Below are 55,661 nucleotides of genomic sequence, written 5' to 3'. Positions count from 1 at the left end.
GTGCGGGTGCTGGAGGTGGAGGTCGTCATTACCCGAATGTGATCGCGCCCACAGTCCGGGTGGGGCATGCTCGGTTCATGAGGGACCGCCTCCCCGTGCTGCTGGTGGTGGCCGCGATGCTGGTGCTCGCGGTCGCCGCGGCGCGCGGGGAGTCGGCGGTTCCGCGTGGGGGGCCGTTGGGGGCGGTGGTCGAGCCGCCGGGCGGCGCTGTGGTGCCACGGACGGAACCGGGGGAGCGCAACTTCTTCCTCGACCTGCTCGGCGGGATCACCGCGGGGGTGTTCCTGCTGCTCGCGGCCGTGATGCTGCTGGTCTTCGTGGCGGGTGCGCTGGCCATGCTGGCGGGCCTGCGCCGCCGCCGCGCTCGGTTCGGTCGGTTCGAATTGGACGATCCGCGCGGAGCCGAGTTGCCCTCGGGTGGATCTCCCGCCGATCTGGTGGAGGCCGCCCGGGCGGCCCGGGTCGAGTTGAGCAGGCGGGCCGGTGGGCCGCCCGCCGACGCGATCGTGGCCGCCTGGCTGGTGTTGGAAGACGCCGCCGCCCGCCGCCGGGCGGCTCATGAGACGCCGACCGAGTTCACCATCCGGGTCGTCACCGAGCAGGACCTCGACGGGGCCGCGGTGGCCGATCTGCGGCGGCTGTACCACCGGGCGCGCTTCGGCCCGCCGGGGCAGGTCACCGAGGCCGACGCCGCCGCCGCTTCCGAGGCGCTGCGGCGGATCGAGAGCGGGGTGCGGTCGTGAACCCCGCGCCGGGACTGGTCCCCGATGCCTGCCGACGCTTCGAGGGCGGTGCGGTCGCCTGGCCTGATCGCGCCGTAGCCCCGCACCGGGCGGCTCGGCTCGACGCGGATCCGCGGTCGCCGTTTCGCTGGTTCGGCTGTCCCACAGGGGGCTCGCCGTGCCGGATCGAGGGTGGGGTGCGGTCGTGAGTCCCGGCAGGAGTTGGTTCCTCGCCGCCGTCGTGGCCGCACTCGTTGCCGCGCTTGGGGTTTGGCCCGGCAGCATCCCCCTCTTCTGGTCCGCCTGCCTGGGCATCGCGGGCGGCTCCGTCACCTTGCTGGCCACCCGCTACGCCGGCCCGCTCGATCCACTGTGGAGGGCCGTCCCCGACCCCGCGGGCTCGGCCACCGACTTGCAGGCCGCGAACCTGGCGGGCCGACTCGCCGAAGCCGCCGGTGACCAGGTGCGGTTCGTCTCCCGCGTTCAGCCGAGGTTGCACGCGTTGGCGGACGCCGCGGTGCGGGAGCGCGGATTGTCCGGGGCCGAGGCAGCCGACTTCCTCGGCCCCGAGCTCTCGGAGCTGATCTCTTCCCCACACGCCCAATTGCCGCCGCCATACCGGGTCGCCGAGTTGCTCGCCCGACTGGAGAAGCCGTGAAACAGTCCACTGTGGAGTCCGTGGCCGCCGCTGTCACGGCCGCGCTGGCCGATGTCGTCGTCGGCCGCGAGCGCACGGTCCGGCTCGCTCTCGCCGCCATCCTCGCGGGCGGACACGTCCTGATCGAGGACGTCCCGGGGCTCGGCAAGACGCTGCTCGCCCGCGGCCTCGCCCGGGCGCTCGGCCTCGACTTCGCCCGCCTGCAGTGCACCCCGGACCTGCAGCCCGCCGACGTCACCGGCTCCTTCCTGTTCGACCCGGCCGAGCGCGAGTTCGCCTTCCGGGCCGGGCCCGTGTTCACCGGACTGCTCCTCGCCGACGAGATCAACCGGACCCCACCAAAAACCCAGTCCGCCCTCTTGGAAGCCATGCAGGAGCGCCAGGTCACCGTCGAGGGCCGCACTTTCCCGCTGACCCGCCCGTTCCACGTCATCGCCACCGCCAACCCCATCGAGTACGAAGGCACCTACCCCCTCCCCGAAGCGCAGCTCGACCGGTTCCTCCTCCGCCTTGACGTCGGCTACCCGCCGCCCGAGGAGGAGGTGGAAGTGCTGCGCCGCAGGCTGAACCGGCGCACCGAGGACATCGAGGCCGCGCAGGTGATCGACGCGGCCACGCTGCTCGACGTGCAGGCCGGGGTCGAGCGCGTCGACGTCGACGACGACGTCATCCGCTACTGCGTCGACCTAGCCCGGTCGACCCGCGCCCACTCCGCGGTCGAGGTCGGTGCCTCGCCTCGGGGGTCGCAGGCGCTGCTGCTGGTGGCCCGCGCGCTCGCGGTGATCGACGGGCGCGACTACGTGGTCCCCGAGGACGTCAAGGACTGCGCTGTCGCCGCGCTCGCGCACCGGCTCACGCTGCGGCCCGAGACCTGGAGCAGCGGGGTCACCGGGATCGCCGTCGTGACCGAACTGCTGGGGACCGTCCCCGGCCCGGCGAGCACCCGATGAGTGAGCGGGTGCTCGGCTGGTCGCGGGCTCGGCGGGCGGCGGGCAGCTGGGGCTGGCGCGGCACCGACGCGCTGGTGCGCGGCGCGGTCGGCGGCCTGGGCCTGGTCGCCTGCGGGGTCCTCCTGCACCGGGTCGAGCTGGTGTTCCTCGGCGCCCCGCTGCTGGTCAGCACGGTCCTGGCCCTCGCGGTGCCGGTGGGAACCGTTCCGGTCCCAAGGGTCGCCCGACTGCCCAGGACGGTCGAGGCAGGCGATGACGGCTTGCAGACGATCACGTTCCCCACCGATCCCGCCGTGGAGTTTCTCGCCGTGCGGCTGCCGGTCCCCGACGGTGCGGGGATAGGGCCGGTCCACCTGGTCCCCGGCTCGACCGGGTCGATTCGGGTCCGGCTGCGCTGGAACACCTGGGGCGAGGGCGTCGACCTGCGACCGGACCACCTCGTCGCGGGCCGCGACGCACTGCTGATCTCCGGGCCGGTCACCGGCCGGGAAAGCAGGCGCACGGTGCTGCCCCCGGTCGTCCCGCTGCCGCCAGGGCCGCTGCCGCCGCGCATCGCCGGGTTGGTCGGCGCACACCGGTCGGCGAGGCCGGGCGATGGCACCGAGCTGCGCGCCGTGCGCCCTTTCCAGCCCGGCGACCGGGTCCGCCGGGTCGACTGGCGGGTGACCCTGCGCGCGGGCGCGGCGACCGGCGACGTGCTGGGCCCGGGAACGCTGCACGTGCGCGAACGGCACGCCGAGGCCGACGCCGAGCTGATGCTCGCCATCGACTCCCGAGTGGACGTCGTGCCGGAGCTGGCCCGGTGGTCCGACAGCGACGACAGCGCCGTGCGCGAGGGCGGCACTCTCGACGCCTCCGTCCGGGCGGTCACCGCGCTCGCCGCCGGCTACCTGCGCCAAGGCGATCGGGTCGGCCTGATCGACCTGGGCAGGCCGCAGCTCGGCATCGCGCCCGGCGCAGGCCACCGCCAGCTGCTGCGCATCCGCCACCAGCTCGTCGCGTGCTCACGCGCGGCGGGCTGGGCGCCGAAACCGGTCCTGCGGGCCCGACAGGTGCCCTCCGGGGCTGTCGTGCTTGTCCTGTCGCCGTTCCTGGACGACGCCATCGCCGACTGCGTGGCGCTCGCCGCGCGGCGCGGGGAGCTGGTCATTGCCGTCGACATGCTCCCCCCGAAGCTGATCGCCGACGCGGAGTCGCCATGGGGCGAGGTCGTGCGCCAGGTGCTGGTGGGCGAGCACCGGGCCCGGCTCGCCGCGCTGAAGGCGCGCGGTGTCGCCGTGGTGCCGTGCGGCGCCGTGGCCGCCACGCTGCGCCGGGTCAGGCGGCGGCGGTGATCATCGGCGGCGGCGTCCCCGCGAGCAGGCTCCGCGCGGTCACCGCGCTGGTCTGCCTCGGCATCGGCGTGGACCTCGCCCGGCACGGTGCCGGGACCTTCACCGTCGCCGTGGCGGGCCTGCTGAGTGTCGCTTGTGTCCTCGTCCCGGCGTCACCCGCGCCGCTGCTGCTGATCGGTCTCGCCGCCGCCGTGCTGACGAGCTCGGGCACGGGCCCGTTCGGTCTCGGCGTGCTGGTCCTGATCCCGCTGGTGCACCTGCTCCACCTGTGCTGCGCGATCACCGCGGTGCTTCCGAAGGGGGCGCGGATTGCGCCCTCGGCATTCCGTTCGCCGTTACGCCGTTTCGCCGTCACCCAGCTATCTGTAACGATGATCGTTCTCATCGCGATGATTGTTCCCGAAGATCGGACTCCGCCGATCTTGGAAGTCGCGGCATTACTCTCCATTGCCGCCATGGCACTCGCCGTGATTGTTCTCGACCGGTCCCGTCCGCCGTCGCGACATGAGTCACACCCTGCGGAAATGGCCTAGCGACCCGGGTCACATCACCGTAGGGGCGGCGCGCGGAGGACGGATTCCAGTGCGACTATTGAGCCATGGCGAACGGAAAATCGGAGCCGACCCGAATCCTCATCCTGGGTGGCGGATATGTCGGGTTGTACACCGCGCTCGGGCTGCAGCGGCGGCTCCGTTCCGGTGAGGCGTCGGTGACGGTGATCGACCCGCAGCCGCACATGACCTACCAGCCGTTCCTCCCCGAGGCAGCCGCGGGCGCGATCGAGCCCCGCCACGTCGTCGTCCCGCTGCGCCGCGCGCTCAAGCGCTGCCACGTCATCACCGCCCGCGCCACGAAGATCGAGCACGCCCGCAAGGCCGTGACGATCGAGGCCGCCGACGGCCACATCGAGGAACTCGGCTACGACGTCCTGGTCGTCGCCCTGGGCTCGGTGGCCCGGCTGCTGCCGATCCCGGGCCTGGTGGAGCACGGCATCTCGTTCAAGACCATCGGCGAGGCCATCTACCTGCGCAACCACGTCATGACCAAGCTCGATGAGGCCGACAGCACGCTCGACCCCGAGCTGCGCAAGCGCCTGCTGACCTTCACCTTCGTCGGCGGCGGGTTCGCGGGCATCGAGGCGCTCGGCGAACTTGAGGACATGGCCCGCTTCGCCACCCAGTACTACCGCAACATCGAGCCCGACGACCTGCGGTTCGTGCTGGTCGAGGCGTCCGGGCGGGTGCTGCCGGAGGTTCGCGAGAGCCTTGGCGTCTACACCGTCATGCAGTTGGAGAAGCGCGGCATCGAGGTCTACCTCTCGACGCTGGCCAAGTCCTTCGAGGGCGGCCGGGTCGTGCTGTCGGACGGCACCGAGTTCGAGAGCGACACCATCGTCTGGACCGCGGGCGTCAAGTCGAACCCGGTCCTGGCTTCCTCCGACCTGCCGCTGACCAAGCAGGGCAGGCTCCGCGCCACCGCCGCGATGCGCGTCGAGGGCCTCTCCGACGCGTGGACGGCGGGCGACAACGCCGCCATCCCGGACCTGTCGCGCACCGAGGACGACCCGACCGCGATCTGCCCGCCGAACGCCCAGCACGCGGTCCGCCAGGCCCGTCTGCTGGCCAAGAACATCATCAAGTCACTGCGCGGCGAAGAGCCGAAGGAGTACTTCCACAAGAACATCGGCTCGGTCGCCAGCCTCGGCCTGCACAAGGGCGTCGGCGACGTGTTCAACATCAAGGCCAAGGGCTTCATCGCCTGGGGGATGCACCGGCTCTACCACGTGAAGGCGATGCCGACGTTCAACCGGAAAGTCCGGATCACTTTGGACTGGTTAACTGGCGGACTCTTCCGGCGCGAGGTCATCTCCATGGGTCAAATCAACGATCCGAAGGCCGAGTTCGCAAGGGTTTCCCGCGGCTGACCGGCAAACGGCCCAAAGAGACTGGGCCAGCCGGGCGGAACTCCGAGAAACCGTTCCCGAGCTGTGTTATCGCGCCTTAGGCTGCGGCTGCCCCCGTAGCCCAACAGGCAGAGGCAGCCCCCTTAAAAGGGGTGTAGTGCCGGTTCGAATCCGGTCGGGGGCACCAAGTACGTTCAGTCACCCGATGGCCACTTTGGGCATCGGGTGACTGTCGTTTATGGACTTGAGGTGCCGCGGTCGGCGCAGATCTCCGGACGTGCCGAACGGTTGGTCCTTTTCGAACAAGAGCGACCGTTCGGCGGACAACCGACACGTCCACAGTGGATCGATCATCGGGCGACTAAGCTTCCCCCGTGGCCGAGTATCGGATCGATGACCTGGCGAGGGCGGCAGGCACCTCGGTCCGCAACGTGCGCGTCTATCAGGACCGGGAGCTGCTGGCGCCGCCGATCCGGCGGGGGCGCACGGCGATCTACGGCGACGCCCACCTCTCCCGGCTCCGGCTGATCCTCAACATGCTCGACCGCGGCTACGCGTTCGCCCAGATCAAGGAGATGCTCGACGCCTGGCAGTCCGGCCACAGCCTCGCTGACGTGCTCGGACTCGAACAGGCGACCGGCGCCGCGGGCTCGCATGAGCAGCCTGCCGTGGTCCCGATGAACGAGCTGGTGCGGATGTTCGGCACCCAGCTGACCCCGGCGAACATCCGCCGCGCGCTCGACTTGGGCGTGCTCGAACGCCGTGGCGCGCACTTCGTCGCCCCCAGTCCCAAGCTCCTCGACGCGGGTCATGAGCTGGTCAAGCTCGACGTCCCGCTGTCGGAGGCGCTGGCGCTGGCCGCGGAGCTGCAGCAGGAGACCGACCGGGTCACGGCCATGCTCGTCGGGCTCGTGCGGAAGTACGTCCTCGACCCCAAGGGCGACGACTGGCTGCCCAGCGGCGACGAGCTTCCCGTGTTCGCCGACGTCATTTCCCGCTTGCACCCGCTGGTCATGTCGGCCCTCTCGGCGGCCGTCGACCGGTCGGCTCGGCGGATGATTCCGCAGGTCATGGGGGATCGATTGATCGCGATGGCGGAGAAGGCACGAGCCGAACGCGGGGAGTAAGGGGCTGCTTGCTCTTGCAAGCTACCAATGACGGTTGTAACGTTCGTCATTGTCACTTAATGTCCCAGAAACCGGCTTGAGGCGTTGCCTTAGGCGGTGAAGACGCCGGGAGTCGCCCCATGACCAGCGTTCCGCTCCGGTTCCCCGAGGAAGCCTCGCAGCTCGTGGTCCGCCGTCGCACCGTCCGCAGCGGCGAGGTCGACCTGGCCGTCTTCGAGCAGGGTGACCCCACGGACCCGACGATCCTGCTGGTCCACGGCTTCCCCGACACCCACCGGCTCTGGGACGGCGTCGCCGACCTGCTGGCCGAGAACTTCCACGTCGTGCGCTACGACGTACGCGGCGCGGGCGACTCGACGGCCCCGCGCGACCGCTCCGGCTACCGCGCCGAGCTGCTCGCCGAGGACGTCATCGCCGTCGCCGACGCGGTCAGCCCCCGCGAGCCGGTGCACCTGGTCGCCCATGACTGGGGTTCCATCCAGTGCTGGGAGCCGGTGACCGACCACGCCGTGTCGCACCGGATCAAGTCCTACACCTCGATCTCCGGGCCGAGCATGGACCACGTCGGACACTGGATCCGTGAGCGGCTGCGCAAGCCCACGCCCGCGCACCTGCGTCAGCTCACCGCCCAGCTGACCCACTCCTGGTACGTCTACCTGCACCAGGTCCCGCTGCTGCCCGAGCTGCTGTGGCGCACGGTCATCGGACCGAACTGGGCCAAGCTGCTGGAGAAGGTCGAAGGCATCCGGCACGTGCCGGGCCACCCGGTCCCCACCATCGGCGCCGACGCCGCCCGCGGGGTCCAGCTCTACCGGCTCAACATGTTCAATCGGCTCCGCTCGCCGCGCAGGCGTACCGCGGACATGCCGGTCCAGATCATCATCCCCACCCGCGACAACTACGTCTCGCCGGGCCTGGCTCAAGGCGTCGAGCAGTGGATCGGCAAGCTGTGGCGGCGCACGCTCGTCGCCGGGCACTGGGCGCCGGTGTCGCACCCGGACGCGGTCGCCCGGATGGTCGAGGAGTTCGTCGACCACGTCCAGGGTCTGCCGATGACCCGGAGCCTGCAGCGGGCCAAGGGCGGTCCGGCCGACCAGGAGTTCACCAACCAGCTCGTCGTCGTCACCGGCGCGGGCCGGGGCATCGGGCAGGCCACCGCCCGGGCCTTCGCCCACCTCGGCGCAGAAGTGGTCGTCGCCGACCTCGACCTCGACGCCGCCCGCCAGACCGCCGCCTCGATCGGCCCCGCCGCCTACCCGTACCAGGTCGACGTCGCCGACGAGGACGCGATGCGCCGCTTCGCCGACGACGTGGCCGCCGAGCACGGCGTGCCCGACATCGTCGTCAACAACGCAGGCATCGGGATGGCAGGCGCGTTCCTGGACACCACCACGGCCGACTGGCGCCGGGTGCTCGACGTCAACCTGCTCGGCGTGGTCCACGGCTGCCAGGTGTTCGGCGCGATGATGGCCGAGCACGGCGAGGGCGGGCACATCGTCAACCTCGCGTCGGCCGCCGCCTACACGCCGAGTCGCACTATGTCCGCGTACGCGACGAGCAAGGCCGCCGTGCTGATGCTGTCGGACTGCGTGCGCGCCGAACTGGCCGACAACGGCATCGGCGTCAGCGCGATCTGCCCCGGCATCGTCGCCACCGACATCACCAACACGACCAAGTTCACCGGCGCCGACGACGTCGAGCAGCAGCGGCTGCGGCAGAAGGCCACCAAGGCTTACGCGCGCCGCGGGTTCGGGCCCGAGAAGGTCGCCGCCGACATCGTGGACGCCGTCCGCAGCGGCGCGGCCGTCGTCCCGGTGACCCCCGAAGCCAAGATCGCCCGGTTCGGCTCCCGATTCGCCCCCGGCCTCATGCGGGCCGCCGCCCGTTGGGATGTGACGCGCTGATGGACGAGAACCTGGTCCTGCACCCCAGGAACGTGCGCTTCGACTGGTCGTCGGTCCCGCTGCACTGGGTCCCCGGCGAGCCGCTGACCAGTCACACCATCAACACCCTGCACATCGTGCTTCCCGAAGGCGAGCGCTGGTTCGTCGAGGTGTTCCGTGAGGCGCTCCCGCTGATCACCGACGACGAGCTGCGCGAGCAGGTCATCGGGTTCATCGGCCAGGAGGCCATGCACGCCGAGGCCCACCAGGGCGCGGCCGACCACCTCGCCGCCCAGGGCCTCGACCCGACACCGTTCGTCGCGCAGATCGAGTGGCTGTTCCGCAAGCTGCTCGGCGACCGCGACCTGACCGGCGCGGCGAAGCACCAGTGGCTGCTGGAGCGGCTGTCCGTCATCGCCGCGATCGAGCACTTCACCGCGGTCCTCGGCCAGTGGATCCTGGACTCCACGCCGCTGGACAAGGCGGGCGCCGACCCGACCATGATCGACCTGCTGCGCTGGCACGGCGCCGAGGAAGTCGAGCACCGCGCCGTCGCCTTCGACCTCTACATGCACTTGGACGGCCGCTACGCGCGTCGAATCCGCACGATGATCGTCGTCGCGCCGGTGCTGGGATGGCTGTTCGTGCGGTCGGCGCGCTGGCTCATGGCCAACGACCCGCTCAACCCGGGCCGCGCCCGCTGGCGCGACTACTTCCGCGCCGCCCGTCGCGGCCTGTTGCCCCGCCTGAGCGAACTGCTGCCCGCGATCTGGCGATACCTGCCGCGCGGCTACCACCCGCGCAACGAGGGCTCGACCGACCAGGCCGTGGCGTACCTGGCGCGGTCTCCGGCGGCGAAGGCGGCGAGCTGATGCAGCCGCCTCCCGATCTCTACGGCCGATCCCGGCCTGATCGCCTGTTCAGCGCGCTCGCGCCGGTCGTCGCCGGGTACCAGCGGCTCAGTGAGCGCAGCGCGCGCCGTCAGCCCGCCGTGCGGCCGGTCGACCGTGATCTCACGCTGGTCGTGCGGTCTGTGGTCACCGAAGCCGAGGGCGTGGTGTCGCTGTGGCTCACCGACCCGACCGGCGACCTCTTGCCGCGCTGGCGGCCGGGCAGCCACCTCGACGTCACCCTGCCCTCGGGCACCCGCAGGCAGTACTCGCTGTGCGGCGACCCCGCCGACCCGACGGTGTACCGGATCGCGGTCCGGCTCGTGGGCACCGGATCGGCGGAGATGCACGCGGTCACCGAAGGCAGCACGCTCACGGTTCGCGGGCCGCGCAACGCTTTCCCGTTCGTCGACCGCGAGCCGTACCTGTTCGTCGCCGGCGGCATCGGGATCACGCCGATCCTGCCGATGGTGCGCATGTGCGCACGGCGTGGTGTCGACTGGCGGCTTGTCTACACGGGACGGACGCTGGAGTCGATGCCGTTCCTGGACGAGCTTTCCGCGCTCCCCACGACGGACCGGGTGCGGGTGGTGCCCGACGATGGCGTGCCCGACATCGCCGATCTACTCGCCGATGCCCCGAGCGACGCGTCGCTGTACTGCTGTGGCCCGACGCCGATGATCGACCTTGTTCGTCGCGAGTGGACTGGACCGCTGCACTTCGAGCGGTTCTCGCCGCCGCCGGTCATCGGCGGGAAGCCCTTCGAGTTGCAGCTCGGCGCGGACGGTCCGGTCGTGCCGGTCGCCGCCGACGAGTCCGCGCTCGAAGCGCTGCGGCGCGCTCGGCCGGGCGCGGCTTATTCGTGCAGGCAAGGCTTTTGCGGAACGTGTCGGGTCCGCGTGATCGACGGCGAGGTCGAGCACCACGGCGGTGCGGTGGCCGACGGCTCGATGCTGGTGTGTGTCTCCCGGGCGGCGGGCGACCGCCTCGTCCTGGACGTGTGAGAGGAAACGTGATGGCTCCGAAGATCGAGGTCAGCTACGAGCGGCGCGGCCAGGGCGACCCGGTGGTGCTGTTGCACGGCATCGGACACCGTTGGCAGGCTTGGGAACCCGTCCTCGACCGGCTCGCCGAGCGGCACGACGTGATCGCGCTCGACCTGCCCGGTTTCGGCGCGTCCCCGATGCCGTCCGGCGTGTTCTACAACGTCGACGGCGCCATCGACATGCTCACCGAGGTGTTCGACGACCTCGGCGTGCCCAATCCGCACCTGGCGGGCAACTCCCTGGGCGGCATGCTGTCGCTGGAGATCGCCTCCCGCGGCCTGGCCCGCTCGGTGACGGCGTTCGCGCCTGCGGGCTTCTGGTCGCCGCGCGACCGGGTCTGGGCGGTCCGCGTCCTCAGCGCGCTGCGCGCGTCCGGCCGAACGCCGCAATCGGTGCGGGACAAGCTGTTCCAGCGCAAGGCCGTGCGCATCCTGGGCGGCAGCATCCTGTTCGGCCGCCCGTCGGCGATCACCGCCGAGGTGATGCTGGCCGACATGGCCGCGATGGTCGCCTGCGAGGGTTTCGACGCGGTGATCAACAGCGGTGCCTCGGACTACGTCTTCAGCTCGTCCCCGCCCGCGGTGCCGGTCACGGTGGCCTGGGGATCGCGCGACCGCGTCCTGTGGCCCCGCCAGGCCAAGCGCGCCGCCGAACTGCTTCCCGCGGCCCGGCACGTGTCGCTGGTGGGCTGCGGCCACGTGCCGATGAGCGACGACCCCCAGCGGGTCGCCCAACTCATCCTGGAGACCTGCCGTGCGGCCGCGGTGGACGCCGCCGCCTGATCGGCGAACACGAAGGGCCCCAGGCGTGCCTGGGGCCCTTCGTGTTCAGCGAACTATCAGACCTGCATGCCGCGCTTGCGGCGGACCATCCACACCGCGCCCGCGCCACCGGCGACGAGGACGAAACCACCGATCGCCAGCGGGATCACGGCGTTCACGCCGGTCTGCGCGAGGTTGTCCGTGTCGGCGACCGGCTTGACACCGTTGCCGTCGCCCGGGACGGCCGAGGCCGAGGTGGGCGTGCTGGAAGCGGGCGGCCACGCGGCCGACGACGAGGTCGGGCTCGGCGTCACGGTGACGCTGCCACCGGGGGTGGACGACGGCGGCGTGCTCGGCGTGGTGCCGGTGCCGGGCTCGGTCACGACCTTGCCGGGGCCGGTGCACTTGGACTGCGACAGGATCACCTCGGCCTGGGCGACATCGCCGAGCTTGATGCCCGCGACGTTGCCGCCGACGCTGACCCGCAGCGCGTTCACGGTCAGGGTGTTGCCGGAGGCGACCTTCTCGTTGATGTAGACGGTGATCGCGTCGGTCACCGAGATCTTGCCGGTCAACGCCACGTCGATCTTCTGGCCATGCACCCACACGTCGACGAGCTTCGAGTCGCCGGTGACGGTCTTGCCGTCGGACACGCAGGTGGAGGTCACGAGCTTGGCCTTGACCAGGCCGAGGATGTCGACGTCGGCGATGCTCGCGGAGCTGGTGAGGACACCGCCCTTGAGCTCGGAGGCCGCGTTGAGCAGCTTCGCGTGACCCGGAAGGTTCTTGGGGGCTTCGATCTTGACGACCGACTTGTCCTGCCCGGCCGGGTAAGTGGCCTTCGGCAGTGGGTCGACGTTGACGGCGAGCGAGCTGAGCAGCTTGGCGTTGACGGAGACCGCGAAGGCGCTGCCGGTCTGGCTCTCCGCGGCGAACGCCGCGGGGGCGGCGAGCGCGGCGGCCAGCGTGGCGGTGCCTGCCAGGCCGCAGGCGAAGGCGAGCATACGAGTACGACGCACGGATGGCTCCAGATTGGTAATGCGCAAGATGGGTTCTTGGGGGGCTGTCAGAATCTCGGGTCTGGAGCCCGAGCGCAAGGTCTTCCTAGTCACTGAAACACTTGCGTGGTAACGGTTTCGACACCGCGTGGGCGGACGAGCAGAAATGCGACAGTCCATTGTGGATGCATTTGTGAGTCATAACAAAAATTGCTTCGCGCAGGCGGGGGTGATGTGACGAAGGCGGGCGCGGTGGGCGGACTTCATTACTTTTCGGGCCGGGACTTTCGGCCGGAACTCTTGTGGCCGGGACTCTTCTGGTCGGGCACTGTTGTGGCTGGGTGGTTCGGCCCGGTGCGTGTGTGGGTGGGACCGGCCGTGATCCTCTCGCCTGACCGTCTCGCCGTGACCGTCTCGCCGTGACTTCTCGGGTGGGCTTGGGCTGCCACGTTCTGGGGTGGTTCGGCCCGTCGCCCTCTTACGGTGGCTCCGTCCCATCACATCTCGCGGTGGGCACGTTCCCACTGGTCAGGATGGCGGGTTGGATTGGGGCCGGTCGGTGTGTTCCCGCCTTGCCCGTTAAGCCATGCCCTATCGCGCGGGGGAGTGGTTGCGCTGGGCTGGTGTGGGGCGCTGCATCGGGTGCGTGGTGGCGGCGTTGGGCGGCGTGTCCGGCATCAGCTCGACCTCCGCCTCCAGCGGCTCCAGCAGCTTCGAGCTCTGCGTCAGCAGATCGTGGGTGCCGCGCAGCTTGCCCGCGACCTGTTCGCGCAGGGCGGTGAGGCGTTCGACCTGGCTGGTGGCCGTGGCGATGCGCTTGGCGGCCTCGTCGGTGGCGTCCCGTACGCGCTTGCGGGCTTCGTCCGTGCTGGCCTTGCGGGCGGCTTCGATCTCCCGGCGGAGTTCTTCGCGCTTGGTGGACATCTCCTGCTCGAACTGTTGTTCGACCCGCTGGCGTTCGCGTTCGGTCTGGTCGTCGATCTCCTTGGTGCGCGCCTCCGCCGCCGTGGTCATCGCCTCGACCTTGGTGCGGGCCTTGGTCATGATCGACTCGTGTTCGGCGTGGATCTCGGCGTGCTGGCGGTCGAGGTCGGCGAGCAGGTTGCGGTAGCGCTCCTGCAGCGCGGAGGAGGCTTCCTCGGCGGCCGACCACGCGGTGTCGGCGGCGGCCTGGGCGCGGGTGGTGATCTCCGAGGCCTGCGTCTTCGCCAGGTGCAGCGTGCGGGCCGAGCGCTCGGTGGCGTTCGGGGCCGCCGCGGCCGCGGCGGCGGTGCCGATCTTGTCGAGGCGCTCGGTCAGCGCGGCGATGTCGCGGCGCGCGGCTTCGAGTTGGGCGGCGAGGTCGGCCGCCTTCGCCCGGGCGTTGTCGCGCTCGGCGGCGAGTCGCAGCGACTCCGATTCCGACTTCTCCACGAACTGCTTGACCTGGTTCCGGTCGAAGCCGTGCCGCGCCACGGTGAAGCCGGCGGGGTCACCATCCTGCAGAGATGCCATACCCGCGACCGTACCGTTGCTCACCCAAACGGCAACACGGCGGCCACGCGATGGGATGAATCCTCACCCAACCGTGTCCCGACCGTGGGCTACTCGGGAAGGTCGAACGCGGTCGGGTTCCGGTGATCACCAGTGGAATCCCTTGGTGAGCCGGGCCAGCGCGGTCGCCGCCGCCGTGAGGTTCCGCTCGCCCTTGCCGATCTTGATCCCGCCGGACCCGCCCGCCGCCGCGGAGTCCGGGAAGATGCGATAACCCTGATACGCCACCGCATCGACGAACCCGGGCGCGATCGCGTAGGCGGTCTGGATCATGAACCCGGCGGGCGTCCCGATGTGCTTGGGCCGGTTGAGCAGGGCATCGAGGACCATGTCCGCGGCCTGTTGGGGCGACTTCGTGGGGAACGCGTCGTAAATCTTCGTCGGGCGGATCATCGGCGTGCGCACCAGCGGCATGTGCACGGTCGTGAAGGTGATGCCGGCGCCGTGCGTCTCGGTGGCGACGATCTTGCTGAAGTAGTCCAGCGCCGCCTTCGACGCCACATACGCCGAGAACCTGGGCGCGATGCCCTGCACACCGATCGACGACACGTTCACGATGTGCCCGTAGCGCCGCTCGGTCATGTGCGGCAGCAGGGCCAGGATCAGCCGCACCGCGCCGAAGTAGTTGATCGCCATGGCGCGCTCGTAGTCGTGGATGCGGTCATACGACAACCGCACCGCACGGCGGATCGAGCGGCCCGCGTTGTTCACCAGCATGTCCACGCCCGGCTGCTCGGCCAGCATCCGCGACACCGTCTTCGCGACCGACTCGTCGTCGGTGAGGTCGCACGGGTAGACGTAGGAATGTCCGCCCGCGGCCGCGATCTCCGCGCGCACCTCCTCCAGTTCCGCTTCGCGTCGGGCCACCAGCAGCGGCACACCGCCCGCCGCGGCGACCTTGAGCGCGGTCGCCCGGCCGATGCCCGACGACGCGCCGGTGATCACCACGCGGCGTCCGTCGAGCCTGCCGCCGTGGCCTTCGCGCCGGGCGCGCAAGGGATCGAGGTGTTCGCGCCAGTAGCGCCACAGGACGTCGGCGTACGCGGCCAGTCTCGGGACCTCGATGCCGCTGCCCGCGAGCGCCGCCCGGGTCTTCTTGGCCTCGAAGCGCGGCTCGAAGGTCAGCGTCGTGAGCAGCACCGGCGGGATGCCCAGCCGGTCGAGGACCGCGTCGCGCGCGAGGGAGACACCCGGCACGTTCTCGGCGAACTTGACCAGGCCGAGCAGCGGCGCGCTGATCCGCCGGTCGAGCGTGGCGGCGGCCCGCGGGGCGCCCGCGGCCTTGGCGAAGGCGTTATAGACCTCCTTCACCGACTGCGGTTCCGGGGAGACCAGGTGGAACGTGCGGCCGTCGAGACCGGGCTGGTTCACCAGGTACGCCATGGCTTTCGCGACGTAGTCGACCGGGACGATGTTGGTGTCGCCGATGTCGGGGAGCACCACCGGCACGTGCGGCACGGAGTCCAATCGCGACAGTGCGGAAAAGAAGTAGTACGGGCCGTCGATCTTGTCCATCTCGCCGGTGGTCGAGTCGCCCACGACGATCGCGGGCCGGTACACCCGCCACGGCACCAGGTTCTGCGTGCGCACCAGGCGCTCGGACTCGAACTTCGTCCGGTGGTAGGCGGTCACCAGGCGCTGGCCCGCGTCGAACATGTCCTCGGTGAAGCGGCCGCCATAGTCGCCCGCGACCGCCACGGACGACACGTGGTGCAGGCAGCCCGCGTTCAGCTCGGCCGCCAGCTCGATCACGTGCCGGGTGCCGTCGACGTTGGCGATCACGCTCGCCTCGTCGTCGGCGGTCACGTCGTAGAGGGCCGCGAGGTGCACCACGTGGTCGACGCCGGTGAGCGCGAGGACGTCACTGTCGGTGATCCCGAGGCGGGGGTGGGACACGTCGCCCACGACCGTGCGAACGCGGTCGGCGGCGGGCCAGGCCCGCGACGCCCGCTCCAGCCGCTCCTGGGATTGCTCACGGACCAACAACCAGACCTGATCGACATCGTCGCGCGTGAGCAGTTCGCGCACGAAGTGCCTGCCGATGAGCCCTGTCGCGCCGGTCACCAGGTAGGTCGCCATGGTCGTCCTCTCGGTGTGTCCTCGGCTCCGAGCATGTCACTGTCCGTCGTGGATGCAAACGAGCGTGGGCCCGCCGTCGATACGGCGGGCCCACCCTGTGGACAGACTCAGTACTTGTGGCTCAGGCGAAGAGGGTTACCGGTCCGGGGACGAACTCGGGGTCGACCTGGTCGGCCAGGTCGCGCCCGGAGCGGGAGTCGCCCCAGGCACGCGCGTTGCGCACGTGGAACTCGACGGCCTGACGCTGGTAGGTCTGCCAGTCCTTCTCGACACCGTCGACGAGTTCGCGCATGGCCGCCAGCGCGGCGCGGTTCTCCGGCTCCAGAGCGTCGATCGGGCGGACCTCGCCGCGCTCGGCCGCGCGCACGTGCGCTGAGCGGCCGACCCAGGTGAGCAAGTCCGCGCCGACCTGCTCGCGCAGGAAGGCGAGGTCGTCGGCGTCGGAGACCTTGTTGCCCACCACGGCGACCTTCACGCCGAAGTCGCGCGCGTAGCCGAGGTACTGCCGGTAGACGCCCACGCTGCGCACGGTCGGCTCGCACACCAGGAAGGTGACGTCGAACCGGGTGAACAGGCCGGAGGCGAACGAGTCGGCGCCCGCGGTCATGTCGACCACCGCGTACTCGTCCGCGCCGTCGATCATGTGGTTGAGGAGCAGCTCGACCGCGCCGACTTTCGAGTGGTAGCAGGCGACCCCGAGGTCGTCGGCCGCGAACGGGCCCGCGACGCCGACGCGGATGCCTTCGACCTCGCGGACGTAGTCGCGGTAGAGCGGGTTGTCCTCGTCGACGCCGACCAGCCGTGAGCCGCGGCCCGGCGGGGTCGTCTTGACCATGTCCTCGGCGGAGAGGATCCGCGGGTTGTCGCCGCGCAGGTAGTCCTTGATCTGCGGCAGGTGTTCGCCGAGGGTCGGGATGGCCCGCGCCTGCTCGTCGGTGGCGCCCAGCGCGGCGGCCAGGTGCTGGTTGATGTCGGCGTCGAGCGCGAGCACCGCGGGTGCGGGCCGCTCGGCGGCGAGGTGGCGCAGGAACAGCGAGGCGAGCGTGGTCTTGCCGCTGCCGCCCTTGCCGACGAACGCGATCTTCACGGGAGGTCTCCAGGCATGGGGGATACCGGTCAAGTGATATCGGTTTTCATTATCCCTGGCAAGTCGGAGACTTTCCCATCACCGTTTCGTGTGCCGCCCGCTCAGTTCGGCTCGGCGATCTGCGCGTTCGGCATGGCGCGGTACTTGTCGAGCACGGCCGGGTCCTGCAGCTTCATCCAGTCGATGACCTCGGTGTAGGTCGCGCACACCGTCTCCGGCTTCGCGCACACCCCGCCCATGAACTGCTCGACCGCGGTCATGAACCCGCCGCCCGACCACGAGTTGAAGTGGTTGCCGACGACCATCGGCGCCCGGTTGCCGTCGAAGGCGGCCTGGTAGGCGCCCATGTACGTGTCGAACGCGATCTTGCTGAACTCCTCGGCGCGCGCGGGCTCGTCCTTCGCGCGGTTGAGGATGTACCAGAGGTTGTAGTCCATGAGGATCGTCTTGCGGTACCCGACGCCCGGCACCTTGACCGTCGGCATCGCGAACTCCCAGACCCCGTCCTGCATCCTCGGCCAGGCGACGCCGTCGCTGACCTGGCTGGAGTCGTACGTCATGCCGAGGGCGGCCAGGGTCGGCATGAGCTCGTCGAACTTGCCCTCCAGGCAAGGCGTGCGGCCGCCGTTGATGGTGTCCGGGTCGACCTTGAGGCCCTTGGCGCGGGCGTCGTCGACGAACTTGAAGAACTGGGCGAGCTCGTCGTTCCATTGCGCGGCGCTCCACCGGCCGCCGCTGGGCTCGCTGCCGCGGCAGAAGTGGCCGTTGTAGTGCGTGCCGATCTCGTGGCCCCGGCCGACGGCCTCGTTGAGGTCGGAGATGAGCGTCTTGACGTCCTGCTCGCTGCCGCCGAATCCGATCGATGCCTTGCCCGGCTTGTGTCCCGGTCCCGTGTATTCGGTGCGGCGTCCGTCGTTGAGCAGGTAAATGCCCGAGAGGAATCCGGAGAAATGCGCGTCCACGCCGTCGGCGATCTTCATCATCTTCTGCCAATGGTCATGCGACCCGGCGCCGTCGAACGAGAAGATGACGAATTGCGGGGGCTTCTCGCCCGGCTCGAGTTTGCGCTGCCACTGCGGCGGCGCGGCCTCCGACGGGCTCGTCTGCGGCACTGGGCTGCCGTTCAGCGTCCTGGCCGAGCCCTGCGGTCGGGCGGTCCCGATCACGATCAAAACCACAAAGGTGATCATCAGGGCGATGCCGAGCCCGACGACTTCCCAGCGTCTACGCGTTTTCATCGGACTCCCCATGGGCTCGCGGCGGCTTGTTCCTCCCGTACCTGAAGACGCGCACGCACAAATGCGGTTGCCCACGGTAATTTCCCGGGTTGCCATTTTTCTTGAGCGACACGCAGCCTGGTTGCTGCACGCGGGAGGCGCAATCCGCCTCAAGGGCGACTTCGAAAAGCGGATTTGGTCACCGGAGAGTCTCGATTTGGCTCGATCGGCCGTCCCGGAAGTGGTTTGGCCCACGACCGGGTGGCGGCCTGGTTACCCTGGGCGCGCCCGCGGCGGAGGTCGTCACGGGCGCGCGGGTTCAGGTCCCCGAGCAGGCGCCGGTGGGTAAAGTAGGTTTTACCCAGCCGGGAACCGGTCGGCCAGGTCGATCGTTGAACCCCGTGAAGGCGCCATTCAGGCCCAGGAGGATCAAGGTGCGTTCTACGAGCAACCCCGCGTTCCGCAACCTGCCCGTGGGCGGGTACGGGCCGCAAGCGGGCTTCCAGCCACAGGCCCAGGGCTACCCGGGCCAGCCCCCCTACGGCGGCGGCTACCAGGCGCCGCCGACCACCGGCGACCGCCCGATGACGGTCGACGACGTCGTCACCAAGACCGCGATGACCATCGCCGTGGCGATGGTGACGGGCATCCTGACCGCGATCGCCGTTCTCAGCGGTGCGATCAGCCCGTGGCCGCCGATGATCGGCGGCCTGATCGTCGGTCTCATCCTGTCACTGGTCGTCATCTTCAAGAAGACCCCGAACCCGGCGCTGATCCTGGCCTACTCGGCCGCTGAGGGCGTGTTCCTCGGCGCGATCACCGGTGTGTTCGAGACGTTCGTCGAGGGCATCGCGCTCCAGGCGATCCTGGGTACCGCGCTGGTGTTCATCACGATGCTGGTCGTCTACAAGACCGGTGCCGTCAAGGTCACCCCGAAGCTCACCAAGTGGATCATCGGCGCCACCTGCGCCGCCGCCGGTCTGATGCTGATCAACCTGCTCCTCGGGTTCATGGGCATCAACCTGGGCATCCGCGACGCGGGTCCGCTGGGTATCGGCATCAGCCTGCTGTTCATCGGCATCGCGGCGTTCAACTTCCTGCTCGACTTCGACATGGCGGACCAGATGATCCGCAGCGGCACCCCGTCGAAGTGGGCCTGGTACGTCGCGTTCGGCCTGATGACCACGCTGGTCTGGCTGTACCTGGAGATCCTCCGCCTGCTGTACATGCTCAACAGCTCGGATTAATGGCACGCCCTCCGGGCGCGCGGCTCGGCCGCTTTTAGCTGATGAGTTGGGGCCCTGCGAACACGACGACTGCGTCGCGTGCCCGCAGGGCCCCAACTCGTCAGCGCGTCCGAGCGAACGTCCCCGACCGACGAAAAGGGCGCCCCCGGCCAAAGCCGGAGGGCGCCCATTCCTTGCTTCACACGCTATGCCGAACCACGCGCGCTGCATCCGCTATGCCGAACCACGCGCGCTGCATCCGCTCTGCCGAACCACGCGCTGCACACGCTCTGCCGAACCACGCTCGGCCGCGGTGACGTTTCGGGGGTTCCGCACGAACACGCCATCGAAGTTGGCAGTGTTCGTGCGGAACCCCCGAAACGTCACCACAAAAGCGGCCGAGCCGCGCAGCCGGAGGCGGCGCCATGTCACAGGATTAACTCAAGCGTTCGAGGACCATGGCCATGCCCTGGCCGCCGCCGACGCACATCGTCTCCATGCCGAACTGCTTGTCGTGCCACTGCAGGGAGTTGATCAGCGTGGTGGCGATGCGGGCGCCGGTCATGCCGAACGGGTGGCCGATCGCGATGGCGCCGCCGTTGACGTTCAGCTTGTCCTCCGGGATGCCCAAGTCGCGGGCGGAGGGAAGGACCTGCGCGGCGAACGCCTCGTTGATCTCGAACAGGTCGATGTCGTTCACCGTCAGACCCGCCAGTGCCAGCGCGCGCTTGGAGGCCTCGACTGGGCCGAGGCCCATGATCTCCGGCGACAGCCCGGACACGCCGGTCGACACGATCCGCGCGAGCGGGGTCAGGCCCAGCTGCTTCGCCTTCGTGTCGGACATGATCACCAGGGCGGCGGCGCCGTCGTTGAGCGGGCAGCAGTTGCCCGCGGTGACCCGGCCGTCGGGGCGGAAGACCGGCTTGAGGGTCGCGGTCTTCTCGTAGGTGATGCCCGGGCGGGGACCGTCGTCGGTGTCGACCACGCGGCCGTCGGGCAGGGTGACCGGGGTGATCTCGCGGGCCCAGAAGCCCTCCTTGATCGCCTTCTCGGCCAGGTTCTGCGACCGCACGCCGAAGTGGTCCATGTCCTCGCGGGTGACGCCCTTGACCAGGGCGAGGTTCTCCGCGGTCTGGCCCATCGCGATGTAGGCGTCGGGGACGATGCCGTCCGCACGCGGGTCGTGCCATTCGCCCGCGCCGTTCTCGGCGACGGTCTTCGTGCGGTCGAGGGCCTCATCGAAGATCGGGTTGCGGGTGTCGGGCCACGAGTCGGAGCTGCCCTTCACGAACCGCGACACGGTCTCCACGCCGGCCGAGATGAACACGTCGCCCTCGCCCGCCTTGATGGCGTGCAGCGCCATCCGCGTGGTCTGCAGCGACGAGGCGCAGTAGCGGGTGACGGTGCAGCCGGGCAGGTGGTCGTAGCCGAGCAGGACCGAGACGATGCGGCCCAGGTTGTTGCCCTGCTCGCCGCCGGGCAGGCCGCAGCCGAGCATCAGGTCGTCGATCTCGGTCGGGTCGAGCGCGGGCACCTTGTCCAGGGCGGCGCGCACCATCTGCGCGGTGAGGTCGTCCGGGCGGATGTCGACCAGCGACCCTTTTCCGGCGCGACCGATGGGGGATCGGACCGCTGAGACGATGACTGCCTCTGGCATGGCGGGACTCCTTCGCGATAGCCGGTTCCACACCGGAGGTTACTCCTGGGTAACCGCGGTGTCGCAGGCCGATGCGCGAGGCGGAGCGCCCGCGCTCAGCCGCTTATCGCGAACTTTTCCACACACCGCCCGCCGCGCACAGGGGGGCGAGCATCACGCCCGCGGCGAGCGCGTAGCCGTCGCCGTTGGGGTGGAAGCGGTCCGGGCTGAAGAACGCGTCGGGCCGGTCGCGAAACCACGGCCCCAGGATCGCCGCCATCGGCACCGACGTCGCCTCGGTGCCGTTGAGTTCGCGAGTCTGCGCGCGGGCCAGCGCCCGGCTCCAGTGCTGCGCGAGCGTGCGCAGCGGCTGCGGGATCGGCCGGATCGTGCCCAGGTCGGGGCACGTGCCGACGACGACACCGGTGCCCGCGTCGGTCAGCCTGCGCACCTGCTCGGCGAGCAGCGCGGCCGACGTCCCGATCCCCATCCGCGCGGTCACGTCGTTGCCGCCGATCATCACCACCGCGACGTCCGGAGGGTCGACCAGGGCGGCGTCGATCTGCGGGATGAGGTCGGTGGTCCGCGACCCGCTCACCGCGTGCGTGACGAGGCGCACTGGCCTGCCGGACTCCTCGGCGAGCGCCTTGGCCAGGACCACACCCGGCAGCCGGTCGGGCGACTCCGCCCCGAGGCCCGCCGCGCTGGAGTCGCCGAACATCGCGAACCTGAGCACGTCGGTGGTGGACAGCGCCACCGGGCCGGTGCCGTCCGGGCGGTACCCGCCGTCGGCGTTGAACGGCAGGTCGCGCGGGGTGCCGATGATCGTCCTGGCCTGCCGCGACTGGGTGTTGAGCAGCGTGTAGGCCACCCCGGAGAGGCCGCCCACCGACCCGGCCGTCATCGCGGCCACGCGCAAAGCCCGAAGTCCCACCATCGCTGCCTCCTCCCGGCCCTTAAGAGACGTATCGCAAAACCCTGAGGTTCCTTACGTAAGAGGAGACAGCAACCTCGCGGACACATCCACGCGGCCGGATAGGCTGGCATACGTAGTTTGAGTGAGACCCCACAAAGGAGCTCCGGTGCAGTACGTCGACCACATCATCGACCTCGTCGGCGACACGCCGCTGGTCAAGCTGAACTCGCTGGCCGAGGGCCTGGCTCCCACGGTGCTGGCCAAGGTCGAGTACTTCAACCCGGGCGGCAGCGTGAAGGACCGCATCGCCGTGCGGATGATCGACGCGGCCGAGAAGTCGGGCGCCCTGAAGCCCGGCGGCACCATCGTCGAGCCGACCTCCGGCAACACCGGCATCGGCCTGGCCCTGGTCGCCCAGCGCCGCGGCTACAAGTGTGTGTTCGTCTGCCCGGACAAGGTCAGCGAGGACAAGCGCAACGTCCTCAAGGCCTACGGCGCCGAGGTCGTGGTCTGCCCGACCGCCGTGGCCCCCGAGCACCCGGACTCGTACTACAACGTCTCCGACCGGCTGGTCCGCGAGATCGACGGCGCCTGGAAGCCCGACCAGTACTCCAACCTGGAGAACCCGCTCAGCCACTACTACTCGACCGGCCCCGAGCTGTGGACGCAGACCGAGGGCAAGATCACCCACTTCGTCGCGGGCGTCGGCACCGGCGGCACCATCTCCGGAACCGGCCGCTACCTCAAGGAGGTCAGCGACGGCCGGGTCCAGGTCATCGGCGCCGATCCCGAGGGCTCGGTGTACTCCGGCGGCACCGGCAGGCCGTACCTCGTCGAAGGTGTCGGCGAGGACTTCTGGCCGACCGCCTACGACCGCGACGTGGCCGACGAGATCATCGCCGTGTCCGACGCGGAGTCCTTCCACATCACCCGCAGGCTGGCCCGCGAGGAAGGCCTGCTGGTCGGTGGCTCGTGCGGCATGGCCGCCGCGGCCGCGCTGCGCCTGGCCGCCCGCCTCGGCCCGGACGACGTCGTCGTCGTGCTGCTGCCCGACGGCGGCCGCGGCTACCTGTCCAAGGTGTTCAACGACTCGTGGATGGCCCAGTACGGCTTCCTGCCGCCCGAGCACTCCGGCGCCACCGTCGGCGATGTGCTGCGCCGCAAGAGTGCCTCTGGTCACTCGGTTCCCGAGTTCATCCACGCCCACCCGGGCGAGACCGTGGCCGACGCGGTGGCCGTGCTGCGCGAGTTCGGCGTCAGCCAGATGCCCGTGGTCAACGCGGAGCCGCCGGTCATGGCCGCCGAGGTCGTGGGCGCGGTCAACGAGCGCGACCTGCTCGACGCCCTGTTCACCGGCAAGGCCGCGCTGGCCGACCGGGTCGAGCAGCACATGTCCCCGCCGTTGCCGACCATCGGCGCGGGCGAGCAGGTCAGTGCCGCGATGGGCGCGCTGTCCGCGGCCGACGGCGCGCTGGTGCTCGTCGACGGCAAGCCCGCGGGTGTCGTGACCAGGCAGGACCTCTTGGGCTTCCTGGCGGGCCGCTAGGGCATGTCCTGGCCGATTGTGGACGTAACCGACGCACTTGCGGCGTATCCGATAGCGTTACCGGCGATGCAATCTGACATTCCAGGTCAAAAGGGGTGGGAAACCCGATGAGTGCTCCCCAGCCGCCGAACGAGCCTTGGCAGGGCCAGCAGTGGCCTGGGCAGTCCGGCCCGGATCAAGGCCAGGCCCAGCAGCCCGGGCAGGGCTTTCCGCCCCCGCCGGAGCCCGCCGAACAGTACTCGGCGCCACCCGGTGACAACACCGGTGCCGACGGCGTCGAGCGGACCCAGGCCATCCGTCCTGGCCAGCCTCTCCCCAGTGCGAGCGGCGACGACGACAGCAGCGACCGCACCCAGGTCGTGCGGCCTGGACAGGGCGGCCCGTCGGGCAACCCCAACCAGGGCGAGGCGACCCAGATGGTGCCGCCCGGCTCCGTCCCGCAGTCTCCGCCCTACGCCCAGCCCGGCGCCCAGCAGTCGCCTCCCGGCGGCTTCGGGCAGCCCGGTCAGCCGGGTCAGTTCGGTCAGCAGCAGGGCTTCCCGCCGCCGCAGCAGCAGCATGGCGGGTTCCCCGGGCAGCAGCAGGGCTTCCAGCCCGGCGGCTACCCGCCGCCCGGATTCGCCCAGCAGGGCGGACTCGGCGGCAGGCCGAACTTCGGCGGTCCCGGTGCCAACACGGCGATGATCTCGATGATCGTGCTCGGCGTCGTCGCGGTGCTCGGTCTGATCAGCGCGATCATCACGATCACGCTGTGGTCCGACCTCAGTGGCGGGTCGTCGTCCTCGGCGTCCGACCTGTGCGCTGGTCTGGACGGACCGTCGCGTGCGTCGTGCATCGAGTCGATGGAGGCGGCGGAGGACAAGTACGCGACGCCCTTCCGGTTCCACCTCTACATGGTCATGTTCTTGCTGGGCTCGCTCGCGGCCATCGGTGGCGCGGCGCTGCTCTTCCTGAAGAAGAACCTCAACATCGCGCACTTCGTGGTGCTCGGCGGTGGCGCCCTCCTGGTCATCACCTCGATCATCATCGCGATCGAGGGCGGCATGCCGGGTCGGGTCGTCACGCTCCTGATCTTCGGCCTGGCGATCGCGGGCGCGGGTGCGCTGGCGTTCTTCCCGCAGACCAAGGGCTACCTCTACGGCAGCGCGCCGCTGGGTGGTCCGGGAGGCGGCTTCGGCGGTCCGCCGCAGGGCGGATTCGGCCAGCCGCAGCCTGGTTTCGGGCAGCCGCAGGGCTTCGGCCCGCCCCATCAGGGCTTCGGCCAGCAGCCGCAGCAGGGTTTCGGCCAGCAGCAGCCGGGTGGCTACGGTCAGCCGCCGCAGACTCCGCCGCCCGGATTCCCGCCGCCGCACCAGCAGCAGCAGCCCGGTGGCTTCGGCGGTCCGCCGCCGCAGCAGGGATACGGCCAGCAGCCGCCTCCCGGTGGACAGCAGCAGCCGCCACAGCAGTGGTGAACTAGCGACGGCGGTGGTTTCGAGACTCTCGAAACCACCGCCGTTTTGCTGTCCGCCGAACCGTGCGTCGCGCGTGCTCCAGATGGACTACACCGGGCCGGCCGTTTTCGGCCAGGCCCATCGTCATTTCCGATATGGTCTCGCCCCAACCGACCGTTGGGGAGTGCGCATGACCTATTCGCCGGGATATCCGCAAGCACCGGGATATCCGCCCCAGCGAGCCGCGCCGCCAGGCCTGGCGGTGTGTGCCGCGGTCAGCGCTCTCGTCAGCGGGGGCGTCCTGCTCTACCTGGGTGTGGACGCCGCCTCTATTTTTGGTGGCTACGGTTTCGACAACCTGCCCCCGGAGCTCTACGCCATCCTGGGCTGGCAACTGCTGGCCGGGTTGTTCCTCGTCCTCGGCGGCGTGCTTACCTTCGCGCGCAAGAGCGCCGGACCCGCGCTCGTGATCATCGGGGCGCTCGGCGCCCTCAGCGCGGTGGTAGTGGAGCCGCTCATCCTCGGGTACGACTGGGGACGCTACTTCGCCGCGCTCTTCCACTTCGGGCACCTGCGGTCGATCCTGGCCCTCGTCGCGCTGGTCGAGGCCACGTTCGCACTGATGTTCGCGATCATGCCCGGGACGAGGCAGTGGGCCCGCGCCACCCCACCGGCGCCCGCCGGGTATCTGCCGGGCGGACACCACCCGGGATGGTGAACGGCGAGGTCGGACGGACGGGACGGGCGATGGACTACCCGCAGGGGTACTCGAGCGAACCCGCCATGGGGTATCCGCGGGTGCAGGCGGCTTCCCCGGTGACCGCGGTGCTCGCCGGAGCGTGCGCGCTGGCCACCGCGGGCGCGCTGCTGTTCGAGACCGTCCACGTGGGCTCCGGGTTCGCCGAGATCGGCTTTCGGAACATCCCGGTCAACGTGCTCGGCATCCTGGTCGGCCGGTTCCTGGCGGGTCTGTTCCTGCTTACGGGCGCGTGCCTCATCTTCGCCCGCAAGGACGTCGGCCCGATGCTCGCGATCATTGGCGCCCCTTGGGGTGTGGCCTCGGTCCTGTTGGAACCGCTGATCATCCGGGTGCCGCTGGACGTCTACCTCGACGTGCTGTTCAGCTTCGAGCAGCTCAAGGCCGTCCTGCTCGCCTTCTCGCTGATGTCGGCCCCGGTGGCGCTGCTGTTCACGCTGCTGCCCTCGACGTCGCGCTGGGTCAGGGGAGGCGGGCCGCGCCCCGGGCGGTGAGTAGTCGTAGCCTGGACCCATGGCTGACGACTCTGCCCGCTGGGGCTTCGAAACCCGGGCTATCCACGCGGGGCAGGACCCCGACCCGCGAACCGGCGCGGTGATCGTGCCGATCTACCAGACCTCGACCTTCGCCCAGGACGGCGTCGGCGGTCTGCGGGAAGGCTACGAGTACTCGCGCACGGCGAACCCGACGCGCACCGCGCTGGAGACGGCGCTGGCATCGCTGGAGGGCGGCGCCCACGGGCTGGCGTTCGCCTCCGGGATGGCCGCCTCCGACGTCGCGCTGCGCAGCATGACGCGCCCCGGCGACCACGTGATCCTCGGCAACGACGCCTACGGCGGCACGTTCCGGCTGATCGACAAGGTCATGACCCTGTGGGGCGTGGAGTACACCGCGGTCGACCTGTCCGACCTGGACGCGACCCGGGCGGCGCTGCGGCCGAGCACGAAGGTCATCTGGTCGGAGACCCCGACCAACCCGCTGCTCGGCATCGCCGACATCGCCGCGCTGGCGGCGATCGCCGCCGAGGGCGGCGCGAAGCTGGTCATCGACAACACCTTCGCCACCCCGTACCTGCAGGCGCCGCTGAGCCTGGGCGCCGACGTGGTGCTGCACTCGACGACGAAGTACCTCGGCGGCCACTCCGACGTCGTCGGCGGCGCCCTGGTCACCTCGGACGCCGATCTCAACGAGCAGTTCGCGTTCCTGCGCAACGCCGCGGGCGCGGTCCCCGGCCCGTTCGACTCGTGGCTGACCCTGCGGGGCGCGAAGACGCTGGCGCTGCGGATGGAGCGGCACAGCGACAACGCCGAGCGGATCGTCGAGACGCTGCTGCGCAGCGACAAGATCAGCAAGGTCTACTACCCGGGCCTGAGCGACCACCCGGGCCATGAGATCGCCGCGAAGCAGATGCGCCGCTTCGGCGGGATGATCTCGTTCTCGATGGCCGGGGGCGAACAGGCCGCGCTGGACCTGGTCACGCGCACCAAGCTGTTCACCCTGGCCGAGTCCCTTGGCGGCATCGAGTCGCTGATCGAGCACCCGGGCCGGATGACCCACGCCAGCAACGTGGGCTCCCCCTTGCAGGTCCCCGCCGACCTCGTCCGCCTCTCCGTAGGCATCGAGGACAGCACCGACCTGATCCAAGACCTAGTCGCCGCCCTCTAACCCCCGCGAGTCGCCCCTTCCGGCAAACGAGTCGCCCCTTCCGGCAAGTGAGTTCAACATTCAGGCAGGCGAACCGACTTTCGGGGTCGCCAAACATTCGGCGAACCGCTGCCTGAATGTTGAACTCACTTGCCCGAAGGGGCGACTCGTTCGCCGGAAGGGGCGACTCGCGCGTTAGGGGGCTTGGCGGAAGGGGTCGGTGGCGGGGGTGGGCGTGGGGGGTGGGGCGGGGGCGGCTGGGAGGTCTGCCGGAGTGAGGCAGCCGCCGACTAGTTCGACCTGGTCGCCGGTGGAGACGAAGTGGCCGGGCTCAGCGCAGGCGGCGGTGCTCACCGTGAACACGGCTACCCCGGCCAGTGCCGCGGCGGCGCCCATGGCGGCCGCGAGCGACGCGACACCCGTCAGCCGGGTTCCGAAGGCCATAGCGCTGTCTCCCCACTCATACTCCGCGCCCCGAGGGTACCTGCCCCAAGCGAGTGATACCTGAGGAGCAGCTGAGTGTGGGGGCCACAAGTCATCAGCGGATCACAGGTTGCCCCGGCGCTCCTGCTCGCGCTCGATGGCCTCGAACAGGGCCTTGAAGTTGCCCTTGCCGAAGCCGAGCGAACCGTGTCGCTCGATCATCTCGTAGAAGACCGTCGGCCGGTCGCCGGTCGGCTTGGTGAAGATCTGCAGGAGGTACCCGTCCTCGTCGCGGTCGACCAGGATCGCGTTCTCCTTGAGCAGCTCGATCGGCACCCGGACCTCGCCGATGCGGGCGCGCAGCTCGGGGTCCTCGTAGTAGGAGTCCGGGATGTCGAGGAACTCGACACCCGCGGCGCGCATCGCGGTGACCGTGGCGATGATGTCGTTCGTGGCCAAGGCGATGTGCTGGCAGCCGGGGCCGCCGTAGAACTCCAGGTACTCGTCGATCTGCGACTTCTTCTTCGCGATCGCCGGCTCGTTGAGCGGGAACTTGACCCGGTGGTTGCCGTTGGAGACGACCTTGCTCATCAGCGCCGAGTACTCGGTGGCGATGTCGTCGCCGACGAACTCCGCCATGTTGACGAAACCCATGACGCGGTTGTACCAGTCGACCCAGTAGTCCATCTTGCCGAGTTCGACGTTGCCGACACAGTGGTCGATGGCCTGGAACAGCCGCTTCGGCGCGTCGGCGGGCTTGCGGTAGGTGCCCGTCTTCGCGACATACCCGGGCAGGTACGGCCCGGTGTAGCGGGACCGGTCCACCAGGGTGTGGCGGGTCCGGCCGTAGGTGGCGATGGCGGCGGTGCGGATGGTGCCGTGCTCATCGGTGACGTCGTTGGGCTCTTCGAGGATGATCGCGCCCTCGGCCCGGGCGTGCTCGACGCACTTGTCGACGTCGGGCACGGCCAGGGCGAGGTCGACGACGCCGTCGCCGTGCTCGCGGTGGTGGTCGAGCAGCGGGCTGCCGGGGCGCACGCCGCCCTTGATGACGAAGCGGGCGGATCCGGCCTTCAGCACGAACGACTTGTGGTCGGTGTTGCCGGTCTCCGGGCCCGAGTATGCGACGAGCTCCATGCCGAACGCGGTCTGATAGAACAGCGCGGTCTGCGTGGCGTTGCCGACGACGAACACGACGGCGTCCATCGCGTTCACGGGGAACGGGTCCCGGCTCTCGTCATAGTCGACGAGGCCGACGAGCTGGCGGAGCTGGTCGTAGCTCACCTCGTCCATGCCCAGTTCGCTGCGGCCGAGGGTCCCAGTCATCGCGTCCTCCTGCGTCTTCTTCAGTGCGGTATTTCTGAGCATCATTCGACAAGACACCCTGCGCAACAGTCCGTTTGTTAATAGGGCAATCTGCTCAGTGGTGGACGGGTCTAAGCTGGCAAAGTGGACACTGTGACCAGGAGGTGACGGGGGTGTCGGATGATCACGGGGATGTGCTGGACGTCCTTGACGCCAGATTGCTCTTGCTGCTGACCGACGAACCGCGGCTGGGCGTGCTCGAATGCTCGCGCAGGCTCGGCGTCGCGCGGGGCACGGTGCAGGCCCGGATGGACCGCCTGGAGCGGCGCGGTGTGCTCGGCGGGTTTCCGCCGGAGCTGGACCTCGCGGCGATGGGCTACGGGCTGACGGCGTTCGCGGTGCTGGAGATCGCGCAGGGTAGGCGGAGCCACGTGGCTGAGCGGCTGCGGGCGATCCACGAGGTGTGCGAGGTGCACGCCACCACCGGCCAGGGCGACCTGCTGGTGCGGATGGTGGCCAGGGACAACGCCGACCTGCAGCGGGTCATCGACCGGGTGGTGAATGTCGAGTGGGTCCAGCGCACCTCCACCTCGATCGCCCTGTCCACCCCAGTCCCAATGCGCGTGCGGCCACTCCTGGAACGGATAGTGCGGTGAAGAACCACGCTCGGTCGCGGTGACGTTTCGGGGGTCCAGCACGAACACGCCATCGAAGTTGGCAGTGTTCGTGCTGGACCCCCGAAACGTCACCACAAAGGCGGCCGAGCCGCGCCGGCGAGCCGGCGCCATTATCCCGAGTAGGGGACTGCCTTTGTCAGTGTGACCTTCTGGATCTTGCCACTGGGCAGTGCGTACTCGCGGGTCTCGCCTTCCTTGGCACCGAGCAAGGCGCGACCCAGCGGCGACTCGGGGGAGTAGACCTCAAGCTCGCCTTCGCTGCCTTCCTCGCGGGTGGCGAGCAGGAACTGCTCCTCGTTGTCGTCGCCCTCGTAGCGGACCGTCAACACCATGCCCGGCTCGGCGACGCCGTCGTTGGACGGGGCTTCGCCGACCTTCGCTCCGCGAAGCAGCTCCTGCAGGTGCCGGATCCGGGCCTCCTGCTGCCCCTGCTCCTCACGGGCCGCGTGGTAGCCCCCGTTTTCCTTGAGGTCACCCTCCTCGCGGCTGGTGTTGATCTTCTGCGCGATGACCGGGCGGTTCTCAATCAGCTCGTCGAGCTCGTGCTTGAGCCGGTTGTAGGCCTCCTGGGTCAACCAGGTCACCTGGGTGTCGCTCACGGTCACCAACTCCTCGTCGTACTCCGGGCCCGTGGTTACGGGCCGGCAGTCCCGGGCTTCGTCGAGCACCCGGAATGGAAAAACACGGCCCGCCTAGGGGCCGTGCAGGTAGACGAGAATAGCATGAACAGGCGTGCTAAACCGTCCGTTTTGTCCGATTTGGCACCGATACGGACGCAGTTCACCCCGTTGGCGGCTGTCCTGTGGACAGGTATGCGGGCACCTGGTAAGAGCACCCGAACACGTCGGCTGTCACCGGTTCGGATGAGCTGGAAATCACTGTCGTCACGCGCACGGAAGAGGGTCCGGGGGCGATGTAGACCTCCTTGCGCCCGCCTTCGCCGCCGTCGATGCCGCGGGTCCGCACGATGCACACCGCGGCCCGCTCTGGGGTCTGCCGCGTGACGTCGAAAACCAGCTGCATCCGGTTCTCCGGCTGGTTGCCGAACGAGATGCGCTCGGCCTCGATCGGGGCGCTCCCCAGGTTCGTGTACGCGAGGTACGCGGCGCCCCCACCTGCGAGAAGACCGAGGGCGATGAGGACCACCGCGGTCCGCCGGGATCGCTTGGCGCGCGGCTTCCCGTAGCGGCCTTCCGGCAGCGTGTGACCGGCCACGGTCATTCGAGGGGCCTCCTGTGACGACTGTCCGCCAGGCGGGAACAATGGACCCGCCGCGACGCGTTCGACTTACCGGGGTCGAGTATCCGCCTGGCGCGGTACCCCATACGACGAGGGGGCAGAGAGAGGTCATGGCCGAGAAGCTGCGTTTGATGGCGGTCCACGCCCATCCGGACGACGAGTCGAGCAAGGGCGCCGCCACCATGGCGAAGTACGTCGCCGACGGCCACGAGGTCATGGTCGTGACCTGCACCGGCGGTGAGCGTGGCGACATCCTGAACCCGGCCATGGACCGCCCGGAGGTCCTCGCCGACATCCCGGCCGTGCGCCGCGCCGAGATGGCCAAGGCCGCCGAGATCCTCGGTGTCCGGCACCGCTGGCTCGGCTTCGTCGACTCGGGCCTGCCCGAGGGCGACCCTCTGCCGCCGCTGCCCGAGGGCTGCTTCGCCCTGGTGCCGCTGGAGGAGTCGGTCCCGCCGCTGGTCCAGGCGATCCGCGAGTTCAAGCCGCACGTCGTGCTCACGTACGACGAGAACGGCGGCTACCCGCACCCCGACCACATCCGCTGCCACGAGGTCTCCGTCGCGGCCTTCGACGCCGCGGGTGACCCCGACCTGTACCCCGAGGCGGGCGAGGTGTGGACGCCGCTGAAGCTGTACTACATGCACGGCTTCTCCCGCGCCCGCCTGGTGGCGATGCACGAGGCCCTGCTCGCGGCCGGGCTTGAGTCGCCCTACGGCGAGTGGCTGGAGAACTGGAGCGCCGACCGCGGCGACATCTCCCACCGGGTCACCACGAAGGTCCATTGTTCGGAGTACTTCGAGGTCCGCGACGCCGCGCTCCTCGCCCACGCCACCCAGATCGACCCGGACAGCCGCTGGTTCGCCGTCCCGCTGGACATCCAGCGCAGCGTGTGGCCGTTCGAGGAGTACGAGCTGGTCCGGTCGCTGGTGGACAGCACCCTCCCCGAGGACGACTTGTTCTCCGGGGTCGCTGAGAAGGTGACATTGTGATCTTGTCCAGCCCGGACCTGTCGGCCACCGTGCCCATGGTCCTGACCCAGACGGCCCCGCCGACGCCCGCCGACCCCGGCGGGCAGGGCGAGGACTTCGGCAAGTCCTCGCCGCTGGGCTTCCTCATCCTGATCCTGTTCTTCATCGCCGTGGCGTTCCTGATCCGCTCGATGACCAAGCACCTCAAGCGGGTCCCGGAAAGCTTCGACGAGCCCGAGGACAAGAAGGACTAGGTCCCTTTGATCAAACCGACCGCGCCATGGGCCGCGCCTTAGGGGACAGTGACGAACTGACCACGGTCACCCGCCTCACCGCACCATCGCACCATCGCACGGCAGGTGACCAACCCTTGAATTTCGGGGAGGCGGTCAAGTGGCGGCGCGTTCGAGCTCGGCGGTGTCGATCTTCCGCATCTTGAGCATGGCCTGCATCGCGCCGGGGTTATCGGTCAGTTCAGTCAGCCGGGTGGGGATGACCTGCCAGGACAGCCCGAACTTGTCCCTGAGCCACCCGCGCCGGCTCTCCTCGCCGCCGCCCTCGGTCAGCGCCGACCAGTAGTGGTCGACCTCGGCCTGGTCCCGGCAGAAGATCTGGAACGACACGGCCTCGCTGAAGGTGAACTCCGGCCCGCCATTGAGCGCGACGAACGGGTTGCCATCGATCTCGAAGTCGACCGTCATCGCCTGGCCTTCGGGACGTGGCATGTCAGGCCCTAGCGGGCGACGTCCTTGACCTTCGAGTTGGGGAACACCGGACAGTAGAACTCCGCGGCCTGCTCGCCCTGGGTGTCGAACCACAGGCACGGGGTGATGTTGAGTGACGCCATCGTCCTCTCCCTTTCGCGGTGGATCCCCCACTCTCCCGCTCGGCAAAGGTCTCCGCGAGGCGAAAACGGTGTGGTGGTTCACCCGAGCCGGGCACGGACGACCAGGTCGTGCATCTGCTCGTCGACGGCGGGCCGCTCAGGCAGCGACGTAATGGCTTGGGCTGCCGTCAGCTCTTGGTGCAGCAAGTCCACATCCGCCGTCAAGCGCGGTGCGTCGACTACCTCGGTGGTGTCGAGGTTTCGATGCTCGCCGGTGCGTTTCGCCTCGATCAGCTCGGACAGGTACGCCGGGCCGCCGAGGTTCGGCAGGGTCGCGTCGACGACACCTGTGCGCATGAGGTTGATGCCGGTCAGCAGCGCCCGGAAGGTGTACAGGAGCGGCTTGATCTCGTTGGTGCGCTCGAACAGCGCCCACTGGCTGTTGGCGAATCCGCGGTAGTGGTGGGCGTGCCTGCTGGTCAGCAGGTCGGGAACCATCGACAGCAACTCCGCGTGGATTTCGCCCGTGTGCACCACCAGCGGCGACACCAACTGTTCCAGCACGTATCCGTTCGGTGTGAGCAACAGCCGGGCGAACTTGCGCAAGTCGTGGGTGACCAAATCGATTTCCACGCCGTCGCGGAACCAGGTCCGGTCCACCGTTTCCGGGCCCAGCCGCAGGCCGACGATCTCCTCTGCGGGGAGCAGGTGCACGCCGCGCAGGTCGATGTCGGAGTCGGCCGAGGGAAAGCCGTAGAGGTGGGCGCCCGAGACGGTCGCGAACAGAGGTGGGCGCGTCTCAGCGGCGACCACCTCCTTCAGGTCAGGCAAGGTGAGCGGCATCGAGATTCCTTCGGCGGACTGAGATCAACCAGTCCTCCACTCGTCGGGTGTCGGGTTCCGTGGGGACCGCGCGGGGTGTGGTCGCTATGTCCGCGCGCAGGCGGTCGGCCCAGGCCAGGCACTCCGCCAGGGGTACCTCTCCGAAGCGGATTGCCAACAGCTCCTCGCGGTCGGTGCTCATGTCGATGCGCAGCTCGCCGGTGGCCAAGAGCGTGCGGCACACCATCAGCAGGCGCAGCGCGTGCATGACCTGTTTCCACTTGGGCTCGCGGGCGTGGGTCGCTCGGGCGATCTGTTGTGCCGTCGCCCGTTCGTAGCTCGTCGCCGCCTTCTCTGACAGGAACGCGGGCAGCAGCGCCCGCAGTTCCGCGCCGAGGGCGGTGCACACCTCGACCCGGTCGCTCACCAGGACTTCCAGCACGGTCGGGTTTCCTTTGAGCGCGAGCAGGCAGAAGTGCTCGACCTCCCACGTCACCTGTTCTGCCACCGGACCATCCACACTGGACGGTGGCTTCTCGAACCGCCAGAACGACTCCGTGGGCGCGGCGTAGACACCGCGGCGGTCGGTGTCCGACGCCGCGGTGGCCAGGCCGTAGGCATGGGAGCCGACGACAGCGGAAAGGATCACAGTCGTGGGTCCACCGGCTCGGACTCCAGCGCCAGCACCGCGAACACGCACTCGTGGACCCGCCACAGCGGCTCGCCGCGGGTGAGTCGGGCCAGGCCTTCCAAGCCGAGCGCGTACTCCCGCAGGGCCAGCGACCGCTTGTGGCCGAGGTTGCGGTCCCGCAGCCGCGAGAGGTTCGCCGGTTCGGTGTAGTCCGGGCCATAGATGATCCGCAGGTACTCGCGGCCGCGCACCTTCACGCCCGGCTGCGTCTTCGGCAGGTGGTTCGCCGCCGGCTTGACGACCATCCCCTCGCCGCCCGCCTCGGTCAGCTCCGTCCACCACCGCACACCCGCGTCGACGGACCCGGCGTCGTCGGTGTCGACGGACAGGTTGCGTGTCACCGCGAACAGGTCGGTGTCGGCCGCGCGCAGGCGGTCGGCGATCGCCAGGTGCCAGGAATGCGGGCGGTCGTGGAACATCGTCCCCTCGGCGGCCAGGACCTGGAATGGCGCCAGCCGCACGCCGTCAAGGCCCTCGGTCGGCCAGCAGTACCGGCGGTAGGCCGCGCGGAAGTCGGTCGCGTTCACCTCCCGGGATCGGGTGCGCGCCAACAGGTCCGCGACGTCCACGCCGCGCCCGGCCGCCTCGGCGAGAGCGTCGGCGGCCGCGGGCAGGGCGACCCCCGCCGCCGCTCCGACCGCCGCGTACTGGTTGGTGATCAGCGCGGACGCCTTGGCGCTCCACGGCATCAGCTCGGCGTCGAGCAGCAGCCAGTCGGTGTCGAGTTCGGCCCACAGTCCGGCCTCGGTCGCCGCGCCCCGCACGCGCGCGAGCAGCCGGGCGGTGAGGTCGTCGTCGAAGAACGGCCTGCCCGTGCGGGTGTGCACGGCACCGTCGCCGTCGATGCCGAAGCGCACGGATGCCACCGACTCGTCCCGAGTGACCAGGACGATGGCGCGCGAGCCCATGTGCTTCTCCTCGCACAGGACTTCGCGCACGCCACGCCCGCGGAAGTCCGCGAACGCCTCGGCCGGGTGTTCGAGCAAGTCGCCGTCGGCCCGCGTCGCCGCCGGCGCCATCGTCGGCGGCAGGTACAGCAGCAGGCGCGGATCGACCGCGAAGCGGCTCATGACCTCCAGTGCCGCCGCCGCCTGCTCGCCGCGAACCGTGATCTGGCCCAAGGTGCCGGTGTCGACCACGCGCCTTCCGACCACATCGGACAGTGCGAGCGTGCTCGGCTCACGTCCGCCGAACGGGTCCGGCGGGCCGAGTGGACGCGTTGGCTCGTACCAGACCTGGTGCGCCTTGACCGACACGATCTCGCGTTCCGGGTACCGCAGCGCCGTGAGTTTGCCGCCGAACACGCAGCCGGTGTCCAGGCACATGGTTCCGTTGACCCACTCCGCGTCCACTGACGGCGTATGTCCATAAAGGACCATGGCGTGGCCGCGGTACTCGTTCGCCCACGGGTATCGCACCGGCAGGCCGTACTCGTCGGTCTCACCCGTTGTGTCGCCGTAGAGCGCGAAGCTGCGTACCCGGCCGGAAGTGCGGCCGTGAAACGCCTGCGGCAGACCCGCGTGGGCGACGACGAGGTTGCCGCCGTCGAGCCGGTAGTGCGAGATCAGTCCGTCGCAGAACTCCTCCACGCGGGCGCGGTACTCCTCGGACTCCTCGCCGAGCTGGGCGAGCGACTCGGCCAAGCCGTGCGCCATCGTCACCTTGCGGCCGCGCATGGCGCGGACCAGCTTCTGCTCGTGGTTGCCGCACACCGCCAGCGCGTCGCCCGCCTCGACCATCCCCATCACGAGCCGCAGCACGCCCGGGGTGTCGGGGCCGCGGTCGACAAGGTCGCCGACGAACACCGCGCGCCTGCCCTCGGGGTGCCGCGCGCCGACCGCTCGCCCGTGGTCGTCACGGGTGAGCGCGTAGCCCAGTTCGCCGAGTAGTTCCTCCAACTCCGCCCGGCAGCCGTGGATGTCGCCGATCACGTCGAACGGGCCGGTCTGGTCGCGCAGGTCGTTGTTCAGCCGCTCCGGCACGATCCGCGCTTCGTCCACTTCGGACTCGCCACGCAGCACGTGCACCCTGCGGAAACCCTCACGCTGCAGCGATCCGAGCGCGCGGCGCAGTTCGGTGCGGTGCCGTTTCACGACGTGCTCGCCGAAGTCGCGGTCCGGCCGTTCCGCGTTGCGCCGAACGCACACCGCTTCGGGGATGTCGAGCACGATCGCCACCGGCAGCACGTGGTGCTCACGCGCCAGTTTGATCAGCTCCGCGCGCGGCTCACGCTGGACGTTGGTCGCGTCGATCACGGTGACCATGCCCGCGCTCAGCCGTTTGCCCGCGATGTAGTGCAGCGCGTCGAAAGCCTCCGCCGAGGCCGACTGGTCGTTCTCGTCATCGCTGACCAGACCGCGGAAGTAGTCGCTGGAGAGCACCTGGGTTGGCGCGAAGTGCTTGCGCGCGAAGGTGGACTTGCCGGAGCCCGAGGCGCCGATGAGCACCACCAGCGCCATGTCGGGGATGGTGAGATCCATCAGGCTGCCTCCTTCCGGGAGAACACGGCGAGCTGGGTGGAGGGACCGTGGACCGGGTCTTCCGGGCCGACCGGGGCATAGCGGACCGTGTAGCCGCACCGGTCCGCGACGCCTTGGGCCCAGTCGTGAAACTGCGCGCGAGTCCATTCGAAACGGTGGTCGGTGTGCCGCATCCGACCGGCCCCGAGGGTCGGGTACAGCACGTTGTACTCGGCGTTCGGTGTCGTGACGATGACGTGGCGCGGGTTGGCCGTGCCGAACACCGCGCGCTCCAGCGCGGGCAGCCTGCTCGCGTCGACGTGCTCGACGACCTCCATCAGCACCGCCGCGTCGTAGCCGGCGAGCGCCGGGTCGGTGTAGGTCACCGACGACTGCCGCAGCACGACCCGGTCGCGGGCGCGGTCGGGCAGCTGGTCGAGTCGCAGCCGCCGCTGCGCCGCGTCCAGCGCCCCCGCCGAGACGTCGCAGCCGACGATCTCGGTGAACGTCGGGTCGGCCAGCAGGTCGCGCAGCAGCGCCCCGCCGCCGCAGCCGAGGTCGAGCACGCGGTGTGCCCGGACCTCGCGCAGCGCGTCGATCACCGCATGCCGCCTTGTCGCCGAGAGCGGCTCCGGCTTGTCCTCCGACATCGCTTCCGGCAGCACGTCGACCGGCTCGGCCTCCGTGCCGTCCAGCTCCGCCAGCCGGTCCAGGGCCGTGCGCTGGTAGCCGCGCCGGTGGGCCAGGTAGCGCAGGCTGATCAGGTCGCGCTCCGGGTGCCCGGACAGCCAGCCGTCGCCCGCGCGCAGCAGCTTCTCGATCTCGTCCTCGCCCACCCAGTAGTGCTTGGCGCCGTCCATCACCGGCAGCAGCACATACAGGTGTTTCAGGGCGTCGGACAGCTTGAGCTCGCCCTCGATCCGCAGGTCGAGGTAGCGCGAGTCGCCCCACTCGGGGAACTCCGGGTCCAGCGGCACCGGTCGGGCGTCGACCCGCCAGCCCAGCGGCGCGAACAGCCGCTCGGCGAGGGCGGGGCCGCCCGCGCAGGGGGCCGCGGGCACCCGGACCCGCAGCGGGATCGGCGTGTCGGCCAGCTCGGGACGCTGGTCGCAGCGGCCGGTCATCGCGGTGCGGAACACGCTTGACAGCGCCACGGCCAGCATCGATCCGGCCGCGTACGGGCGGTCGTTGACGTACTGGCCCAGGGTGAACGCGTCGTTCTTGCGGCCGCGGACCAGGGCGATCGGGTCGACTTCGAGCAGCAGCGCCGCGGTGCATTCCTCCTCGTCGGCCCTTGGGTAGAACACGTGCGCGGTTCCGGACGCGGTCGAGAACGCCTGCGCCTTGCCTGGGTGCTTGAACAGCAGATAGCCCAGGTCGGTGGCAGGCGTCTTGTTGGATGTCACAGTCGTGGGCCGTGTCATTGTCACTGTCAGCAGCACCCGCGAAGTGTCGCCTACTCGCTGCCGGATCTCATGCCATTTGAGAGGGTTGACCCATGGCGAACCGGCTCCACCTCTCGACCAGCCCGTATCTGCTCCAGCACGCCGACAACCCGGTCGACTGGTGGGAGTGGGGTCCGGAGGCGTTCGCCGAGGCCGCGCGCCGCGATGTGCCGGTGCTGCTGTCCATCGGCTACGCGGCCTGCCACTGGTGTCACGTGATGGCGCACGAGTCGTTCGAGGACGCCGAGACGGCCGCGCTGATGAACGAGAACTTCGTCAACGTGAAGGTCGACCGCGAGGAGCGGCCCGACGTCGATGCCGTCTACATGACCGCGACGCAGGCGATGACCGGCCACGGCGGCTGGCCGATGACGTGCTTCCTCACCCCGGAGGCGAAGCCGTTCCACTGCGGCACCTACTTCCCGCCGCAGCCGCGGCACGGGATGCCGTCGTTCGGGCAGTTGCTGGCCGCCGTCCGCGACGCGTGGTCCGCGCAGGACAGCGAGGTCCGCGAGGCCGCCGACCGGATCGTCGAGGAACTGGGCAAGCAGACCGGGCCGATGGTCGAGTCGATCGTCGACGAGGAGGTCCTGGCCGGGGCGGCCGCGTCGCTGCTCGGCGACTACGACCGGGTCAACGGCGGCTTCGGCGGCGCCCCGAAGTTCCCGCCGACGATGGTGCTGGAATTCCTGCTGCGCCACCACGAGCGCACCGGCTCGGTCGAGTCGCTGTCCATTGTGGAGGGCTCGATGCGGGCCATGGCCGACGGCGGCCTCAACGACCAGCTCGCGGGCGGGTTCGCCCGCTACAGCGTCGACGCGGGCTGGGTGGTGCCGCACTTCGAGAAAATGCTCTACGACAACGCTTTGCTGCTGCGGCTGGCCGCACACCTGTTCCGGCGCACGGGAACCGAGCGCTACCGCGAGGTCGCCGTCGACACCGCCACGTTCCTGCTGCGCGACCTCGCCACCGCGGAAGGCGGGTTCGCCTCGTCCCTCGACGCCGACACCGAAGGCGAGGAGGGACTGGCCTACGTGTGGACGCTCGCGCAGCTCACGGAGGTGCTCGGCGCCGAAGAAGGTGGTTGGGCGGCGGAGTTGTTGAGTGTCACCGAGTCCGGCACTTTCGAACACGGGACGTCCACCCTGCGCCTGAGCCGCGAGGTCGACGACGCGCCGCGCTGGCAGCGGGTCAAGGCAGCGTTGCTGGCCGCGCGGGACACCCGCCCGCAGCCGGGTCGCGACGACAAGGTCGTGACCGCGTGGAACGGGCTGGCGATCGCTGCCCTCACCGAGGCCGGCCTGGCTCTGGGTGAACCCGCGTGGATCACCGCCGCCGAGCGGGCCGCGGACCTGTTGCTGCACCTGCACATGGTCGACGGCAGGCTGCGCCGCACCTCGCGCGCCGGCGCGGTCGGCACCGCCGCGGGCGTCCTCGAGGACTACGCCTGTTTCGCCGACGCCCTTCTCGCGCTGCACCAGGCCACCGCCGAACAGCGCCGGCTCGACGCGGCGTGCGACCTGCTCGACACCGCCCTGGCCCACTTCGCCGACCCGACCATGCCCGGCGCTTTCCACGACACCGCCGACGACGCCGACGCCCTGGTGTGGCGCCCAGCCGACCCGGGCGACAACGCCTCGCCGTCGGGGGCGTCCGCGCTGGCCGGCGCGCTGTTGGCCGGTTCGGCACTCGCCGGGCCTGGCCGGGCAGACGCCTACCGGTCGGCGTGCGAGGAGGCGATCTACCGGGCGGGCATCCTGGCTTCCCGGGCGCCTCGGTTCGCCGGGCACTGGCTGACCGTCGCCGAGGCTGTTGCCCATGGCCCGGTCCAGGTGGCCGTCGTGGGTTCCCCGACGGACCGCACGGCCTTGGCCGAGGCCGCGCTCAAGCACGCGCCGGGTGGGGCGGTGGTGGTGGCGGGCGAACCGGACTCGGCGCCGCTGCTGGCCGACCGGCCGCTGGTGGAGGGACAGGCGGCGGCGTACGTGTGCCGGGGCTATGTGTGCGACCGGCCGCGAACGGCGGCGGCGGACCTGGTGGCGACGCTGACCGGCTGACCCAGGGCGATGGGCTGAGGACGGAAGTCCGCCGAGGGCGAACGCAGCTCCAATCCCGGCTGTATCGGCGTAATGTCAGTAGTAACGTAATCTTGTAATCAAGGAGCTGACATGCGCAGGACCTGGAGCCCCCGCCCGCGCGGCGGACAGTCCGACCTTCCCTCCGCCGACGACGCGGCAGGCTGGTTCTCCGGCAGGCTGCCCGACGGCTGGTTCACCGGTGAGCCCACCGTGACCGTCGACCGTGAGGAGATCCTCATCGTCGGCACCCTCCCCGACCTCGACGGCGACTACACCGACGACGCCGCCCGCGCCGCCGCCGAGTCCGGCCGGATTTCCCGCTGGCGCGAAGCCACCCGCGACGAGCGCATCGAGATCGCTCGGCAGGCCGAACACCGCTACGCGCGGAAGGTGGCGTGGGGGGCTCGGCAGGGTTCGACGGAGGAGTTGTTCACGACGTTGTCGGTGCCGGTGATGACACGGCTGCGGCAGCCTGAGCGGTTGGTGTTGGACACCCTTGTCGACGCAGGGGTGGCTCGGTCGAGGTCGGAGGCGTTGGCATGGGCTGTTCGCCTGGTCGGGGCGCACGCTGAGGAGTGGCTTGGTGAGCTGCGGGAGGCCATGACGAAGGTTGATGATCTTCGGGCCAAGGGGCCTGAGCTGTAGGCAGCCCTAGGCCGGTGCTCCCCGGTATTCGGCTCAGGAGTACAGAACGAGCCAGATAGCCACGTAGTGGCAGAGCGCCGCGATGACGGTGGCGGCGTGGAAGAACTCGTGGTGGCCGAACACGCCCGGCCACGGGTTGGGCCACTTCGTGGCGTAGAAGACCGCGCCGACGGTGTAGAAGGCGCCGCCGATCAGGATCAGGACGAGGGCGGCGACACCGGCGCTGCGCAGCAGCTCGGGCAGCACGAACACCGCGACCCAGCCCAAGGCGATGTAGATGGGGGTGCCCAGCCAGCGCGGGGCGTGCGGCCACAGCAGCTTCAACCCGACACCGAGCAGCGCGCCGCCCCAGACGACGCCGAGGATCACGTACCCGGTCGGCTTGGTCATGCCAAGCAGGCAGAACGGGGTGTACGTGCCCGCGATGAACAGGAAGATCATCGAGTGGTCGAGCCGCTTCATCCACGTCCGCGCGCGCTCGGTCACCCACCAGCGGCGGTGGTAGAGCGCGCTCACGCCGAACAGGCCGAGCACGGTGATGACGTAGATGGAGGTGGCGAGCGCCGCGACGCCGGACACGGTGGTCGCGGCGAGCGCGATGAGGGTCGCGCCGGTCACCACGGACACGATGAACGACCAGAAGTGGATGACACCGCGCATCCGCGGCTTGGTGGGCCGATCCTGTTCGGTCATCGTCGGTGCCGTCACGCCACCAACGCTACGGGACCGTAAGTTGCGTCGCCGAAGGCTTGTGGCCGGCCGCACATCAGGACCAGCCGACGACCTCGCGGTGCTCGACCTTTAGGCACCGGTCCATCACGACGTCGAGACCGCCGTCGGCGGCGATCCGCGCCGCCTGCTCGCTGATCACCCCGATCTGCAGCCACAGCGCGCCCGCGCCCACCGCGACGGCCTCCTCGGCGTGGCCGGGCGCGTGCTCGGGTCTGCGGAACACGTCGACGATGTCGATCGGCACGGTGATGTCCGCCAGCGACGCGTAGGCGGGCAGGCCCTCCCACTCGGTCAGCGCCGGATTCACCGGCAACACCCGCAGACCGCTGGCCACCAGGTACTTCGCCACCCCGAAACTGGGCCGTGCCGGATCGGCGCTGAGGCCGACCACGGCGACGGTCCGGGATTCGTGGACCAGCCGCTCGATGACCGTGAGGTCCTGCCATATCGGATCGATCCCGGTGCGCTGCACGTGCCCAGTGTGCCGGTTTCCGGGGCCGAACGGCGTACTCTCCATCGTCGTGAGTCTTCGCAGGCGGGTGGCCGACGTTGTGTACGGCCTCTACGAGAAGCGTCTCCTCCAGCAAGCGGGCGGTGAGATCCCCCGCCATGTCGGCGTGATGCTCGACGGCAACCGGCGCTGGGCGCGGGAGGCAGGGTTCACCGACGTCAACGACGGCCACCGGGTCGGCGCCCATCGCATCGCCGATCTGCTCGGCTGGTGCAACGAGGCCGGTGTCGAGGTCGTCACCCTGTGGCTGCTCTCCACCGACAACCTGACCCGCCCGGAGGCCGAGCTGGCCCCGCTGCTGCAGATCATCGGCGACGTCGTCGACGAGCTGGCCGAGCCGGGCAGGCCGTGGCGGCTGCGGATCATCGGCGCCCTGGACATCCTGCCCACGGAGACGGCCACACGGCTGTCGGCGGCGGCGCGGCGGTCCGAGGGGCGGACGGGGATGGAAGTGAACATCGCCGTGGGCTACGGCGGCCGCCGGGAGATCGCCGACGCCGTGCGCAAGCTGCTGCAGCAGCACGCCGAGGCGGGCAGCACGATCGAGGAACTCGCCGAGGTCCTCGACGTCGACCACATCGCCGAACACCTCTACACCTCAGGCCAGCCCGACCCGGACCTCGTTATCCGAACGTCCGGCGAACAGCGTCTCTCGGGATTCCTGCTGTGGCAGTCGGCGCATTCGGAGTTTCATTTCTGCGAGGCCTACTGGCCCGATTTCCGGCGCACCGACTTTTTGCGAGCTTTGCGCGCCTATGGTATTCGGCACCGGCGATTCGGGTCGTAGTCCGAGGCGGGCAAGGCCCCTCTCGGCGCCAGGACTACGCCGTGGTGTGTCCGGGTACTCACTCTGTGTCGACTGATCACGTGTCGTCAGCATGTCCACCGAGTGACAAAAGCGAAAATCACCTGTGTGGCAGCCAGCGAAGTGTCGGTCCACGCAGGTAGCTTTCGAAGTGTCGGATCGTGTCCATGGCGGTCCGGCCCGGGAGGTCCTGGTCGTGAGCATGACGATCGCGAGGGGGCCGGCACCCGGTCCTCGTGGACGGCGAGGTCGACGTCGGTAACCCCGACGACGACCCGGCCGACCAGCCAGGGCCAGTGCTCGGCCCACCGAGGAGTGCGGACGCGGTGCCGTGTCCGTGAGGGAGTTGCCGTGACTGCTTCGCGATCGTCCAGGCGCACTGCCAGCCTTTCCTCAGGCTCTTCTCGCACGTCTTCCAAGGAGGCCGACCCAGCTCCGCGCACGTATGTCCTCGACACTTCCGTCCTGCTCTCCGACCCCTGGGCGCTGACCAGGTTCGCCGAGCACTCGGTCGTGATCCCGCTGGTCGTGATCAGCGAACTGGAGGGCAAACGGCACCACCCCGAACTGGGCTGGTTCGCACGGGAGACCCTGCGACTGCTCGATGATCTACGGCTGGCCCACGGCAGGCTCGACAAGCCGATCCCGATCGGCGACTCCGGCGGCTCCCTCCATGTCGAGCTCAACCACTCCGACCCCTCGGTGCTCCCAGCCGGGTTCCGCACCGATTCCAACGACGCGCGCATCCTCGCGTGCGCGCTCAACCTCGCGGCCGAGGACCTCGCGGTCACGCTCGTCACCAAGGACATCCCGCTGCGGGTCAAAGCCGGTGCGGTCGGTCTCGACGCCGACGAATACCGCGCCGGTGAGGTGACCCCGTCCGGCTGGACGGGCATCGCCGACATCGAGGTGAGTCAGGAGGTCGTCGACGGGCTGTTCGCCGCCGAGGACCACACGGTCGACCTGGCCGACTTCGGTCTCGACAGCGCCGATCACCCGGTCAACACCGGTCTGCGGCTGCTCGCGGGCACCAGCAGCGCGCTGGGCCGGGTCACCCCGGACAAGCAGGTCAAACTCGTGCGCGGCGACCGTGAGGCCTTCGGGCTGCACGGCCGCTCAGCCGAGCAGCGGATCGCGCTGGACCTGCTGCTGGACCCGGACATCGGCATCGTCTCCCTTGGCGGCCGAGCCGGGACCGGCAAGTCGGCGCTGGCGCTGTGCGCCGGGCTGGAGGCCGTCATGGAACGCGGCCTCCACAAGCGGGTGGTCGTCTTCCGGCCGATGTACGCGGTCGGCGGGCAGGACCTCGGCTACCTGCCGGGTTCCGAGAGCGAGAAGATGCAGCCCTGGGCGCAGGCGGTCTTCGACACCCTCGAAGCGCTGGTCAGCAAGGCCGTGATCGAGGAAGTCCTCGACCGCGGGATGCTCGAGGTGCTGCCGCTGACCCACATCCGCGGCCGCTCGCTGCACGACTCGTTCGTGATCGTCGACGAGGCCCAGTCGCTGGAGCGCAACGTCTTGCTGACGGTGCTCTCCAGGCTGGGCTCAGGTTCCCGGGTCGTGCTCACCCACGACGTCGCCCAGCGCGACAACCTGCGCGTCGGCCGCTACGACGGGGTCGCGGCGGTGATCGAGAAGCTGAAGGGGCACCCGCTGTTCGCCCACGTCACGCTGACCCGGTCCGAACGGTCCCCGATCGCCGCCCTGGTGACGGAGATGCTGGAAGACCACACCGGATAGTCCACAGTCACCGGAGTCCCCGTCCCGCATGGCGGGGCGGGGACTCCCGTGGATTCGGCCGTCACCAGCCGCCGGGCAGCGGGCGGCCCTCGGCGAAACCGGCCGCCGACTGCACGCCGACGACGGCGCGCTCGTGGAACTCGTCGAGGTCGTGCGCGCCCGCGTAGGTGCACGCGGACCGGACACCCGAGCAGATCGAGTCGAGCAGGTCCTCGACGCTGGGGGCCGTTGGGTCGAGGAGCATCCGGGAGGTCGAGATGCCTTCCTCGAACAGCGCCTTGCGGGCCCGGTCGAACCCGCTGTCGGACCGGGTCCGCGCCGACACCGCGCGCTTGGACGCCATGCCGAACGATTCCTTGTAGTGCCTGCCCTGCTCATCGCGGCACAGGTCGCCAGGGGACTCGTAGGTGCCCGCGAACCACGATCCGATCATCACACTCGCCGCCCCGGCCGCCAGGGCCAGAGCGACGTCCCTGGGGTGGCGCACACCGCCGTCGGCCCACACGTGCTTGCCCAGTTCGCGAGCCGCCGCGGCGCACTCGGCGACGGCGGAGAACTGCGGGCGGCCGACACCGGTCATCATCCGGGTCGTGCACATCGCGCCGGGGCCGACACCGACCTTGACGATGTCCGCGCCCGCCTCGATCAGGTCGCGGACACCCTCCGGGGTGACCACGTTGCCAGCGACGACCGGCACGCCGGGGGAGACCGACCGGACCGCCGCCAGGGCGGTGAGCATCTTCTCCTGGTGGCCGTGCGCGGTGTCGACGACCAGGGTGTCGACGCCCGCCTTGAGCAGCGCGTCCGTCTTCGCGGCGACATCGCCGTTGACCCCGACCGCGGCGGCGACGCGCAGCTTGCCGTCGGCGTCGAGCGCGGGCTGGTAGAGGTCGGCGCGCAGCGCGCCGGACTCGGTCAGGATGCCGGTGAGCCTGCCGTCGCGGTCGACCGCGAGCGCGACCCGCGCCGCGCGGCCGTGCAGTTGGTCGAACACGGTTCGATGGGCGCTGTCGGTCGGCAGCATGGCGAAGCCGGGGTCGGCGACCTCGATGACCCGGGTGAACTGGTCGACGCCCTGGCACGCGGCCTCGTCGACCACGCCGATCGGCTTGCCGTCGTTGTCGACGACGACCACCGCGCCGTGCGCGCGCTTGGGCAGCAGGTTGAGGGCGTCGGCGACCGAGTCGGCGGCGGTGAGCACCAGCGGGGTGTCCCACACGGTGTGGCGCGACTTCACCCAGGTCACGATGCCGCCGACCACCAACGGGTCGACATCCTGGGGCAGCACCACCAGCCCGCCGCGGCGGGCGACGGTCTCGGCCATCCGCCTGCCCGCGACGGCGGTCATGTTGGCCACCACGATCGGGATGGTCGCGCCCGTCCCGTCCGATGTGGACAGATCGACGTCGAACCGGCTGGCGACCGCTGAGCGGCCGGGCAGCAGGAAGACGTCGTCGTAGGTGAGGTCGTGGTCCGGCTTGCCGTGAGCGAAGTGCACGTGTCCAACCTACTTCGTCAGTCCCAGTCCAGCGCGATTCCCGCGATACCGGGTTCCACCGACGGGAAGAAGGCGTTGACCATGTGACCGCGGTCGCAGAACAGCTCCTCGCACATGCTCGGCGGCAGCGTGTCGTTGCCGCGCACGACCTGGGTGATCCGGGCGGGCAGGTTGTCCGGCGGCAGCTCGAACTGCAGCAGGAGCGGTCCGCACGGCACCCGGAACAGCCGGGAGTAGCCGGGGCACTCGATGCCGGACTCGTCGTCGACGGTGTAGGTGAACACCACCGTCTCGCCCTCGATCAGCCTGCGGTCGAACATCAGCTCGAAGACGACCCACGTGTCGAGCCTGCGCACCCGGCCCAGCCTGCAGCCCTCGTCCGCGCTGACCCGCACGTCGGCGATGTCGACGCCGGGCTCGCCGTTGTAGACCGCCATGTACCGGTCGACCCCGGCGCGGCGGGTGCGGCCGACGACGCGGGTCTGGATACGCCCCTGCGAGCGGTCCTTGGCGATGGTGATGCGCTCGTGGACGAACTTCAGCTCGATGTCGGCGTTGGCCGCGTCGGCGTCCGCGCCGATTTGGGTGAACAGGTCGCGGGTGACCGGCCCGCTGAAGACCAGCTCCGAGAACGACGTGGCGGCCCGGCGCGACCGGCCGCCGCGCTGACGGGGACCGACCAGCACGACCAGTGAGTCGGCGGGCAGACCGAGCACGGTCTCCAGCCCGCGTACCGCCGGAAGGGCGTGTTGGGCGTCCGGATGGCGTAGACCGCGCTGCCAGTAACTCAGCGTGGATTCGGCGACCTGGATGTCGAGCCGGGCCAGGTGTGAGCGCAGCCGGGCCAAGGAGAGGCGGCGGTGGGCGATCGCGCTGCGCAGCGCCAGGTGGAAAGGGCCGCGACGCAGGGCCTCGGCCAGTTCTTCCGGGGTCAACCGGGGCCTCGCCTTCACCGATGGGTGAACTCGTGTGAATCTTCACAGTAACGGTCTAATAGCAGCCAGTGAAGACGCGAAACCAAGTGGGAACGCTCCGCTCAGCCAACGTCCGGACACCGAACCTCGAACGGTTCGCAACCCCCGCGGGTGCGGGTCGTCCGCCGATTACGAACCCTGTGCCACAGCGAGCAAGCCGCGGACGGCGGTGATCGTGTCGGCGTCCGCGGCCTGCTTGTCCGGCCGGTACCGCACCACCCGAGCGAAGCGCAGCGCCACGCCACCGGGGTAGCGGGTGCTGGCCTGGACCCCGTCCAAGGCGATCTCCAGCACCAGCTCCGGTCGCAAGTAGACAGTCCAGTCGTCGCGGTTTCGTTCGTGCTTAGGGAACTCCGCCGTCTGCCAGCGGAGCAGCTCGTCGGTCAGGCCCTTGAAGGTCTTGCCCACCATGATCGGCGGACCGCCGTCGGGGTCGCGCGCGCCAAGGTGCAGGTTCGACAGGAACCCGGAACGGCGGCCGTGCCCCCACTCGGCGCCGAGCACGATCAGGTCCAGGGTGTGCACGGGTTTGACCTTCTGCCAAGCCTTCCCGCGTCGACCGGCCTGATAGGTCGAGTCGAGGTCCTTCACCATCACGCCCTCATGGCCCGCCGCCAGCGCCGCCGCCCCGACCGCCTCGGCCTCCGCGGTCGTCGGGTCGATGGCGCCGGGGATCACGTGTGGGCCGACCGCGCGGTTGAGCGCCTCGTTGCGCGCGCGGAGCGGCTCGTCGATCAGGTCGACGCCGTCGAGGTGCAGGCAGTCGAAGAAGTACGGCCGCAGCAGCAGGGCCCGCACCTGTTCCTCGGTCGTGCTCCCGAACCGGCTCTGCGTCTCCTGGAACGGGCGCGGCCTGCCGTCGTCGGACAGCGCCAGCGTCTCCCCGTCGAGGACGACCGTGTGGCAGGGCAGTCTCCGCACCAGTTCGACCAGCTCCGGCACGCTGTCGGTGATCTCCCGCAGGGTCCTGGTGAAGACCCGGATCTCGTCGGCGACCTTGTGCACCTGAATCCGCGCACCGTCGAGTTTGTACTCGACCAGGCACGGGCCCAGGTCCGCGATCGCCGCCGCCACCGAGGTCCCGGGGGAGGCGAGCATCGGCCGGACCGGCCTGCCCGGCTCCAACCGCACCGCCGCGAGTGCGTCGACCCCTCCCGCCAGCGCCAGCGCCGCGGTCTCGGGGAGCCTCCCCGAGAGCATGAACGCCCGCCGGACCGCCGCACCGGGAACGTCGGCGGCTTTCGCCACCGCGTCGAGCATGACTCCCTCAAGTGCGCCTTGGCGCAGCTCACCGGTGATCAGCGCGCGGAGGAACCGCTGCTCGGCGGCGGTGGCGGCGCCGAACAGCCCGGCGATGATCTCCGCCCGCCTGCCCACCGAACCGGCGCCGCGGGTGTCCACCAGCCGGTCGAAGGCCGCGTCGACGTCGGCCACGGCCAGGGTCGGCTCCGGGGCGGGCGCCGGGAGCTCGACCAGGGTCCGCCAGCCCGCGCCGATCCGGCCCTGCTGGATCGCGCCGGAGAGGAACGCGACCACCGCCTTGGCCTCGTCGGCGTCCTCGGCGAGCCGCAGCGCCCCGGCGATGGCGGCCACCTTGGCCAGCCGGGACCGGGTCGCGCCGACCTCCGCCGACACCGCCACCACGTCCGTCAGTCCCACCATGGGTCCATCCTGCCTCGATCCCGCTCGATCGACACCCGCAACCTCGGCGGGGGATGGCCGTCTTGTGGTGTGGGAGCAAGACGAATCAGGGAGCGGTCACATGGGAATCTTCAACCGGGTGGCGATCGCGGTGTGCGCGGTCGCCGTGGGCGTGTCGGGTTGCGCGGCACCGAAGTCCGGCGTCGCGCCGTCCCCGACGACGACATCGACGGGCGGCGCCGTCGCGACCCCGGCCGCCACGCCGACGCCGCGTCCGTCCGAAGTGGAGACGGTGAAGAGCCCGGCCAAGAAGCCGACGACCAAAGGGAAGCCCACTACGACGACCCCGGGCGGGAACGACGTGATCGGCCCGTTCGGCTGGCAGACGCTGCGGCTGGGCATGTCCGCCGACGCCGCCGAGGCGCTCGGGATGCTGACCCGCACCACCGAGGGCGACGGGCTCTGCGCGCCCTGGCCCGCGCTGCCGATCACCGCGCTCGACCAGGCGGTGGTCAGCGAAACGCATGGTGTGTGGGCGATCCACCCCAAGCAGGTCGACTGGATCCACACGCCCGAGGGAATGCGGATCGGCTGGACCGCCGGCCAGGTGCACGCGACGTACCCCGACTTCGACCCCGCGCACTTCGACTACGCCCACGGCCCGACCGTGGCCGTGCCCGGCAACCCGAAGGCCCTGTACCGCCTGCAGTTCAGCTCCTCGCGGATCCTGACAAAGATCATCCTTGAGTCGCGGGTGGACGTCTGCTCTGTCTGATCAGGACAGTCGGGCCATCTCGCTGACGGCGGCCCGCAGCCGGTCGGGTGTGGTCGCCGCGTACCCGACGACGAGACCGGGAAACGGCGCCTCACGTTCGACCAGGTAGCCGGACAACGCGGGTGCGTTGATTCCGATCTCCGCCAGTTTCCCTTGCAGGACAGCGTCATCGGTGCCATCGGGCAGGCGCAACACCAGGTGCAGGCCCGCGGCGACACCGTGCGGGCGCCAGCCCGGCAGTTCGGCCGAGACCGCGCCGAGCAGCGCGTCGCGGCGCCGGCGGTAGAGCTGCCGGGTGCGCCGCAGGTGCCGGTCATAGCCGCCGGAGCGCAGCAGGTGGGTGAACGCGGCCTGCGTGATCGGCGAACATCCCAGGTCGGACAGGCGTTTGCGGTCCACCAGTCGGTCCCGCAAAGCGGTGGGCGCGACCAGCCAGCCGAGCCGGATCGCGGGCGCCAGCACCTTGCTCACGCTGCCCACGTAGGCAACCCGCTCGGCGTCGAGCGCCTGCGTGGCCGCCACGGCGGGGCGGTCGTAGCGGTGTTCGGCGTCGTAGTCGTCCTCGACGACCAGCCCGTCCCGCTCGCGCGCCCAGGCCAGGAGTTCGCGCCTGCGGTCAGCGCTGAGCACGACACCGAGCGGGAACTGGTGCGCGGCGGTCACCAGCACCACCCGGCATCCGGTGCGGGCCAACAGGTCCACCCGGATGCCCTCGTCGTCCACCGGGACGCCGACCGGGCGCAGACCGTGCGCGGCGAACACCTCCGACATGCCCGGATGCGTCGGATCCTCGACGGCGACCTCCCGGTGTCCGTCGGCGTGCAGCACGGCGGCGAGCAGGGCGAGCGACTCCGCCACCCCGTGCGTGATCGTCACGTCGCCCGCGTCGACTGCCCGCACCCGGCCGAGGTAGCCGACGAGTTCCCGGCGCAGGACCAGGAGGCCGGCCGGGTTCGGGTAGCCGAGTTCGTCGTCGGACAGCGCGGCCAGTCCGGCGCGGGTCGCCGCCTGCCAGGCCGCGCGCGGGAACGCGCCCAAAGCGGGCAAGCCGGGGCGCAGGTCGTAGCGCCAGCGGGGCTCCGCGCGGTCGGAGTCGGGACTTCGCGGGTCGGGCGGGACGAGCGTGCACGCCACGGCCGTCCCAGATCCGTGGCGGGACGACACGAACCCTTCGGCGGCGAGTTGCGCGTAGGCGGCGGTCACCGTCCCCCGGGAGACACCCAGTTGGCCCGCGAGGTCGCGGCTCGACGGCAGCCTGGTGCTCAGCGGCAGCCTGCCTTCGCGGATCGCCGCCCGCAGCGCCGCCTCCAGCGTCCGCCCGCGGCTGCCGCGCCGCGGCTCCGCGAAGTCGGGCATCAGCAGCTCACGATAAGTGGACCAATTCTTCGCCACAAAAGTGGAGCTTACGGGTGGACCAGTCGCCCGTGAAGCTGAATCGCGTGACGATCACCATCGCGAGACCCACCAGGCGGGGAGTGGCCGCGGGCGCGCTCGCCTGCGGCTTCATCGGCGGCAGCGTTCCCGTGTCGGGCCTGCTCATGCACTACCCGATCCTGACGGGCCAGTCCGCCCGCTACGCCGTCGGCGCATTGCTGATCGCGGTCTGGGCGATGGCCCGGCGCCTGCCGGTCACCGTGCCGAAGCTCAGGGACCTGCCCGCCCTGCTGGCCGTCGTCGGCGTCGGCATGATCGGCTTCAACATCTTCCTGCTCACCGCGCAGCACCACGCCGAACCGGGACTGGTGGCGGCGGTCATCGGCGGCAGCCCGCTGGTGATCGCGTTGGCGGCGCCGCTGATGTCCGGTGCACGGCCCGCGGTCCGGGCGCTCGCGGGCGCGGGACTGGTCGTCGCGGGCATCGTCGTGCTTTCCGGCGGGGGGACATGGAGGGGCCCTGGTCTTTTGCTCGCGATCCTCACGATGCTGTGCGAGGCGTCGTTCACGTTGTTCGCCATCGGGGTCGTGCGCAGGCTGGGGCCGTTCTCTGTCGCGCTGTGGTGCCATGTCCTGGCGGCGGTGTGCGCGGGTCTTCTCGCGGTGCCGTTCGACGGGGTGTTTCGGTTGCCGACCACCGTGGAGCTGGTCGCGGTTTTGGTGGTCGCGGTGATCACTGTGGTGGCGTTTTGCCTTTGGTACCACAGTGTCTCGGTTCTTGGGGCTGGGCGGGCCGCGGTGTTGATCGGGGCGATGCCGGTGTCCGGGCTTGTTGTCGCGGTGGCCCTGGGGGCGCAGCCGTTTACGATCGCCGCGCTCGCGGGCGCCTCGATCGTCGCTGCCGGCTGTGCGATCGGGTTGCGTGGCTAGCAGCGACACGCTACTAGCGGCCGCCGCGGGCCATCCGGAGGACGTCCAACGCCTCGTCGAGTTGCTCGATCGTGAGCTTGCCTGCGTCCACGTGGCCACGGTCGAGGACGACGTCGCGGATCGTCCGCCGCTCTTTCAGCGACTGCTTCGCGATCGACGCCGCCTCTTCGTAGCCGAGGTACTTGTTGAGCGGGGTCACGATCGACGGCGAGGACTCGGCCTGTTCGCGCAGCCGTTCCACGTCCGGTTCCATGCCGGTGATCACCTTGTCCGCGAGGAGCCGCGACACCGCCGCGATCAGGCGAGCCGATTCCAGGACGTTGCGGGCGATCACCGGCAGCATCACGTTGAGCTGGAAGTTGCCCTGGCTGCCCGCGAACGCCACCGTCGCGTCGTTGCCGATGACCTGGGCGACGACCATCATCGTCGCCTCCGAGATCACCGGGTTGACCTTGCCCGGCATGATCGACGACCCCGGCTGCAGGTCCGGCAGCGCCAGTTCGGCCAGGCCAGTGCGTGGTCCGGAACCCAGCCAGCGGAGGTCGTTGGCGATCTTGAACAAGGACACCGCGACCGTGCGCAGCTGCCCGGACGCCTCGACCACCGAGTCCTGGGTCGCCTGCGCCTCGAAGTGGTCGCGCGCCTCGGTCACCGGCAGCCCGGTGATCCTTGCCAGCTCGCCCGACACCAGGCCGCCGAAGCCCTCGGGGGCGTTGAGGCCGCTGCCGACCGCGGTCCCGCCGATGGGCAGTTCGCCGAGCCGGGGGAGCACCGATTCCACTCGCTCGACGCCGTAGCGGGCTTGCGCGGCCCAAGCTCCGGCCTCTTGGGCGAGCGTCACCGGGACCGCGTCCATCAGGTGCGTGCGGCCGGACTTGACCACGTCGCCCCACTGCGCGGCCCGGGCCTCGATGGCTTCGGCCAGGTGCGTCAGCGCGGGGATCACGTCGCCGACCAGCGCCTCGGTGGCGGCCAGGTGGATGGTCGTGGGGAAGGTGTCGTTGGAGGACTGGGAGGCGTTGACGTGATCGTTCGGGTGAACTTCGCGGCCGAGGGCGTGGGTGGCCAGCGTCGCGATCACCTCGTTGGCGTTCATGTTCGACGACGTGCCCGAACCGGTCTGGAACACGTCGATGGGGAACTGCCCGTCGTGCCCGCCGCCGGCCACCTCGGTCGCGGCGTCGGCGATCGCGTCGGCCATGTCCTGGTCGAGGACGCCCAGCTTGGCGTTCACCCGGGCGGCGGCGGCCTTGAGCAGCCCGAGGGCCCGGATCTGGGCGCGTTCGAGCGGACGGCCCGAGATCGGGAAGTTCTCCACCGCCCGCTGCGTCTGCGCCCGCCAGAGGGCGTCGGCGGGGACGCGGACCTCGCCCATGGTGTCGTGCTCGATGCGGTACTCGGCCATAGGTCCAGTGTCGCCCCGTTTTGGGAGCTGGGCATGGTCAGCTTCGGCACATAGGGTGGACGTATGACGGCTCCTGTGGATGTCGACCTGCTGATCGTCGGCGCGGGCCCCACCGGCCTGTTCGCCGCCTACTACGCGGGGTTCCGCGAGCTGAGCACCGTCGTGGTGGACTCGCTGCCCGAGCCCGGCGGCCAGGTCACCGCGATGTACCCGGAGAAGATGATCTTCGACGTGGCCGGGTTCCCGGCCGTGCTCGGCCGCGACCTGGTCAACGGGCTGGTCGAGCAGGCCGAGCAGTACAAGCCGACCTACCTGCTGGGCAGGCGGGCCCGCGAACTGTCCGAAGTGGACGGGAAATTCGAGGTCACCCTGGACGGCGACACCGTCGTGCGCGCCGCGGCCGTGCTGATCACCGCCGGGATCGGCGAGTTCACCCCGCGCCCGCTGCCCGCGGGCGACGGCTGGCTCGGCCGCGGCATGGTCCACTTCGTGCCCGCCCTGGAAGTGCACCGCGACCAGGACGTCGTCATCGTCGGCGGCGGCGACTCCGCGTTCGACTGGGCGCTGTCCCTGCACCCGATCGCGTCGAGCATCACCGTGGTCCACCGCCGCGCCAAGTTCCGCGCGATGCCCGCGACGGTGCGCCAGGTGGCGAACCTGGGCGTCCGCATCATCACCGACGCCCAGGTCACAGCCCTGCGCGGGGACGACCAAGGCCTCCACGAGATCGACGTGCTGGTCGGCGGCGAGGTCGAGGTGCTGCCCGCGCAGGCCGTCGTCGCCGCGCTCGGGTTCACCGCCGACCTCGGGCCGATCGAGTCATGGGGCCTGGAGATCGACCACCGCAGCATCTCCGTCGACTCCACCATGCGCACCGCCCGCGACCGGATCTACGCGGCCGGGGACGTGGCGGCCTACCCGGGCAAGGTCAAGCTGATCGCGACCGGCTTCGGGGAGGCGGCCACGGCGGTCAACAACATCGCCGTGGCCCTCAACCCCGAAGCGCACCTGTTCCCAGGCCACTCAAGCAACGCCGAATAGCTACGGAACCACCTGCACGATCGCGCCGACCGGCAGCGAGTTGTAGTACCGCTTCGCGGCGGCGTTCGACAGGTGGATGCAGCCGTGTGACTGCTCGGTCAGGCTGCCCGCGTGGAACGCGATGCCGCCGTTGAAGAACACCGAGTACGGCATCGGCGCGTTGTTGAAGATGCTGCTCTTGTGGTCGATGTCCTTCCAGCCCACCTTGAACGTGCCGACCGGCGTGCGATAGCCCGGGCGGCCGTGGGTGATCGGGACCGGACCGTAGACGACCTTGCCGTCCTTGAGCAGCCAAGACTTGTTGGCCGAGAGGTCGATGCAGGCGGCGGCGGTGGCCTTGCACGGGCTGCCCTGCGACTGCGGTGCGGGCGGCTTCGTCGTGGTCGGCTTGGGCTTCGGCTTCGTGGTCGTCGTGACCGGCGGCTTCGTCGTCGTGGTAGTCGTCGGCGCGGCCGTGGTGGTTGACGTCGTCGTCGTGGTCGGCGCCTTGGAAGACGTCGTCGTGGTGGTGCTTGTGACCTGGGCGGCGGGCTCCGGCGTGCTTCCGCACGCGCTGAGCAGAGCCATCGCGACGATCGTCGCCCCCAACATCGTCTTGCTGACCCGCATGTCCAGCTCCTTGTCGGCTAAGTGAGATAAGCCTCTACCGACAAAGACGCCCTTGGGCCACGGAAAGTTGCTGCCCGCTACCAACCCGTTATCGCCGCGGCTTGGGCGGATCGACTCGCCCAAGCCGCGGCAACGGACTCAGCGGAGCAGGTAGTCGATCACGCGGTCCATGACCGTGTTGCGGGTGGCGGCATCGGAGACACCTTCGAAACCGAAGCCCAGGTAGACCGTGTCCGGGGTCCCGATGGCAGCACCTTCCTTGATGCCGAGTCCGGCGCGGCGGACCCAGTCGTTGAAGTTGGGGCCCTCGATGCCCGCCTGGTCCTGCGGTGCGCCGGGAACGGTCCAGCCGTCCATCGCATCACCGTCGTCCTCGAACGAGGTGGTGCCTTCGCCGGTCGAGACCACGATGTCGTCGATGAAGGCGCCGGGGAACTGCTGCACGCCCCAGTCGCTCAGGGCCGTGATGGAGAGTTCGACCTGCTGGCCCGCGTACTGCCCGAGGTCGATCTGCCACTGCTGCCAGCCGGAGGAACTTCCGTTGGCGGCGTTCCATGTCCCCGTAGTCCCCGTGTTGCCGCACGTTCCGGTCGCCGGGTCATACGTCTGGTAGTGCGTCAGGAACGGGTGCAGCACGTTGGCCGAGTCGGCGGGGTTGCTCCAGCCGCCCGGGCAGGACTGGTCGTTGCTCAGATCGGAC

At 70.1% G+C, this 55,661-nt stretch carries 53 protein-coding genes, 1 tRNA gene and 1 pseudogene (2 of these 55 only partly in view); 29 read left to right on the top strand and 26 right to left on the bottom strand.

Translation table 11 applies throughout. The features are described 5' to 3' along the window. The 13 genes from ACUZ2Y_RS15655 to ACUZ2Y_RS15595 all read left to right on the top strand — a co-directional run. Positions 1 to 42: the 3' end of a hypothetical protein gene (locus tag ACUZ2Y_RS15655; RefSeq protein ID WP_476319406.1), read on the top strand. The gene continues 84 nt to the left of window position 1, outside the view; the window shows 42 of its 126 coding nt (coding positions 85-126); its start codon lies beyond the left edge, outside the window; the stop codon is at positions 40 to 42. Positions 43 to 77: 35 nt separating this feature from the next. Continuing rightward, complete coding sequence (locus ACUZ2Y_RS15650; RefSeq protein WP_476319404.1) at positions 78 to 743, top strand: DUF4129 domain-containing protein; 666 nt, start codon at positions 78 to 80, stop codon at positions 741 to 743. A gap of 184 nt (positions 744 to 927) precedes the next feature. Then, the gene (locus ACUZ2Y_RS15645) at positions 928 to 1,380 is read left to right on the top strand and encodes a hypothetical protein (protein WP_476319402.1); all 453 of its coding nucleotides are present in this window, start codon (positions 928 to 930) and stop codon (positions 1,378 to 1,380) included. Further along, a complete protein-coding gene (locus tag ACUZ2Y_RS15640) occupies positions 1,377 to 2,330 on the top strand; it encodes an AAA family ATPase (protein WP_476319400.1) in 954 nt (317 codons plus the stop codon). Before ACUZ2Y_RS15645 ends, ACUZ2Y_RS15640 begins: the two co-directional genes overlap by 4 nt. After that, a complete protein-coding gene (locus ACUZ2Y_RS15635) occupies positions 2,327 to 3,664 on the top strand; it encodes a DUF58 domain-containing protein (RefSeq protein ID WP_476319398.1) in 1,338 nt (445 codons plus the stop codon). The genes ACUZ2Y_RS15640 and ACUZ2Y_RS15635 overlap by 4 nt, the downstream gene beginning before the upstream one ends. Continuing rightward, positions 3,661 to 4,197, top strand: a complete 537-nt coding sequence (locus ACUZ2Y_RS15630; protein ID WP_476319396.1) for a hypothetical protein — start codon at positions 3,661 to 3,663, stop codon at positions 4,195 to 4,197. The genes ACUZ2Y_RS15635 and ACUZ2Y_RS15630 overlap by 4 nt, the downstream gene beginning before the upstream one ends. 65 nt (positions 4,198 to 4,262) lie before the next feature. After that, on the top strand, positions 4,263 to 5,588 hold the full coding sequence (locus ACUZ2Y_RS15625) for an NAD(P)/FAD-dependent oxidoreductase (protein WP_476319394.1): 1,326 nt from the start codon (positions 4,263 to 4,265) through the stop codon (positions 5,586 to 5,588). 89 nt (positions 5,589 to 5,677) lie between these two features. After that, positions 5,678 to 5,754: transfer RNA gene (locus ACUZ2Y_RS15620), tRNA-Leu, on the top strand. Between the two features lie 187 nt (positions 5,755 to 5,941). Beyond that, positions 5,942 to 6,694: a MerR family transcriptional regulator gene (locus ACUZ2Y_RS15615; protein WP_476319392.1), complete on the top strand. Its 753-nt coding sequence runs from the start codon at positions 5,942 to 5,944 to the stop codon at positions 6,692 to 6,694. 119 nt (positions 6,695 to 6,813) lie between these two features. Then, complete coding sequence (locus ACUZ2Y_RS15610) at positions 6,814 to 8,598, top strand: SDR family oxidoreductase (RefSeq protein ID WP_476319390.1); 1,785 nt, start codon at positions 6,814 to 6,816, stop codon at positions 8,596 to 8,598. Next, on the top strand, positions 8,598 to 9,449 hold the full coding sequence (locus ACUZ2Y_RS15605; protein WP_476319388.1) for a metal-dependent hydrolase: 852 nt from the start codon (positions 8,598 to 8,600) through the stop codon (positions 9,447 to 9,449). The genes ACUZ2Y_RS15610 and ACUZ2Y_RS15605 overlap by 1 nt, the downstream gene beginning before the upstream one ends. After that, positions 9,449 to 10,471, top strand: coding sequence for a PDR/VanB family oxidoreductase (locus ACUZ2Y_RS15600; RefSeq protein WP_476319386.1), 1,023 nt, complete (start codon positions 9,449 to 9,451; stop codon positions 10,469 to 10,471). The genes ACUZ2Y_RS15605 and ACUZ2Y_RS15600 overlap by 1 nt, the downstream gene beginning before the upstream one ends. A gap of 11 nt (positions 10,472 to 10,482) precedes the next feature. Then, positions 10,483 to 11,295 (top strand): alpha/beta fold hydrolase, encoded by an 813-nt coding sequence (locus ACUZ2Y_RS15595; protein WP_476319384.1) that lies wholly within the window; start codon positions 10,483 to 10,485, stop codon positions 11,293 to 11,295. A gap of 56 nt (positions 11,296 to 11,351) precedes the next feature. Here ACUZ2Y_RS15595 and ACUZ2Y_RS15590 read toward each other — a convergent pair whose 3' ends face one another. The 5 genes from ACUZ2Y_RS15590 to ACUZ2Y_RS15570 all read right to left on the bottom strand — a co-directional run bounded on the left by ACUZ2Y_RS15590 (position 11,352) and on the right by ACUZ2Y_RS15570 (position 18,209). Beyond that, positions 11,352 to 12,293, bottom strand: a complete 942-nt coding sequence (locus tag ACUZ2Y_RS15590; protein WP_476319382.1) for an LPXTG cell wall anchor domain-containing protein — start codon at positions 12,291 to 12,293, stop codon at positions 11,352 to 11,354. A 570-nt stretch (positions 12,294 to 12,863) separates the two neighbouring features. Next, the gene (locus ACUZ2Y_RS15585; RefSeq protein WP_476319380.1) at positions 12,864 to 13,766 is read right to left on the bottom strand and encodes a hypothetical protein; all 903 of its coding nucleotides are present in this window, start codon (positions 13,764 to 13,766) and stop codon (positions 12,864 to 12,866) included. Between the two features lie 126 nt (positions 13,767 to 13,892). Beyond that, on the bottom strand, positions 13,893 to 15,884 hold the full coding sequence (locus tag ACUZ2Y_RS15580) for an SDR family oxidoreductase (RefSeq protein ID WP_476319377.1): 1,992 nt from the start codon (positions 15,882 to 15,884) through the stop codon (positions 13,893 to 13,895). A 121-nt stretch (positions 15,885 to 16,005) separates the two neighbouring features. Next, positions 16,006 to 16,971 (bottom strand): ATP-binding protein, encoded by a 966-nt coding sequence (locus tag ACUZ2Y_RS15575; RefSeq protein ID WP_476319375.1) that lies wholly within the window; start codon positions 16,969 to 16,971, stop codon positions 16,006 to 16,008. Positions 16,972 to 17,072: 101 nt separating this feature from the next. Next, complete coding sequence (locus ACUZ2Y_RS15570; RefSeq protein ID WP_476319373.1) at positions 17,073 to 18,209, bottom strand: polysaccharide deacetylase family protein; 1,137 nt, start codon at positions 18,207 to 18,209, stop codon at positions 17,073 to 17,075. Between the two features lie 413 nt (positions 18,210 to 18,622). On the opposite strand from ACUZ2Y_RS15570, the gene ACUZ2Y_RS15565 reads away from it, so the two are divergent. Next, positions 18,623 to 19,435 (top strand): Bax inhibitor-1/YccA family protein, encoded by an 813-nt coding sequence (locus ACUZ2Y_RS15565; RefSeq protein ID WP_476319371.1) that lies wholly within the window; start codon positions 18,623 to 18,625, stop codon positions 19,433 to 19,435. Positions 19,436 to 19,850: 415 nt separating this feature from the next. On the opposite strand, the gene ACUZ2Y_RS15560 is transcribed toward ACUZ2Y_RS15565, so the two are convergent. Beyond that, positions 19,851 to 21,071: an acetyl-CoA C-acetyltransferase gene (locus tag ACUZ2Y_RS15560; protein ID WP_476319369.1), complete on the bottom strand. Its 1,221-nt coding sequence runs from the start codon at positions 21,069 to 21,071 to the stop codon at positions 19,851 to 19,853. 103 nt (positions 21,072 to 21,174) lie between these two features. Then, on the bottom strand, positions 21,175 to 21,987 hold the full coding sequence (locus ACUZ2Y_RS15555; RefSeq protein ID WP_476319367.1) for an SGNH/GDSL hydrolase family protein: 813 nt from the start codon (positions 21,985 to 21,987) through the stop codon (positions 21,175 to 21,177). 145 nt (positions 21,988 to 22,132) lie between these two features. Here ACUZ2Y_RS15555 and ACUZ2Y_RS15550 point away from each other — a divergent pair, with 145 nt between their 5' ends. The 5 genes from ACUZ2Y_RS15550 to ACUZ2Y_RS15530 all read left to right on the top strand — a co-directional run bounded on the left by ACUZ2Y_RS15550 (position 22,133) and on the right by ACUZ2Y_RS15530 (position 27,367). Beyond that, positions 22,133 to 23,512 (top strand): cystathionine beta-synthase, encoded by a 1,380-nt coding sequence (locus ACUZ2Y_RS15550; RefSeq protein WP_476319364.1) that lies wholly within the window; start codon positions 22,133 to 22,135, stop codon positions 23,510 to 23,512. A 107-nt stretch (positions 23,513 to 23,619) separates the two neighbouring features. Next, a complete protein-coding gene (locus ACUZ2Y_RS15545; RefSeq protein ID WP_476319362.1) occupies positions 23,620 to 24,966 on the top strand; it encodes a hypothetical protein in 1,347 nt (448 codons plus the stop codon). 169 nt (positions 24,967 to 25,135) lie between these two features. After that, on the top strand, positions 25,136 to 25,663 hold the full coding sequence (locus tag ACUZ2Y_RS15540; RefSeq protein ID WP_476319361.1) for a hypothetical protein: 528 nt from the start codon (positions 25,136 to 25,138) through the stop codon (positions 25,661 to 25,663). Between the two features lie 29 nt (positions 25,664 to 25,692). Then, on the top strand, positions 25,693 to 26,196 hold the full coding sequence (locus ACUZ2Y_RS15535; RefSeq protein WP_476319358.1) for a hypothetical protein: 504 nt from the start codon (positions 25,693 to 25,695) through the stop codon (positions 26,194 to 26,196). Positions 26,197 to 26,215: 19 nt separating this feature from the next. Continuing rightward, positions 26,216 to 27,367, top strand: coding sequence for a cystathionine gamma-synthase (locus ACUZ2Y_RS15530; protein WP_476319356.1), 1,152 nt, complete (start codon positions 26,216 to 26,218; stop codon positions 27,365 to 27,367). A 174-nt stretch (positions 27,368 to 27,541) separates the two neighbouring features. Here ACUZ2Y_RS15530 and ACUZ2Y_RS15525 read toward each other — a convergent pair whose 3' ends face one another. Together ACUZ2Y_RS15525 and hppD are read right to left on the bottom strand one after the other, a co-directional pair. Continuing rightward, complete coding sequence (locus ACUZ2Y_RS15525; RefSeq protein WP_476319354.1) at positions 27,542 to 27,790, bottom strand: hypothetical protein; 249 nt, start codon at positions 27,788 to 27,790, stop codon at positions 27,542 to 27,544. A 102-nt stretch (positions 27,791 to 27,892) separates the two neighbouring features. After that, positions 27,893 to 29,095 (bottom strand): 4-hydroxyphenylpyruvate dioxygenase, encoded by a 1,203-nt coding sequence (gene hppD, locus ACUZ2Y_RS15520; protein ID WP_476319351.1) that lies wholly within the window; start codon positions 29,093 to 29,095, stop codon positions 27,893 to 27,895. 152 nt (positions 29,096 to 29,247) lie between these two features. On the opposite strand from hppD, the gene ACUZ2Y_RS15515 reads away from it, so the two are divergent. Next, positions 29,248 to 29,730 carry an Lrp/AsnC family transcriptional regulator gene (locus ACUZ2Y_RS15515; protein WP_476319349.1) on the top strand — a complete coding sequence of 161 codons (483 nt, stop codon included), beginning with the start codon at positions 29,248 to 29,250 and terminating at the stop codon, positions 29,728 to 29,730. Positions 29,731 to 29,861: 131 nt separating this feature from the next. On the opposite strand, the gene greA is transcribed toward ACUZ2Y_RS15515, so the two are convergent. Beyond that, entirely contained in the window at positions 29,862 to 30,356 is a 495-nt protein-coding gene (gene greA, locus ACUZ2Y_RS15510) for a transcription elongation factor GreA (protein ID WP_476319347.1), read from the bottom strand. A gap of 175 nt (positions 30,357 to 30,531) precedes the next feature. Further along, positions 30,532 to 30,972, bottom strand: a complete 441-nt coding sequence (locus ACUZ2Y_RS15505) for a DUF4307 domain-containing protein (protein WP_476319344.1) — start codon at positions 30,970 to 30,972, stop codon at positions 30,532 to 30,534. A 128-nt stretch (positions 30,973 to 31,100) separates the two neighbouring features. On the opposite strand from ACUZ2Y_RS15505, the gene mca reads away from it, so the two are divergent. After that, on the top strand, positions 31,101 to 31,982 hold the full coding sequence (mca, locus tag ACUZ2Y_RS15500) for a mycothiol conjugate amidase Mca (RefSeq protein ID WP_476319342.1): 882 nt from the start codon (positions 31,101 to 31,103) through the stop codon (positions 31,980 to 31,982). Between the two features lie 35 nt (positions 31,983 to 32,017). Beyond that, positions 32,018 to 32,197, top strand: a pseudogene (locus ACUZ2Y_RS15495) (hypothetical protein); the annotation flags it as partial. Between the two features lie 153 nt (positions 32,198 to 32,350). Here ACUZ2Y_RS15495 and ACUZ2Y_RS15490 read toward each other — a convergent pair. The 6 genes from ACUZ2Y_RS15490 to ACUZ2Y_RS15465 form a co-directional block, all read right to left on the bottom strand. Continuing rightward, positions 32,351 to 32,686, bottom strand: a complete 336-nt coding sequence (locus tag ACUZ2Y_RS15490; RefSeq protein WP_476319340.1) for a VOC family protein — start codon at positions 32,684 to 32,686, stop codon at positions 32,351 to 32,353. 8 nt (positions 32,687 to 32,694) lie between these two features. Beyond that, positions 32,695 to 32,808, bottom strand: a complete 114-nt coding sequence (locus ACUZ2Y_RS15485) for a VOC family protein (protein ID WP_476319338.1) — start codon at positions 32,806 to 32,808, stop codon at positions 32,695 to 32,697. A gap of 78 nt (positions 32,809 to 32,886) precedes the next feature. Further along, entirely contained in the window at positions 32,887 to 33,630 is a 744-nt protein-coding gene (locus tag ACUZ2Y_RS15480) for a nucleotidyltransferase domain-containing protein (RefSeq protein ID WP_476319336.1), read from the bottom strand. Further along, on the bottom strand, positions 33,611 to 34,258 hold the full coding sequence (locus ACUZ2Y_RS15475) for a nucleotidyltransferase domain-containing protein (protein ID WP_476319334.1): 648 nt from the start codon (positions 34,256 to 34,258) through the stop codon (positions 33,611 to 33,613). Before ACUZ2Y_RS15475 ends, ACUZ2Y_RS15480 begins: the two co-directional genes overlap by 20 nt. Next, positions 34,255 to 36,780, bottom strand: a complete 2,526-nt coding sequence (locus tag ACUZ2Y_RS15470; RefSeq protein ID WP_476319332.1) for a polynucleotide kinase-phosphatase — start codon at positions 36,778 to 36,780, stop codon at positions 34,255 to 34,257. Before ACUZ2Y_RS15470 ends, ACUZ2Y_RS15475 begins: the two co-directional genes overlap by 4 nt. Continuing rightward, on the bottom strand, positions 36,780 to 38,183 hold the full coding sequence (locus ACUZ2Y_RS15465; RefSeq protein ID WP_476331858.1) for a 3' terminal RNA ribose 2'-O-methyltransferase Hen1: 1,404 nt from the start codon (positions 38,181 to 38,183) through the stop codon (positions 36,780 to 36,782). Before ACUZ2Y_RS15465 ends, ACUZ2Y_RS15470 begins: the two co-directional genes overlap by 1 nt. 74 nt (positions 38,184 to 38,257) lie before the next feature. Between ACUZ2Y_RS15465 and ACUZ2Y_RS15460 the strand changes: the two genes are divergently transcribed. Both ACUZ2Y_RS15460 and ACUZ2Y_RS15455 read left to right on the top strand, forming a co-directional pair. Continuing rightward, complete coding sequence (locus tag ACUZ2Y_RS15460; protein ID WP_476319329.1) at positions 38,258 to 40,261, top strand: thioredoxin domain-containing protein; 2,004 nt, start codon at positions 38,258 to 38,260, stop codon at positions 40,259 to 40,261. A gap of 111 nt (positions 40,262 to 40,372) precedes the next feature. Beyond that, complete coding sequence (locus tag ACUZ2Y_RS15455; protein ID WP_476319327.1) at positions 40,373 to 40,927, top strand: hypothetical protein; 555 nt, start codon at positions 40,373 to 40,375, stop codon at positions 40,925 to 40,927. Positions 40,928 to 40,960: 33 nt separating this feature from the next. On the opposite strand, the gene trhA is transcribed toward ACUZ2Y_RS15455, so the two are convergent. Together trhA and ACUZ2Y_RS15445 are read right to left on the bottom strand one after the other, a co-directional pair. Continuing rightward, the gene (gene trhA / locus ACUZ2Y_RS15450; RefSeq protein ID WP_476331857.1) at positions 40,961 to 41,620 is read right to left on the bottom strand and encodes a PAQR family membrane homeostasis protein TrhA; all 660 of its coding nucleotides are present in this window, start codon (positions 41,618 to 41,620) and stop codon (positions 40,961 to 40,963) included. 73 nt (positions 41,621 to 41,693) lie between these two features. Then, a complete protein-coding gene (locus ACUZ2Y_RS15445; RefSeq protein ID WP_476319325.1) occupies positions 41,694 to 42,176 on the bottom strand; it encodes a CoA-binding protein in 483 nt (160 codons plus the stop codon). Positions 42,177 to 42,180: 4 nt separating this feature from the next. On the opposite strand from ACUZ2Y_RS15445, the gene ACUZ2Y_RS15440 reads away from it, so the two are divergent. Further along, on the top strand, positions 42,181 to 42,957 hold the full coding sequence (locus tag ACUZ2Y_RS15440) for an isoprenyl transferase (RefSeq protein WP_476319323.1): 777 nt from the start codon (positions 42,181 to 42,183) through the stop codon (positions 42,955 to 42,957). A 369-nt stretch (positions 42,958 to 43,326) separates the two neighbouring features. After that, positions 43,327 to 44,715: a PhoH family protein gene (locus tag ACUZ2Y_RS15435; RefSeq protein ID WP_476319321.1), complete on the top strand. Its 1,389-nt coding sequence runs from the start codon at positions 43,327 to 43,329 to the stop codon at positions 44,713 to 44,715. 61 nt (positions 44,716 to 44,776) lie between these two features. On the opposite strand, the gene ACUZ2Y_RS15430 is transcribed toward ACUZ2Y_RS15435, so the two are convergent. The 3 genes from ACUZ2Y_RS15430 to ACUZ2Y_RS15420 all read right to left on the bottom strand — a co-directional run bounded on the left by ACUZ2Y_RS15430 (position 44,777) and on the right by ACUZ2Y_RS15420 (position 48,849). Next, positions 44,777 to 46,213: a GuaB1 family IMP dehydrogenase-related protein gene (locus ACUZ2Y_RS15430; protein ID WP_476319319.1), complete on the bottom strand. Its 1,437-nt coding sequence runs from the start codon at positions 46,211 to 46,213 to the stop codon at positions 44,777 to 44,779. Positions 46,214 to 46,230: 17 nt separating this feature from the next. Further along, positions 46,231 to 47,148 carry a hypothetical protein gene (locus ACUZ2Y_RS15425; RefSeq protein WP_476319317.1) on the bottom strand — a complete coding sequence of 306 codons (918 nt, stop codon included), beginning with the start codon at positions 47,146 to 47,148 and terminating at the stop codon, positions 46,231 to 46,233. 168 nt (positions 47,149 to 47,316) lie between these two features. After that, positions 47,317 to 48,849 carry an ATP-dependent DNA ligase gene (locus ACUZ2Y_RS15420; protein WP_476319315.1) on the bottom strand — a complete coding sequence of 511 codons (1,533 nt, stop codon included), beginning with the start codon at positions 48,847 to 48,849 and terminating at the stop codon, positions 47,317 to 47,319. A 100-nt stretch (positions 48,850 to 48,949) separates the two neighbouring features. Between ACUZ2Y_RS15420 and ACUZ2Y_RS15415 the strand changes: the two genes are divergently transcribed. Next, complete coding sequence (locus ACUZ2Y_RS15415; protein WP_476319313.1) at positions 48,950 to 49,603, top strand: hypothetical protein; 654 nt, start codon at positions 48,950 to 48,952, stop codon at positions 49,601 to 49,603. Here the strand turns inward: ACUZ2Y_RS15415 and pdxR are convergent, their stop codons facing one another. Next, positions 49,604 to 50,995 carry a MocR-like pyridoxine biosynthesis transcription factor PdxR gene (gene pdxR / locus ACUZ2Y_RS15410; RefSeq protein ID WP_476319311.1) on the bottom strand — a complete coding sequence of 464 codons (1,392 nt, stop codon included), beginning with the start codon at positions 50,993 to 50,995 and terminating at the stop codon, positions 49,604 to 49,606. A gap of 47 nt (positions 50,996 to 51,042) precedes the next feature. Between pdxR and ACUZ2Y_RS15405 the strand changes: the two genes are divergently transcribed. Beyond that, positions 51,043 to 51,906, top strand: a complete 864-nt coding sequence (locus ACUZ2Y_RS15405; protein ID WP_476319309.1) for a DMT family transporter — start codon at positions 51,043 to 51,045, stop codon at positions 51,904 to 51,906. A gap of 13 nt (positions 51,907 to 51,919) precedes the next feature. Here ACUZ2Y_RS15405 and ACUZ2Y_RS15400 read toward each other — a convergent pair whose 3' ends face one another. Beyond that, on the bottom strand, positions 51,920 to 53,311 hold the full coding sequence (locus ACUZ2Y_RS15400) for a class II fumarate hydratase (protein WP_476319306.1): 1,392 nt from the start codon (positions 53,309 to 53,311) through the stop codon (positions 51,920 to 51,922). 63 nt (positions 53,312 to 53,374) lie between these two features. On the opposite strand from ACUZ2Y_RS15400, the gene ACUZ2Y_RS15395 reads away from it, so the two are divergent. Further along, positions 53,375 to 54,352: an NAD(P)/FAD-dependent oxidoreductase gene (locus tag ACUZ2Y_RS15395; RefSeq protein ID WP_476319304.1), complete on the top strand. Its 978-nt coding sequence runs from the start codon at positions 53,375 to 53,377 to the stop codon at positions 54,350 to 54,352. Here ACUZ2Y_RS15395 and ACUZ2Y_RS15390 read toward each other — a convergent pair whose 3' ends face one another. Then, positions 54,353 to 54,961: a L,D-transpeptidase gene (locus ACUZ2Y_RS15390; protein WP_476319302.1), complete on the bottom strand. Its 609-nt coding sequence runs from the start codon at positions 54,959 to 54,961 to the stop codon at positions 54,353 to 54,355. A 138-nt stretch (positions 54,962 to 55,099) separates the two neighbouring features. Next, a protein-coding gene (locus tag ACUZ2Y_RS15385; RefSeq protein ID WP_476319300.1) for a M14 family metallopeptidase crosses the window boundary here: on the bottom strand, positions 55,100 to 55,661 show its end. The gene runs 2,606 nt beyond the window's last position; 562 of the gene's 3,168 nt are visible here — the last part of the coding sequence; its start codon lies off the right edge, out of view — the gene reads right to left on this strand; its stop codon occupies positions 55,100 to 55,102.

The sequence above is a fragment of the Actinokineospora sp. UV203 genome (genome assembly GCF_056323665.1).
The sequence above is the reverse complement of the archived record's forward strand: the minus strand, read 5'-3'. Positions and strand labels throughout refer to the sequence as shown.

What these genes read in the sequence shown, in the direction of transcription:
- ACUZ2Y_RS15650 (WP_476319404.1), top strand. Translation starts at nt 78, where the DNA reads ATGAGGGACCGCCTCCCCGTGCTGCTGGTGGTGGCCGCGATGCTGGTG.
- ACUZ2Y_RS15635 (WP_476319398.1), top strand. Translation starts at nt 2,327, where the DNA reads ATGAGTGAGCGGGTGCTCGGCTGGTCGCGGGCTCGGCGGGCGGCGGGC.
- ACUZ2Y_RS15625 (WP_476319394.1), top strand. Translation starts at nt 4,263, where the DNA reads ATGGCGAACGGAAAATCGGAGCCGACCCGAATCCTCATCCTGGGTGGC.
- ACUZ2Y_RS15610 (WP_476319390.1), top strand. Translation starts at nt 6,814, where the DNA reads ATGACCAGCGTTCCGCTCCGGTTCCCCGAGGAAGCCTCGCAGCTCGTG.
- ACUZ2Y_RS15605 (WP_476319388.1), top strand. Translation starts at nt 8,598, where the DNA reads ATGGACGAGAACCTGGTCCTGCACCCCAGGAACGTGCGCTTCGACTGG.
- ACUZ2Y_RS15600 (WP_476319386.1), top strand. Translation starts at nt 9,449, where the DNA reads ATGCAGCCGCCTCCCGATCTCTACGGCCGATCCCGGCCTGATCGCCTG.
- ACUZ2Y_RS15595 (WP_476319384.1), top strand. Translation starts at nt 10,483, where the DNA reads ATGGCTCCGAAGATCGAGGTCAGCTACGAGCGGCGCGGCCAGGGCGAC.
- ACUZ2Y_RS15585 (WP_476319380.1), bottom strand. Translation starts at nt 13,766, where the DNA reads ATGGCATCTCTGCAGGATGGTGACCCCGCCGGCTTCACCGTGGCGCGG.
- ACUZ2Y_RS15580 (WP_476319377.1), bottom strand. Translation starts at nt 15,884, where the DNA reads ATGGCGACCTACCTGGTGACCGGCGCGACAGGGCTCATCGGCAGGCAC.
- ACUZ2Y_RS15570 (WP_476319373.1), bottom strand. Translation starts at nt 18,209, where the DNA reads ATGAAAACGCGTAGACGCTGGGAAGTCGTCGGGCTCGGCATCGCCCTG.
- ACUZ2Y_RS15560 (WP_476319369.1), bottom strand. Translation starts at nt 21,071, where the DNA reads ATGCCAGAGGCAGTCATCGTCTCAGCGGTCCGATCCCCCATCGGTCGC.
- ACUZ2Y_RS15555 (WP_476319367.1), bottom strand. Translation starts at nt 21,987, where the DNA reads ATGGTGGGACTTCGGGCTTTGCGCGTGGCCGCGATGACGGCCGGGTCG.
- ACUZ2Y_RS15545 (WP_476319362.1), top strand. Translation starts at nt 23,620, where the DNA reads ATGAGTGCTCCCCAGCCGCCGAACGAGCCTTGGCAGGGCCAGCAGTGG.
- ACUZ2Y_RS15540 (WP_476319361.1), top strand. Translation starts at nt 25,136, where the DNA reads ATGACCTATTCGCCGGGATATCCGCAAGCACCGGGATATCCGCCCCAG.
- ACUZ2Y_RS15535 (WP_476319358.1), top strand. Translation starts at nt 25,693, where the DNA reads ATGGACTACCCGCAGGGGTACTCGAGCGAACCCGCCATGGGGTATCCG.
- ACUZ2Y_RS15530 (WP_476319356.1), top strand. Translation starts at nt 26,216, where the DNA reads ATGGCTGACGACTCTGCCCGCTGGGGCTTCGAAACCCGGGCTATCCAC.
- ACUZ2Y_RS15525 (WP_476319354.1), bottom strand. Translation starts at nt 27,790, where the DNA reads ATGGCCTTCGGAACCCGGCTGACGGGTGTCGCGTCGCTCGCGGCCGCC.
- hppD (WP_476319351.1), bottom strand. Translation starts at nt 29,095, where the DNA reads ATGACTGGGACCCTCGGCCGCAGCGAACTGGGCATGGACGAGGTGAGC.
- ACUZ2Y_RS15505 (WP_476319344.1), bottom strand. Translation starts at nt 30,972, where the DNA reads ATGACCGTGGCCGGTCACACGCTGCCGGAAGGCCGCTACGGGAAGCCG.
- mca (WP_476319342.1), top strand. Translation starts at nt 31,101, where the DNA reads ATGGCCGAGAAGCTGCGTTTGATGGCGGTCCACGCCCATCCGGACGAC.
- ACUZ2Y_RS15490 (WP_476319340.1), bottom strand. Translation starts at nt 32,686, where the DNA reads ATGCCACGTCCCGAAGGCCAGGCGATGACGGTCGACTTCGAGATCGAT.
- ACUZ2Y_RS15485 (WP_476319338.1), bottom strand. Translation starts at nt 32,808, where the DNA reads ATGGCGTCACTCAACATCACCCCGTGCCTGTGGTTCGACACCCAGGGC.
- ACUZ2Y_RS15480 (WP_476319336.1), bottom strand. Translation starts at nt 33,630, where the DNA reads ATGCCGCTCACCTTGCCTGACCTGAAGGAGGTGGTCGCCGCTGAGACG.
- ACUZ2Y_RS15470 (WP_476319332.1), bottom strand. Translation starts at nt 36,780, where the DNA reads ATGGATCTCACCATCCCCGACATGGCGCTGGTGGTGCTCATCGGCGCC.
- ACUZ2Y_RS15465 (WP_476331858.1), bottom strand. Translation starts at nt 38,183, where the DNA reads ATGACACGGCCCACGACTGTGACATCCAACAAGACGCCTGCCACCGAC.
- ACUZ2Y_RS15460 (WP_476319329.1), top strand. Translation starts at nt 38,258, where the DNA reads ATGGCGAACCGGCTCCACCTCTCGACCAGCCCGTATCTGCTCCAGCAC.
- ACUZ2Y_RS15455 (WP_476319327.1), top strand. Translation starts at nt 40,373, where the DNA reads ATGCGCAGGACCTGGAGCCCCCGCCCGCGCGGCGGACAGTCCGACCTT.
- trhA (WP_476331857.1), bottom strand. Translation starts at nt 41,620, where the DNA reads ATGACCGAACAGGATCGGCCCACCAAGCCGCGGATGCGCGGTGTCATC.
- ACUZ2Y_RS15445 (WP_476319325.1), bottom strand. Translation starts at nt 42,176, where the DNA reads ATGGAGAGTACGCCGTTCGGCCCCGGAAACCGGCACACTGGGCACGTG.
- ACUZ2Y_RS15420 (WP_476319315.1), bottom strand. Translation starts at nt 48,849, where the DNA reads ATGGTGGGACTGACGGACGTGGTGGCGGTGTCGGCGGAGGTCGGCGCG.
- ACUZ2Y_RS15415 (WP_476319313.1), top strand. Translation starts at nt 48,950, where the DNA reads ATGGGAATCTTCAACCGGGTGGCGATCGCGGTGTGCGCGGTCGCCGTG.
- ACUZ2Y_RS15400 (WP_476319306.1), bottom strand. Translation starts at nt 53,311, where the DNA reads ATGGCCGAGTACCGCATCGAGCACGACACCATGGGCGAGGTCCGCGTC.
- ACUZ2Y_RS15395 (WP_476319304.1), top strand. Translation starts at nt 53,375, where the DNA reads ATGACGGCTCCTGTGGATGTCGACCTGCTGATCGTCGGCGCGGGCCCC.
- ACUZ2Y_RS15390 (WP_476319302.1), bottom strand. Translation starts at nt 54,961, where the DNA reads ATGCGGGTCAGCAAGACGATGTTGGGGGCGACGATCGTCGCGATGGCT.